This is a genomic window from Bradyrhizobium icense (assembly GCF_001693385.1).
GTDB lineage: Bacteria > Pseudomonadota > Alphaproteobacteria > Rhizobiales > Xanthobacteraceae > Bradyrhizobium > Bradyrhizobium icense.
Map to the genome: position 1 here is coordinate 3,509,682 of NZ_CP016428.1, position 54,155 is coordinate 3,563,836.

The following is a 54,155-nucleotide window of genomic DNA, read 5'->3' on the forward strand; positions in this document are numbered from 1 at the left end:
ATAACATGCGTGCTTTTGCGTTAGGGCTGATCTTTTCCGCAGCGGCGTTTCCGTGCCTTGCTCAAACCGTCCTGAAATCCGAACCGCTTATTCTTGCTCCCTATGAAGTCGCCTTCGTGCAGGATCCCTCGTGTGGGGCCGGCAAGGTGCGCAAGGTAACCGGTGCGATCAGGGGACTGCAGCGGCGCAAGGCCTGTGTCACCCATGCTTCGGAACAGGCATCGCTGGTCTCGGCGACGCCGTAGGATCCGACTGTCCATTTTGGATGTCGTCCCGGCGAATGGGACCCACTCGCCGAGGCTTGTCGTGTATCCGGCTGCTTGCGGCCGGCCTACGACGCCAACTGCAATTCGGTCTGCGCGTCGCGCTCGGCGTCGGCCTTGTTTCGGGCGGGGTCTTCGTGCGGCTCGAGTTGGCACGGCCTGATTTCGTAGTCGTGGTCCAGCACCGGACGGGGGCCCGTGTTGTCTTGCCCGGAGACGACATCGACGACGAGGCCGCTCTTCCGGGCGATCTTCCAGACGTCGGCCGCGGTCGGATAGGCCTTGCTCAGCTTGGCATCATTTGAGAACAGCGCGTAGGGCATTGTTAGCTCCGGTAAAAACGGTCAACGCGGCAGCGGGGGCCGGGTTTCAGGCTTGGCTGCCATGCGGCTATTCCACAGGCTGTTTCGGGAGCAAATTGGCTCGTTTCGGCCCATTTTCGTGGAGTCTCTGAGTCTTTAACGAGCCGTAAATTCCCGAAAAAAGAATCCCCGAGACTCCTCGGCCAGAATCGCCGGATGTTTGGGCCATGAGAACGAGCCTCCAGACCTCCTGCGAGCGTGTCCAACTCACGCTGACCGTTTGCCTGCTTGTCGCCTGCGCGGCCAACATGGCGCTGGTTTATGCCTGGCTCTGAACATCGGGGCGTGAGGCAGGAGAGCGCAGCAAGATGTGTGGGGTCTACTTCGCCGGCGGCGCCGGGGGCTCGCCTTCTCGGAGCGCAGCGTGCACCTTTGCCATGGTCGCGGTGCAATAGGCCTCGCGCTCGCGGTTGAATCGCTCCTGATGGGCACGGAAATTCGCGACCCGCGCCTTGATTTCGGACTGGAAGTCGTCCCGCAGGTCAGGACGCGTGAGAGGGGCCAGCCTCGCTATTTCCCTCGACGCTTCCTTTGGCGCCTGGGCAATAGGCATCGTCTCCGCCAGCAGGGCCTGGATGTCAGAAAGTGGCGCAGCCGCGCGGACGGGTTCGGATGCCTCGACGGAGAGGACGGCGATCGACGCCGTGACCGTCTTCTCGGCCTCCGGCGGCTTGCCGGTCACCGATTGAACAAACGCCATCGTTTGCGCGATCAGGAGATCGCGTTCCCTCATCCATTTCATGGGACACCTCGGCCCAACCCACTCCATCAAACGGCTTTTGTGGAATCAAGCGGTCACGGAGGTAGTGGGGGATAACTGCCGCTCTTTTGCGCTCAGGGTGACAAAACGGTGACAGTTCGTCCCGCCGAGCTGCACATCGCGCGTCAGGTGATTGTGTCCCGCAAGCGCGGCCGCGCGAAGTGGGGTCTAGCGTTCGCGGGGATTGGTGTTCGGAACGAAGGGCGCGCCAATCATGCGCACCGGCGGCTGGTCGTTGATGTCAATGATCCGCTTGTCGGCTGCCGGCGAACGCTCGACGCGCACAGCGGTCCGGTCGGCGAGCCGGACCGTGTCGACCGGCCCGAGCAGCGTTGCGCCGGCTGCAACCGCCGAGGTGAACACGGTGACAACAGCGAGCAGAATCATGTTGCAGTTTTCTTCGCGAATTCTCATGCCGGGAAAACGCGAGTGGGAAAGGGTAGTTCCAGCCAACGAGGGCGAGAGACGTGTGACACCCGCAGCAGTGTGACGCTCTAGTAAGGCAGAAAAGTATTCAGAGAGTGACAGTACCTGATTGAGGACGACACCAGGCATGCATTCGACGATGAGGGCGTATGACGGTTTGGTATTTGAATCCATCCATAGCTGTATCGGTCGGACCACTCAAAGAAACCGCGGTGGTGGCCGCGAAGGCCGGGTGCCATTTCAGCTCGCGCAAAGTTGTCTCACAGCGGTATTGAAACCGTAGTAGACAGCTGACGCAATCAATTAAGCTGCGCCGGTATATGACAATTCACTTTGGTCCGGAAAGCCAAGTTCAATGGCAGGACAGCGACGAGTTCTCGACCGAATTCCTGAGGCTGCTGGGAGCGGCGCAGGAAGGCGGCTCGATGATTTCCGAATGCTTTCTCACCGCGAACCGGATCGACCCGAGCGATCGCGCCAACTCCTGGTATCGGGAATGGATCAGGATCGCCGACCTCAATAAAGAGCGCGCCAACGCTGCCTTCGAGCGCGGTCACGTGTTGACCGCACAAAGTAACTGGCTTCGTGCCATCAATTACTATCAGGCATCAACATCCGCATTGGACGCTGCCGACGAGAAGTCGCAGGATGCGCTCGGAGCCATGCGCGCCTGCGCCCGCCGCTACATCGCGCATTTGACGCCGGCCGGCGAGGCGGTCGAGATTCCATGGCTCGAAGGCCACGCGTTGGAGGGATATTTTCTCCCCGCCGTGACCGCTTCTGGTCGAGCGCCTGTCGTCGTGTGCATGGGCGATCCCGGCCACCGGAAGGAAGAATATCTCTTCAAGGTGGCACGTTACGCGCGCGAGCGGGGAATGTCGCTACTGGCCGTGGATCTCCTCGGTTCGGGCACCGGCACCAAATTCGACAAGGTGATCGGCCGTCCCGATCTGGAATCCTCGGTAGGCCACCTGATGGACTACCTGACAACGAGGGACGACGTCGACGAACACCGCATAGCCATGCTCGGCGATGGGGCAGGGTCGTCCTTTGTGGCGCGTGGCGTCGCCATCGACAATCGTTTCGCCGCGGTGGTTTGTGACGGCGGAATCTGGGATATGCACGAGCACGCCTTCTTGATGAATCGCCTCTCGCGGGATGGCGCCGCAAGCCAGGGAATTGCAGGTGGTTGGCCCGGCCGAAGATTCCATTGCCCGGTTCTGATCACCGTGGGCGGACAAGGCTGGCTGAAAAGCAGCGTTGTTACCGATCTGTTCGAACGGCTTAAGTCCTATCATCCCGATATTTCACTGAAGATTTTCGAAAGCTCGGAAACGGCCGCTGCGCAAGGCCACCATGACAATCCGACGCTGGCCAACGAGTTCATCTTCGACTGGCTTGCCGATCGCCTCGGCCCGGTGCCGGCCTGACGCCACCGCAAATAGTCACATGTCCATCGCAACCTTCAGGCAGGCCTTCTCGAGGCGATTCTTCAGTGCCGCGAGCTTTGCAGTGAAGTCGACGAGTTCGCGATCGCTGAATTCGGCAAAGATGAAGTTATTGAGCGCCTCCTGCTGGGACGCCAAACCTGCGATGTGCTTGTAGGTCTTGTCCGTCAATGACATCTGCACGACTCGGGCGTCATCCCCTGAGGTCTTTCGGCGCATGAAGCCCTTTTTCTCGAGCATTTTGGACTGAGTGGTGACGAAGGACGGGTCAACGTGGAGCATCTTTGACACGACCTTCACAGGTACGCCCTCTCCCTGATCCAGATCGGCCAGAGCCATCAGGATCATCCATTGCGGCCCGCTGACGCCGAGGGCCTTTGCCCAGTAATAACGAATCTCCTGGAGATGCACGTTGATGGCGGCGATCTCCCAGGCGAATTGCCGGGCGATGTCGTGATTCTTGCCCCCGAGCTCATGCGACTCTCCGCGTTTGGCGCGGCTCGACGAGTCCGATCCCTTGCGGGGTTCCTGTCCCATGGCGCTCCTTGTTTCAAGTCTGCACGAAGCAGCTTAGCTGATTTAATAACAAATTCATCCAATTGGGGAGCGTTAAGGTGGGTCTGTGCACACGACAGCCGCGTGTACGGTGGTGTTGCCACAGCGACACAGTCGGTCGGGATAGATATAGCTGAGTTCATAAAGTATTTTGATTAAGTAAATTGCGCATGCATAGTTCTGAAGACGGTCAGGGGGTCCTCGATCGTTCCGTTTTGGTGGTTCGCTTAAGTCCCTCGCGTTTATGCGGGTGTGTCCGAAGACGCGAAAGACTGAGCGGTTTTCAAGGGCGAGGGCGGACCGTCCTCTGGGGGATCATTCAGAGGTCCGCCCTTGTTCTGCAGAGCAACTTGGAGGTTTAACATGAATATGATCAAGAGCCTTGTTCTCGGCTCAGCGGCGGGTCTGATCGCCATGAGCGGGGCGCAGGCTGCCGATCTTCCCGTCAAGGCCAAAGCGGTCGAGTACGTCAGGATCTGCTCCCTGTATGGCGCGGGTTTCTGGTATATCCCGGGCACCGACACCTGCATCAAGCTGGGTGGCTACGTTCGTATCGATACCACGTTCAACGGCAACGTCTACGGTGGACCGGCCTGGTCGGGCGATCTGGGCCAGGGCAATCGTTATCGCGATTACTTCGCGTCCCGCTCCCGTATGGCGCTGACGGTTGATACCCGCACCGCCACCGAATACGGCGTCGTCCGCACCTTCGGTCAGGCCGACTTCCAGTTCAACAACTTCGGTGGAAGCACCAGCAACCCGGCAGCACTTGCTACCTTCGATGCGAACCGGCTCTCCACCGCGGGCGGCGGCTATGTCGCCGTTGAAATGGTGTTCATCCAGTTCGCTGGTTTCACCTTCGGTAAGTCGGCTTCGGCCTACGCGACGCCCTGGAACGGCTATCCGGGCAACAACAACTCGTTCTTGATGGGCGGTCCGGACTACGTCACCGGCGTCAACAACATCCAGTACACCGCTCAGTTCGGCAACGGCGTGTCGGCCAGCATCGGCCTCGATGATCCGACCGTGTTCGGCCGCACCTCGGTGCTGAACCTCAGCACTGGCGCAGGCTTCGCTACGGCCGGCTCCAACGCCTACGGTGGAACGCACGCTCCCGACATCGTCGGCAACATCCGCGTCGACCAGGCCTGGGGTCTGTTCCAGATCGCAGGTAAGGCGCACCTCGTGAACGCTTCCTACAATGTCCTCGGCGCCGGCGGCGTTCCGACCGCTCTGTCGGAAATCTCCGGTCACCCCGAAGACAAGTGGGGCGGCGCGGTGACGGCGGCGTTGCAGATCAAGAACCTGCCGACCGGTGCGGGCGACGACATCAAGATCGACGCCACCTACGCCAAGGGCTCCACCAAGTCGGTGGTCTCCACGAGCGGTTCTTCGCCGAGCTTCGTGATGTTCGGTGACAGCGGTTTGGGTGCCTATCAGAGCGTCGGCTTCGGCCAGACCACTGACGGGGTCTACCTGCCCGGCTTCACCGACGGCATCAAGCTGGTGGATGCCTGGGGTATCCGTGGTGCGTTCAACCACAACTGGGATCCCTACTGGTCGACCAGCCTCTGGGGCAGCTACGGTTCGGTGCGCTACGGCGGCAACGCCCTGGACATCACCTCAGCGAAGGGCGCCTGGTGCGCCGTCTACACCGCGGGCAAGGCCGTGTCTGGAGACTACTCCTGCAACCCGGACTTCAACTTTGCCCAGGTTGGTCTGACCACCCGCTGGACTCCCGTCAAGAACCTGACGTTCTCGGCTGAAGTTGGTGCGTTCTTCCTCGACCAGAAGATGACCGGTGCTGCCGTCCTGGCCGCCACGGCTCCCAAGCCGACCACCGTCTACGAGTTCAAGGACCAGAGCACTGTGTTCCTGAACGTTCGCGCTCAGCGCAACTTCTGATCCCGAAAGACTTGAAACACTAGGAGAACCCCCGGCAGGCAACTGCCGGGGGTTTTTCATTGATGCTTGCACGCCTTCGTAAGTCGCAGTCAGGAATCGATCGCGCTCGGAAGGAGCGCCCGAGAAAGGGGACGGGCGATCTAACAAATGCTTGAAGGCTTCAAAAAACGAAAAAATATGATTTACTCATGTAATTACCTAATCTAATGTGCCCTCAAGGTAGCCAGCTAATTCCTTGGCCGCCTCTTGGTCTCGAACGAGACGTAAACCTCCGAAACCTCCGGCAATGCCCTGCCGGAGGTTTTTACTTTTCGGGCAACCGTTCTTTGTGTTCCGAGAGCGTGCCGCACGATCGGCAATTCCCGGTTCAACGAGATTCTGAAAAGCCTGCGCTCGCATGGCGAACGGTATTCGGCGAGCTTGCATCCGAAGGGTTGGATTGTGGTGCCGGCTGAGGGGATTGAACCCCCGACCTTCGGTTTACAAAACCGCTGCTCTACCGCTGAGCTAAGCCGGCGAATTTGAAGCGATAGGCGAGCGTGAATATTCTCATCGCCTCCCGATTTCGCGGCTCGAATACCAGACTTGCCGGCAAAGGGCCAGAACCTCGGCGTTCCCTGCGCCACCGTCCCGCGCATCGAAAAGGCGGCCTACCGGGGGCGCCTTGAGTGTGCTCGATTCGGCTGGCCTTACTGGCAGATGTGCCTGCGGCCGTCATCGCCGCGGAACCAAGTGTCGGGGGTGCAGACAAAGCCATTGCGCCGGGCGTATTCGTCGCCGCCGATCGGGGCCCTGGCGGCGGCTATTGGGGCGGTCGCGATGGTTGCGGCGGTGCCGACCGTCCCGCCGACTACGCCGGCCGCGACATCGCCCGGCCAGAAGCCGCTGTCGTAGCGGTTGTAGCTGCCCCTCCAGGTGCGATCCCGATAGGCATGATCGCGACCGCCGCTCTTTGGGGGTCGATGAGGAGCCGCTCGATGAAGTCTTTACCTGACAAAGGCTTGGAAGTGGTATTTCATAGCGCAAGCGAAGCATGCCCTCAGACGCGATCCGTGGGTGGGGACCGGTTCGCGTGAAGAAAACGCGTCAATCCAAAATCGGAAGTTCACCTTTGTGCTGAGCTTCAACACGTGCAGCGAGCAGGGGGCGTATGTTCGGAATTCTGGGGCTGGGGTTTTTGCTGGGCATGCAGCATGCGCTCGAAGCCGATCATATCGCCGCCGTCTCCAGCATCGCCGCGCGCCGCAGCCATGTGGCCGATATCGTCAAGCACGGTCTGACCTGGGGGCTCGGCCATACGCTTACCTTGTTCGCCTTTGCCGGCGCCGCCATGCTGCTTGGCCGCGCGATCCCGGACGGCGTTGCCCAGCCGCTCGAGACCGTGGTCGGCCTGATGTTGGTCGGCCTTGGGGCGCACGTGCTGTGGCGGCTGTGGCGCGACCGGGTGCACTTCCATCGACACGGTCATGGCGACGGCACGGTGCATTTCCATGCCCATAGCCATGCCGGCGAAACCGCGCCGCATGCCCGCGCCGCTCACATCCACGAACATGGCTTTCGCTGGCGGACCCTGCTGGTCGGCCTGATGCACGGCATGGCGGGCTCGGCCGCGCTTCTGGTGCTCGCGGTCACGCAGGCTTCCAGCCCGGCGGTCGGGCTCGGCTATATCGCGCTGTTCGGCATAGGCTCGATGATCGGCATGGGCGCGCTGTCGACGGCGATCGCGGTGCCGCTTGCGGTCTCCGCCCGCTGGCTCACCTGGGCCAATCGCGGCTTGCAAGGGGCGGTCGGCCTTGCCACCGTCGCGATCGGCATCATGACGGTGGTCGAAACGGTGCTGGCCTGATGCGGGATCGCCTCAACGTCAGGGATTGGTGAACAATTATAAAATGTTTGGAGGAAATAGAATGAACCGCCGAGATTTTCTGGCCGGAAGCGCCGCATGTTCGCTGGCGGCGATGACAGGTAAGGCATTCGCGCAGGCTGGGCCGCTGACCAAGATCATCTTCCCGTTTGCGGCCGGCGGCGGCGGGGATGCACTTTGCCGGCTGCTGGCGCAGCACATCAGCCCATTGCTCGATCGCAACATCATCGTCGAGAACCGAACCGGCGGCGACGGGCTGATCGGCATCAAGGCGGTGAAGGGGGCCAATCCCGACGGCACGACCGTGCTCGTCACCACGGGGCCGACGATGTATCTGCTGCCGATGGTCGAGACCACGCCGAGCTTCGACGCGGCAAAGGATTTCGTTCCGGTCAGCCAGCTCGTGCGGTTCGAATTCTGTGTCTTCGTCGGCACGGCCGTGCCGGTCGAGGTCAAGGATTTCAAGCAATTCGTCGCCTGGCTGAAAGCCAATCCGGATCAGGCCACGTTCGGCGTGCCGAGCAACGGCACCATTCCGCATTTTACCGGCTCGCGGCTCGAGCAGGCGCTGGGCGTCAAGCTGACCCGTGTGGCCTATCGCGGCAGCGCGCCGATCATCAACGATCTCGTCGGCGGACACATGCCGTTCGCGATTTCCACCTTGACCGATGCCATCCCTCAGCATCGCGCGGGCAACGTCCGGATTCTTGCGGTCGGCAGCGCGCAGCGCTCGCCGTTCCTGCCCGACGCGCCGACGCTGAGAGAGAGCGGCGTCGATCTGGTGGCGGATGCCTGGTACGGCATGTGGCTGCCGGCAGGCGCCTCGCCGGACCTTGCGAAAAAGCTGAGCGAGGCGGTCGCCACCGCGCTCGCCAAGCCGGAGGTCAAGCAAAAGCTCTCGGCCATCGGCCTGATCCCGGTCGGCTCGACGCCCGAAGGCCTGACGAAGGAGCTCGCTGCCAACACCGCCTTCTGGCAGCCGATCGTGAAGGAGACGGGGTACAAGATCACGAATTAAGGCATGAAACAAAAAGCTGGATCGCGATGACAGTTCGAGGAATGTCATCGCGCTCTACGGCGGGCACCCGGCTCGCACCGACAAAAAATGGCCCCTTGAAGGGGCCATTTTCACGCGTCAGCGTCTTTTCTAGTCGTCCCAGTAGTGACGCCGGATGACGACGTCTCGGTCGCCATAATTGTAGTTGCGGTGATACCATCCGCGACGCAAGCCGCGATCGCGTTCGTAGAAGCCGAAGCGGGGACCATCGTAATAGCGGTGGCCGTAATAGTCGCGATCGCCGCCCACATAGACGCCGAATCCGCCTGCGCTTGCTGCCGTGGGCGCAGCGATGGCGACGGTCGCCAACGCAGCCAGCACGTAAAGGAATTTCCTCATTGTTCCTCTCCATTCGATGTTGCCCGAGGAAAAACGAATGCCGCCTTGGCCTGTTGCAGGGAACACCGGGAAACTTTCTTGAATGCGTGTTCACCATCATTGCACGAATGTCTATGGCACCGATTGCGGCGCGATTCGCGCGCGTCGCGTCGTAGAACGAGTGTGATGAGATTGCAGCGCCGTCGTTCGATCTAGCCGGTGCGGAGTTCAAAAGTCTGCTTAAGTTCATGGAGCATTGACCAAAATCAACCTGGTAAACGAGGAGGGGTCCTTGGCCAGTGAAGGTAGAGTGACGCACACGCCGCGTGAAAAACCGGCTGCATAGTTTGTCATGCGACCGATCTTCCATCCGAGCCTGGTCAACGGTCGCTACGGCGACCCGACGGTCTATGTGGAGACACTGTTCAAAACGCGCAGTGTGCTGTTCGATCTCGGGGAAATCGCTTCACTGTCACCGCGGAAGATACGGCGCGTCGATCAGATCTTCGTCTCGCATGCGCATATCGATCATTTCGTTGGCTTCGATCATCTGCTCCGTTTGCTCGTAGGACAGGAAAAAACTGTACGTCTTTACGGTCCGGCCGGCTTTGCCGAGCGCGTCTTTCACAAGCTTCAGGCCTATCGATGGAATCTGGTCGAGAGCTACGGCGCCGATCTTGTCTTCGTTGTCAGCGAACTCGCGACGCCGAACTCCATCTCGACCAGGCAATTCCGGTTGAAGAGGGCATTTGCCGCCGAACCGCCGGTGTCGAAGACAATTCTTGACGGCGTCCTATGCGACGAGCGGACTTGCCGCGTCTCAGCCGCCATCCTCGAGCATGGCACGCCCTGCCTCGGCTTCGCCCTGCAGGAAGCGGCCCATGTCAACATCTGGAAGAACCGACTATCCGAGCGCGGGCTTCCGGTCGGCCCGTGGTTGCAGGGGCTCAAGCAGGCGGTTGTGGAAGGCCGGCCGGACGATCATCTGATACGGATCGATGGGGCGGCAGCTTCGGATGGTCACCTCGAACCGCTCGGCAACCTGCGTGACCTCCTGACTGTCACTGCCGGCCAGAAAATTGCCTATGTTACCGATGTTGTCGATACGCCAGCCAATCGCGCTGCCATCGTGGCGCTCGTTCGGAATGCGGACATCCTCTTCATTGAGGCGGCATTCGCAGGCACAGATGCCGCCTTGGCGAGGGACCGGGGCCATCTTACAACGACGGCTGCCGGAGAAATTGCGCGGGAAGCCAATGTGCGCCGTGTCGAGCCGTTTCACTTCTCTCCGCGCTATGCGGGAGAGGAGGAGCGGATGCTGGCCGAGGTGATGACGGCGTTCGGGGATCCCGCAACTGACGCAAAAACCTGAGCGGTATTTTCATGCTCGAGGAAAGACATTTGCCGGCTGGGCATCGGAAATTGGTGCGGCTCTTTCTCTGCGGAGATGTCATGTGCGGCCGCGGCATCGACCAGGTGTTGGCGCACCCTTGCAGCCCCGAGATTTACGAACATTACATGCGATCGGCGGAGGGGTACGTGCGGCTCGCCGAGCAGGCGAACGGGCCCATTCCGCGGCAAAACGGGCCGTCCTACGTTTGGGGCGCTGCGCTGGGCCAGTTGGAGCGCATGCAGCCGGACGCACGGATCATCAATCTCGAAACGGCAGTAACCCGCAGCAACGACCGCATGAACAAGGGCATCAACTACCGCATGAGCCCCGAGAATGCAGAATGCCTCGCGGCGGCCGAGATCAACTGCTGCGTACTGGCCAACAACCATGTGCTCGATTGGGGCCGCGCCGGCTTGCTGGAGACGCTGACTACCCTGCAGAAACTCAACGTCAAGGCGACGGGCGCAGGACGCAACGAGCATGAAGCGCGCGCACCCGCGGTGCTGAATCTTGGCAAAGCGCGGCTCTTGATCTTTTCGTTTGGATCGACATCGAGCGGCATCCCGCTCGAATGGGCTGCGACATCAGACGCTCCAGGCGTCAACTTGCTGCCTGACTTGTCCGAGGCGAGTGCGTCTGATGTCGCCGACCAGGTCATGGCGCTCAGGAGGCCGGGCGATCTCGTCGTCGTTTCAATCCATTGGGGATCCAATTGGGGATATCACATTCCCCCCGAGCAGAAAGTGCTGGCCCGGGCCCTCATCGACAAGGCAGGCGTGTCGATCGTTCACGGGCATTCTTCGCATCATCCGCGAGCGATCGAAATTTATCGAGACCGCCTCATTCTCTATGGCTGCGGTGATTTCCTGAATGACTATGAAGGCATCAGTGGTTACGAGCGCTACCGTGATGACCTTGCCTTGATGTATTTCGCCGACCTGGATCCGGCCAGCGGAAGCCTCCATGCGCTCAAACTGGTTCCCCTGCAGATCAAGAACTTTCGTCTCTCTATTCCAGCGCGGCAGGACATCGAATGGATCCAGCAGACGCTGGATGGGAGATGTCAGCAGTTCGGAACGAGGGTCATTCCTGATTCCGAACGGCAGCTTGTCGTTATCGGGGCGTAGGGCAGGGACCTAACTAATTCTGGTCACGCCGGCTTTCGGCGCGACGCGGACCATCTGCGAACGCTGACGTCTGCGCCCTTCTTGAGGCTTCAATCCGATCTTCTCACTGATCGCGCCGGGCCAGATGCAGTAGATATCGCGGCCTGCATCGCGGCGCGATGTTTTGCGCGTCGACGACGTATGGCGCGCGCTACCGCAGCGAGGAAAGCAGCGACCCAATGATCGAGGATCCAGCCGGCCTGGTAGACCTCCCGATTGCCTTGTTTTGCCTCTAACGCCTGCGTCATGATTGGGCACCCTTGCCACCGGAGAGCAGTGCTCCCGGTGGCGTAAGAAGCAACAATATGGTCGGCTTTATCGCCGCGCTTCGAGCACGATGTTGAAGGGCGTCTCGGCTGCGATCCGGACACGGCTAAATCCGGCTTCGCGCAGCACCGCCTCCAGCCGGGCCGGTCCAGCCTGCCCGCCGAGGGCGAGCCCTACCTCCTGAGCCAGGGAAACCGGCGTGCAGATCATGGTGGAGCCGGCATAATAGAGCCGGCCGACCGGATTGATATTGTCCTCCAGCCTATCTCCAGCAAGCGGCTCCACGGCCATGAACGTGCCGTCGGGGGCGAGAGCCTGCAGGATGCGGCTCGCCGCGCCGACGGGATCACCAAGGTCGTGCAGCGCGTCGAAGCAACAGATCAGGTCGAAATTGCCGCCAACAAAATTCTTGGCCGTGGCGACATCAAATTCCGTCCTGGCTGCTACGCCGTCGCGTTTCGCGGCGTCGCGGGCGCAGGCGATGGAATCCTCGTGGTTGTCGACACCGAGAAATCTCGATTGTTCGAAAGCTTTCGCCATCAGAATGGTCGAGATGCCATGGCCGCAGCCGATATCCGCGACCCGCGCGCCGCGCTCGAGCTTTTCGACCACGCCGTCCAATGCGGGAAGCCATTCCTGCACCAGATGGGCCTTGTAGCTCACGCCGAAGAAGCGCGCCATTCCGCTGAACAGGCAGTTGCATCGCCCGTGATAACCGGCGGCACCGCCGTTGCGGAACGCTCTGCTCACCTTGGGCTGGTCAACCATCACCGCCTGGCAAACCTCGAACGAGCCCAGCATATAGACGGGGCTGTCAGGATTGCCGAACACCATGGCCTGTTCGGGATTCATGGAGAAGCGCTTGGTCGTTGCGTCATAGTCCAGATAACCGGCGGCGGCGTGGGCGCTGAGCCATTCGCGCACCAGGCGCTCGACTGTTGCGGTCCGGCGCGCCAGTTCTTCCGGCGTCACCGGTCCCGACGCAGCGAGTGCGCTGTACAGTCCGAGTTCGTCACCAATGCGCACCAGCGGTGCGATCATGGCGGCGCCGAGATCGTCCAATATCCGCGTAACAAATACTTCCAGCTTCTGCTCGTTTAATTCTCTGACCAATATGTTCATTGCTGCCTCCTTTGGCGCGGATGGGACATAGGTCCTCGCGGGGGTGCGGCAAATGACCAGACTGCCGGATGGCTTGACTGAGCGTCTGAATCCTTCCTATTTTTGCCGTTCGTCCGAGAAGCGTGACCGATCGTCCGATTGGAGTGCGACTATGGGGGCGGATGCCCTGTCCGATGTGTTGCGCGCCGTACGACTTTGCAGTGCGATGTTCTTCCATCTCGACGTCCGCGCACCATGGGTGGCCGCGGCGCCGGCATCGTCCGCCTGCGCTTCAGCCGTGTTGCCGGGGGCGCAGCACGTGATCGAGTATCACGTCGTTGTCGATGGTTGTTGCTGGGGCGGGCTGATCGATCAGCCATCCGTACGGCTCGACGCGGGTGACATCATCGCGTTTCCGCAAGGTGCAGCGCATGTGCTTTCCAGTGCGCCGGGCATGCAGGCGGTCCCTGACCTGAGTTACTATCATCGGCCGGTGGTCGATCAGCTTCCCCACAAGATCCGCCTCGGTGACAACGGACCCGCCGATGCGCGCATCCTGTGCGGATTTCTCGGCTGCGACGCGCGTCCTTTCAATCCACTCCTGGAGTCGTTGCCTGCCGTCCTTCATCTGCGCGGAAGTTCGTATCGGGAGAATTCGGGACTTGGTTACCTGATCAATGCCGCACGGGTTGAATCGGAGGGGCGCCGGACCGGCGGGGAGGGCGTGCTGGCCCGGCTGGGCGAACTGCTCTTTGTCGAAGCGATCAGATGCCATATCGAAGCGCTTGGCCCCGAACAGACCGGCTGGTTTGCCGGCTTGGCCGATCGACACGTCGGTCAAGCGCTTAATCTCTTGCACGGCGAGCCAGCGGCGGATTGGACATTGGATGAGCTCGCGAAGACCGTGGGACTGTCGCGATCGACATTCGCGCAACGGTTCACCCACCTGATCGGGCAACCGCCGATGCAGTATCTGACGCGCTGGCGCATGCAACTCGCTGCCGGTCTGCTCGCATCTGGAAGCGATCCGATCGCACGCGTGGCAGAGGCAGTCGGCTACGATTCCGAAGCCGCCTTCAATCGTGCGTTTCGCAGAACCGTAGGGACGCCGCCTGCCGCCTGGCGGCAGACTCAGGTGTCGCCGGAGTAGGCGCGCGATTGCGCGGGCGCTTAGCGTCGTGGGGTAAAGGGCTCACGAAACGATCGTGACAGGTTGGCTTAACGGCAACACCTGCGGGGAAAATTATCGCTACGCGCGGCGGTTCCCAAGACCTGCACGATGCTAATCGTCTGAATTACTGCATGATTTGTCAACGTTGGCAGCCTGATCGAGGGAGTGTCAAACGTGTCGCGTCCGCGTTTTGACTTGATGATGATTTCCTAGTTTAACTACCATTCTGTCTCTGATGGAAGTTAGGGCATCGAAGCAGGTGCAGCCGGGTTGTGGTTGGCTCGTCTGGCCGCGTCTGCCGACAGCAGGGGGATAAGCACCGCATGAGTTCATATTTTCGGCGGCAGCTTGCGGATTACGTTGAATATCATCGTGACCCCTGGAACTGCGCAATGCATGTGTTCGGCATCGTGTTCTTGTTCCTGGCCGCTATCCTTCCGCTCAGCTTGTGGTCCATCACCATATTCGGGTTCCAAACCAGCGCGGCGGCCATCGCTGTCATACCGGTGCTCATCTACTGGTTCCTGCTCGACTTCGCGCTTGGCGCCGCAATCCTTGGGGCCGCAATCGTGTTGCTCTCAGCCGCCGCCGCGATCGTTGGTCACACGACGACTGCCGGCATGTGGTCACTTACGGCCATCCTCATTGTTGTCGGCGTCGCATCGCAGGTCGTTGGGCACCGCGTGTTCGAGCGACGGCAGCCGGCGCTGGTCGACAATCCTAGTCACCTGTTGCTGGGCCCAATGTTCGTCATGGCAAAGCTGTTTATCGCGCTGGGCTTTCGGCGCGATCTCGCCATCATCATCCAAGTGCATCCGCAAGGCGCTGCATCTTGATCTCGAATAGTTCAGCTCGAGTGCACCCGTAGCATGACGCGCATACTGGTCACAGGCGGCAATGGATTCATCGGAAAGCACCTCGTCTCGGCGCTGATTGCGCGAGGTCGGCAGGTGAGGGTGCTCGATCTTCAGCCATCCCCTCGCGCCTTGCAGCAGGTTCAGTATGTCAGGGGATCGGTACTTGATCGCGACCTGGTTGACCGCGCGATGGACGGGGTCGACGAGGTCTACCACCTGGCCGGCCTGCCGGGGATGTGGCTGCCGCGGAAGGCCGATTTTCACACCGTCAATTTCGGCGGCACCGAGATCGTGATTGAGACGGCGCGCAAGCGCGGCATAAAGCGCTTCCTGCACTGCTCGACGGAATCCATTCTGTTCCGTGCCTCGCCATCGACGGTTCCTGTCGCTGACGATGCGCTCCTGCCGGACGACATGCCGGGTCCATATACGCGCTCGAAAATGCTCGCCGACCGGTTCGCTATGCAGGCGGCCGCGTCCGGATACCCGGTGGTTGTCGGCTGTCCTACCATGCCCGTTGGGCCTTATGACCACAACGTTACCCCGCCGACGGCGATGCTCCGGTATTTTCTCAGCCGACGTCTTCAATTGCACCTTGATTTTGTCGTGAACCTCGTCGACGTGCGCGACGCCGCCGAAGGGCTGATCCTTGCCATGGAGCGCGGACACGCTGGACATCGCTACGTTCTCGGTGGCGAAAGCATGCCGCTAAGACGGGTTCTCGAACTCATGGCTGATGTCAGCGGCCGTCGCATCCGGTGCATTCAAGTGAACGGCAAGATCGCCGAAATGGTCACTGCAACGCTGGAGTTCATCGCCGATCATGTGACGCGCCGGCCTCCGTCCGGTACGGCCGAAGGCGTTCGTATCGCATTGCGGGCGGGGGCGTTGTCGATCGAAAAAGCCCAACGAGAGTTGGGCTATGCGCCGGGTTCCGTCGAACCCGTATTGCGTGAAACCATTGCGCATCTGCTTGATGTCGGCCACAACCAGCCTGAATGGGACTCGACGCCGAGCACTCGTTTCACGTCGAGCGCCTGTTCGGCGGTTGATCCAATCGCTTAAGATGGTCCGCGATATGCCGAACGATCCTGGTCAATGGCTTGCCTTCGCCTTGAGTGGCTGGACCACTGCCTGGCCCACGCAGTTGCTCGCCATCATCTGGATTTTGTGGGTTATTAGCTGGGTTTTGGCGTCGTTCTGGTCCGGTCAAACGAAGAAACACGTGATGACCTGGGACTCGCTCAAATACCGTCTCCCGATTCTCGCAGGGGCCATTCTTTTCCTGCCATTGACTGGCAAGGTCCTGGGGGAACAGCCGCTCTGGCAGTTTGGCAGCCTTGGCGTCTACGTGCTGGCGTGCCTTGTCCTTGCGGGGATCTCATTCACATGGTGGGGGAGAATTCATCTCGGACGGTTCTGGTCGAACGCGATCACGCACAAGGAAGGCCATCAGGTCATTGACACCGGCCCCTACGGGATGGTGCGCCACCCGATCTATACCGGGCTTATCGCCGGGATGCTGGTGACGGGTATAGCGGTCGGAACGGTGACCGCGATGCTGGGGGCGGCGCTGATCTCACTCGGGATGGGGTTGAAGGCCCGCATGGAGGAGGGCTTCCTCACGGCGGAACTCGGTGCGGATGCCTACGGATCGTATTGCCGTCGCGTCCCGATGCTGATTCCGTTCCTGCCGCGCACCTGACGTTGCTCTGCACCTACCGTCTCCGTCGCGACGCCGCCGATGTTGCGACAGGCGGAGCAAGACGGCGCGGAACCAGGACGCGTTGGCCAACTGACAGCGGTGCACTGTCGGAATACTGATTGGCCTGGGTAAGTGACCACAGCGGTACATGGTTCAGTGCCGCAAGCCTCTGCAAGGTATCGCCCGAACGGGCGAGTTGCTGCGTGCCGCTGTCCCACAGCTCCAGCGGGGCATCGGAAGGAACGACGTAGCGCAGCGGCACCGCCTCTCCCTTGGCCGGCAAAGCCGTCGTCGCAAGTTGGGCAATTGCCGTCACCAGTTGCTCGTGGATGGAATCCATCTTGTCGATGTTGATGTGGGTGACTTCCCCGTGCTGCTTCAAATCGAAGCTCGCGTAGTGACCCTGGTAACCCTGCTCCGCCACCACATCGCCGCCGCCCAATATGCTGTCGGACAGGAAAATGTTGATGTAACGCTCGACGTTCAGCGGCACCTTCGGGCTTGCCTGAGCCGGATCAATGGTGACCACCAGGCTTACCTGTATGTTTTCGGACTTCAGTATCCCGGCGAACGTCAAGGCGCACAGTCCGCCCATCGAATGACCGATCAGGACGATCGGAGCAGGATCGTCCCGGAAATCGCGGATCGCCTGATCCGCAATCAGCCGGCAAATCGTGAATTCGTAGACGTCAGCCCGGATACCGGCTTCCTGGAGACGGTTGGTCAGGCGGTCCATCCCGCGCGAAAAGATCGGGCCGAGCGCGCCGCGGAACAAATAGACGCGCGCCTGCGGCTGGGTCGCGGCTGGCGGCGTGTCGGGAGCGACGGCTGCGACAGCATTGGTGGTGCGTGCGACCGGACCGGCGACCGCCGGATTGCAAACGGCCGACAAGATGCAGACGGAAAGGGCTGCGCGGATCACCACGGCTGCAACCAGCGTCGGACTTCTCATGTATATTCCGCTCGCGATTTAGGCGTAAAGGCGCACCGGACCATGAATGCCGGCGGGCCACGCCACCCGGCGCCCTGCGGGTGATCTATCGTCGAGGAATTGGCAGAATTTGCGGCGCTCGTCGCTTGGCGCAGCCACCTGAACCGAGCGAACCGAGCTACTGAACCGGACTACTAACGTACCGCCGCGGCGCTTGCCGTGCCTGATCTCGTCGCGTTTGCCGCTTCGGGCTGCCGCGGTCTCTGCGCCCCCGGAGCTGGTACAGATCGGCCGAAGACGACAGCGTCGATCTCGCTTATCACCTTCCGCTGCATGATCTGGTTCTTTTCGATGGACATGTGCCCGACGCCGGGCACGTTCTGCACGTTCACATTCTCGAGCTTGCCTTGGAATCGGCCGGTTTTCGCAACCGGCGTGCCGGCGCCGTTGGCGATATAGAAGTTTATATAGCGTCCCACGCGTCCCGAGAGGCTGGTGCGAAACACCGAATCCAGGCCGATCGCGAGCTTCACGGGAACGCCAAGCTGACTCAGCTTGGCGACCATATCGGGCAGCGCGGTCGCGCCCGAGGAATGCCCGACCAGAATGATGGTCTTGATCCTGCCACTATTGTATCCGGCGGCGGCTTCGTCGGCCAGCGACGACCAGGAGGCAAAGTTCGCGACAGTGACCGGGATGCCCTGCGCCCGCAGTTGTGCCGCAATGTCATCGAGCCCCAGAGAGAAAATATTGAGCACGCCGCGGAGCAGATAGACATGGGCAGTCGAAGCTGCCGACGCGGAACTCCTCGCCTGTGCGGGGCTTGCGCCGATCGCCAGGAGCAGCAAGACCGCGATCGCCATCGCATGCAGTCGACGCCACGATGCTTGGCCGAGAATGGAGGACCAGCGGTCAAATCCGGTGTCGCCGCGATATGGCTTCATTGCGCTCCTCGAAGGGCTGCGAAGTGCTTCGCCGGGCGACCGTAGCGTCCGCGCGCGGAACTGCAATAAATGTGGTGCGAGCGGCCGCAATTTACCGACACGACGTGTCTCCGCCGCAACACCGAGTTCCAGACCTTCAATGATTTTCGCGACGTGCCGAAGGCAGAAAGCTGTCGGCGCGTGCGAGGCCGGCCAAGGCTGCGAACTTCTGGTCGTTCGCGGTCAAAGGGCCGCTCTTTCATTCAATGGCGACCGGCAGGCGTCTTGTCGAGTGGTGTGCACGCGATGGTGCGGTCGCGGTACCGAAGCGCAACAGACGACCACAATCAGATGTCAAAAGCAGAATTGAAATGAGGGAACTCACCAGACTCAGGTTAGATTCCCGTAGCTGGAATTTGGCAGGGGGCACCAATGCCATACTTCAATTTTGATCTCGTCATCGGCGCGGAGTTCAAAAACCAGGGCGGCATGTATCTCGAAAACACGGAAAACGCGATCGACAAAGCTGAAAGCCTCGCGAGCGAGCTTTGCATCGTTCGTCCCGAGCTGTGTTCCTCGGGATGTGCCGTGCGTGTCACCGACGGAGACAGTAACGAGCTCTACCGTACTCCGGTCGAACTTATCGGCCGCGGGTGAAATCGTCCCGTCGCGTACGGTGAGCGTCGTAAGCCCACGAGATCGAGTCGGTCTGAAATGTAGCTTACTGCAAGGGCAGTAGCTGAGTTGGTGGCGATTTCTTGCCGAGGGGGCAGTTCGTTCGGTCCTTGAGGGAATGAATCTGAGCTGCAGATTCGTTGGAATGGTTCGGATCAGATGCCGATGACTCGGCCGCACTCATACGCTCGGCCACGTCGGCATTCGATGACGATTCCACGTAACTAACAACGACGAACGTAAGGGCGAACAGGGTGAAAAGCCCGACCACCACTATGGTGCCCATTCCCTGCCAATCGATTTGGCTATTGAATAATGGCATGGCTCGTCTCCCGAAGCCGGGTTTGCGACGGCCTTAAATCAACTCGCGATTCTCAACTGTGAACTGCCTCACGTCTCACGCTCACTTGATGCCGAGACGGAATGCCGGACGTCCAGGTCGATCGCTTCCCTGCTATTTCGTCGCTACCCGTCGGGTTGGCGTCACAGTGCTGGTGGGCGCCATCGGCGAGATCGAAAACGTCAACCACGTATTCCAACCAGCCGGGCGATTCTCTGCGGCAAATTCGCCATAGCCCTTCAGATTCAGATAGCCCTGCATATCGCCCACGGGAAACAGAAAGCCGATCTGAGGACCGACGCTGAATACCCGGGACCGGAAGCCTCCCAGGATGGGATGCGCGCCGAAATCGTCCGTGATCTGCTGATACGCATAACCCACCAGGCCAACGAAAAGCTGCTTGGACAGAAACTGAGAGGCCCCCCAATCCAGGTGGAAGTCTATGCCGTTCTGGTACTGCGTATCCTGATTCTTGAAATTGTAGGTGAAGCCCGCGACAGCCGAAAACTCATGACCGGCTTGCGGATTGAAGTAGGTGTAGCCGCCGCCGGCGTCGATAGCGGCGTGACCGATGCCGAGATTGGCGAGGCGCCTCGAATCGTAAGCTCCTGTCGGAATATCTCCCGTCACGTAGGTCATGAAATTGTGCACGCCGGCGTTCCATTTGAGCGTTGCCTGCGGGTAGAGGTCGCCAACCGAGGTGATCGAATCGCCAAAACTGCCCATGCGCGTTATCGCCAGCGGGCCGATTGCCGCCGTCAGCGTTCCGTCAAGATTCGCACTCGAGCGCCCGAACAGGCCGGTTACGCCAATGGCGAGTTGTCCGCCGAGCACCGGCGTTGCAAACGTGTAGGTGGGATTGAGCAGCACGAGATCGGCGTGCGCATTCAGATGAAGGTTCAGGTCGACGTTCACCGTGGCGGGGATTCTGCCGACGTGGATTTCCCTGGCAGCCGCTGCATTGCCGAACGCACTTACGCTGGTGTGATAATAGACTTCTGCCATCGACCAGCCGGGAACCTGAGGGGTCGCTGCGAGGCTGCCGAAGCGGCCGGGCAGCCAATATGAAACTCCGCCTTCATCGGCGTAGACTGTTGCAGACGAGATTGACGTCATCGCCATCGCAATGGCGATGACTGAACTTCTGAACGGGAGACGGATTCCGGGTTTTGATATACTTCGTCTATTGGGCCTTCCCTCTGTCCGACGACCAACAAGGCACATCACACCCCTCCCTATGTTTTGAGCCTGTCGCGCAACGATTCGTGGTGCCCGCCTGATCGTGCTGTTCGCGGCGGCACAGCGCAAGCGCCAACGCGCCTAGGCTCATGCCGGCCCCCGCCCAAGGCCGGCATGAGACTCAAGCTCTCAAACGACCTTCTTGGCGGCGGGAACCGTCCATGTGCCGTTGATGATCGACGGATCCGTTTCCTGCGGCCAATACATGCGCAGCATCAGGATGAAATCTCCCGCAGGCGCGGGAAGCCAGTTTGATTCCTTGTCTTTGCCCGGGGAGTCCTTCTGAATGTAGAGGTCGGTTGAGCCGTCTGGATTTTCTTTCAGGTCTTGCCGCGCGCTGATCGAGTACCGGTTGAGCGGATTGTTCACGAAGAAGTAGCCGCTGTCGTACATGGTGAGCGACCAAAATCCCTCCACGGGAGGCAGGTGGCCTTTTGGAAACCGCATGACATACTTGTGTGCACCATTGTACTTGTGGCCCTCTGCATCTTTTTGCGAGGTCGGGTAGACCGCATCCTGCGGACGGTTGGCGCCGAGGCCGATGGCGGTTACGAGGGCCCGCATCAGATAGTCGGTACCGTAGATGCCGGTTTTTGTCGTGAAGGCAAAGCCGTTCTCGTCCTTGATCGCCTTGTTGATCTTGAACTGGAGCATGATCCTGTCGAACGACAGTTCCGGCACGCGCTTCAGGAAGTCCGCCTTAAGCTTGCTTTCATCAAAATCCTGCCCGGGAACGATGCCTAAGCGGGCGAATTTGGCAAGCTGGGACGCGTCTGCAGCGTATGGCGGATTGGTCTTCATGAGCTCACACAGCAGCTTGAAATACGACACCGCGTCCATGCGGTTCACCTGCTCGCGAACAGCCGTCTTCATGTCGATCGAGGGATCGACTTTACCCGCAGGCGGGGTGTACGGCTTGCCGTAGGAGCTGAGCGGAACGAGCTTGCACTCGTCCTGCAGCTTGTGCACGGCTGCATAATCTTCCGGCGTGCCGGTGCAGTAAATGCGACCGAGCAGCCAGACGATGTTGGTGGCCGATTTATACTCCTTTACGCCATCCGGCAGTTTGCCTTTCCAACCGGGTCCGGTGATTGCGTAGGTCTGTGCGCCGGTGCCGGTGGTGCGCTTGCCTGGGACCTGGAACACCGTCGTCCAGCCATCCAGCATTGGCATCAAGAAGTAGCGCCCCTTCATGTCCGGGATGCTGAGGACCCACGGTTCTTTCCCGACATCGAAAAAGGAAGTCGTGTAGAGAGTGTCCGCGTTCGGCGCCGTGACATCCCTGAACGAGGCGTCGGGATATTGGCGCAGCTTGATGATGTGGCCCATCGGGCCTCGCGTGCCAACGGGTTCGGCGACGTTGGTGATGATCCGGCGGGTCATCTCCATCGTCACCAACGGATAGCCAAATATGTAGGCGTCGCTCGCGAGCCAGAAATCCTCCAGGCCCTGACCCACTCCAAAAAAAGAATCCTGGGCAAGTGCAGATCGTGTTGCCGCGGCTCCTGCCAGCAGCCCCATTCCACCAAATGCAAGGGATCGACGGGTTATTTCCATTGTTGTCTCCATTGTGCCCTTATTGAAACGAATTCAAACGATTGTCGGGGAGGGCTGATGCTGACCAGAGGGAAAACCACTTCCACTGACCTGGCGCTGATCTGCGCTGCTCAATAGCAAGGTGGATAAGGATAGTATCCACATCGAGGTGCGTATGGGGAGGCGGTCGCGGCGCCAGCAACGGCGGCCGCGCCCGCGAAGGCAGCGCCGCGGTAGTAAGCGCCTCGCCAAGCCGTCCGGCGGGCGACGCCGGCAAAGGACATCGGCGTAAACGGTCGACCAATGATGTCGATAAAGATCGATGCCGGTCCATCAGCTCCCGCAAGGTCTCCTTCGAGCACATCGACGTCGAAAGTCAGCTTGTCGCCTTCAAGCTTCGGCGATTTGAGCACAACAACTGCGTCGGCCACCGATGATCCGTCCTTCTTGAACCCGGAAACTGTTGCGTTTGGAGGATCCTTCGCAAAATTGTCGCTGCCGTTGCCCCAATCCTCAACAATTCGCGCTGTGAGATCGTGACCGGCCGCGCGAACGGGCCGATCGGCAAATACGATCGCATTCGGCGAAACGCCGGTCAGCACAAGCCTGCCGTCTTTCAAGCTTGCGCCGCGCGAATTGAGGACGAAGAGGGAAGGGACGACTTCCGGCTTTGCCTGGCCTATGGATTTCTCAAGCGGCATGTGCGGCTTATGCTCGGATGCGGATTGAGCAAAAAGGTCTTGGGGGAAGGCTACCAATCCGGAGGCGCAAACTGCGATCAGAACAGCACGAAGTATCATGGAGATTCTCCTCGGAAAGCGGATAGTTTTCTTATTCGGCGGACCCGCTGGCTTTCCCAAACGGGCCCGCGCATGGTGTGCGCTTCGTCGACAAACAGTGGCTCCTTGGGAGCCTCGGAAATTAATTTCAGCAAGCAGCTTCGCTAAACATTTTGCGCCATTCAGATCGCGCGTCTTGCCATTTCGCGCCAATCGTTCGGAAATAGTTCAACGATGTGATGGCGCCTGCCGATGCTTACGAGAAAGTTGCTGCCGTCTGTAAACAACGGGTTGAACTTTCATCAAACGCACGAAAGTGCGGCTGAAGCTGCTGGCGTTGGTATAACCGAGGAATTTAGCGATATCCGACAGGCGCTCGCTTGAATTCACGAGCAAACGGCAAGCCATGTCCAGTCGGACCTGCGCGAGCATTTCGCTGTGACTTGTACCCATTCGACCGAGATGACGCTGCAAGGTGCGCACGCTGATCTTAAGTGCGCGAGCCGTACTATCGAGGGTTGCGTCACCGTGTCGCAGCGACGCGACAATCGCCGCTCGGACCGCTTGGAGTGAAGGCAAACGGACAACTCTCATCGGTTGGTGAGGCGTGAAGCCTGTGCTCCCTCCAGAAAAGCAGTCGATTCTGTGAGGCTAGAGGCGTTTCGGGGGCTAGTCTGGCCATCCGCTGCCAAAATTTTCGAAGGAAATTGGTCGGGTGTCTTACACCCATGCGCACGACAAAGACGAGGAAAGATAATCGGCGGCCTGCTATCTTGCGATCGCGACAAAGTTCTGGGGTAAAATAATAATGACCGTCATTCCTTTGACTCGTTGCCAATTCCTCATTCCTTTCGCAGAGATTCACTCCGAGATAGGCGGACCAACTTCCGCGCTTCTGGCAAAATTTCAGCTTCCTACGTGCCTGGAAGAAAAAGCGGACCACTACGTGCCGTTGCTCCCGGCCGTTCGTTTCGCGACGGCTGCCCAGGGAAAGCAAGGATTATCAGAAATTGCTTTTCGAGCGTCTCAGCGTCTGTCTTTCGATCATCTGAGCGATGCTCTGCGCGCCAGAATCCGCCATTCGCCAACTCTATTGGTCGCTCTTCAGCAGGCGTGCAAGTGGGCACCGATCGAAGATACAAATCTCCATCTATGGCTAGAGCCATGCGGCGAGAGCTTGAAAATCTGTAGCAAGCTACTTGGAACGGAGGGCATTTCACATCTTGAGATGTCCCAATGGCTTCAGAACATATTCGTCATACACATCGTCCGTCAGTTCGCTGGAGCGAACTGGACTCCTGCGGTGATCGCGTTTGAAGCAATCTATACACCCGGCATTGAAGTTCAGCCGTATTGGCCGAACACCCGCTTCTTGTCAGGTCAAAGGGCCTCATGGATCGAAGTGCCGCTGCAGCTCCTGAGCCTTCCCAATCTTGCCGATGCCGCCTCGTCGAAGGCACCTGAGAACGAGCCGCGGTCGTTCGGGAAGGACGTCGTCAGCGTCCTCAAGTTGAGCCTGCCTTCCTACCTTGATGAAGGTGGTCCTACGATAATCCAGGCAGCAGAGATGATTGGACTGAGTGTCAGGAGTCTGCAGAGGAAACTTTCGCTTGCGGGACTTACATACTCGAGCTTGCTCGAGCAGGTCCGCTTCAACAATGCGATAAAACTCCTGCGCGATACCGAGAACAAGGTCATCGACGTAGCGTTCTCATCGGGCTACGCTGATCCTGCCCACTTTACTCGCGCTTTCCGTCGGATCGCCGGATGCACCCCGCGAGAGTTTCGCGATAGATGGAGGCACGCTAACGAGTCCGCGCCCCAGACTGGGTCGATAGACCGCTTTCTCCTCAAGGCTTGATCCCGATCTTCTCCCTGATGGCACCGAGCTCGGCCTCGTCCCAGATCCCGATCAGCACGCCGTTTTTCACCTGCAATTGCTGGGCTGCATAGGCGGCGATCTTCGAATTCGGCGTGGTGATGTGCATCTTCGGGTGCAGCGCCCAATCGAACAGCTCCGCTTGCAGCCGTGCCACGATTTCGGCGCAGGCCGGGTCGGCGCCGCGGTCGACAAATTCCTGCGGATCGGTTTCGAGATCGTAGAGCATTGGGCGGAAGCCCGACGCGTGAATGAATTTCCAGCGGCCGTCGAACACCATGAACAGGCGGCAGCGCTCGATCGGCTGGTTCAGCATCACGCGAACATCCTGCATGGCGTAGTCGTATTCGGAGAACACCACCTTGCGCCAATCGGCAGGCGGCGCGCCGCGCAGCAGCGGCACGAGCGAGCGTCCTTCCAGGATATGATCCGGCGGCGTTGAGCCGAAATAGTCGATGAAGGTCGGCGCCAGGTCGATCGCCTCGACCAGCGCATCGCTGACCGTGCCGCGCGTGGCATCGGCAGCGGCCGAGGGATCGATCACGATCAGCGGGATTTTGGCGGATTGTTCGTGAAACAGGTCCTTCTCGCCCATCCAGTGATCGCCGAGATAGTCGCCATGGTCCGACGTGAACACGATCATGGTGGTGTCGAGCAGGCCGCGCGCTTCGAGGAAGCGCATCAAGACGCCCATCTGGTCATCGATCTGCTTGATCAGGCCCATATAGGTCGGGATGACCTTCTCGCGCGCCTCGTTGCGCGACATGTTGCGCGAATAGCGCATGTCCATATAGGCGGCGAACACCGGATGCGCGTTGGCGCGTTCTTCCTGCGAACGGATCACCGACTGCACGTCCTGCGGCCCGTACATGCTGGCGTAGGGCTCCGGCGCGATATAGGGCCAGTGCGGCTTGATGTAGGACAGATGCAGGCACCACGGCCTTCCGTCGTCCTCGGCTTCCGCGATGAACTCCATCGCGCGCCGCGTCATGTAGGGCGTCTCGGAATGCTCGTCGGGCACCCGCGCGGCCTTGTCGGCGTGAACCAGAAGCCAGCCGTTCTGCAGGCTGCCGTCCTCGGCCGCGCCGGAATTGGCCCAATGTTCCCACGGATTGGGCGCCTCATAGCCGTGCTTGCGCAAATAATCGTCGTAGGCCGGACGCGGCCGCCCCGTGGGATGCAGGCCATCGTCGCGCTCATAAGGCTCGAACCCGCATTCGGATACATGCACGCCGATGATCGAGTCGGCGGGGATGCCGAGGCTCCTCAGCCCTTCGAGGTCCGGCGCCATGTGCGTCTTGCCGACCAGTACGTTGCGCACGCCGATCTTCTTCAAGTGATCGCCGAGCGTGGGTTCGCCGACGCGCAGCGGCCAGCCGTTCCAGTGCGAGCCATGCGAGCGCATGTAGCGGCCGGTATAGAACGACATCCGCGACGGCCCGCAGATCGGCGACTGCACATAGGCGTTGGAGAACAACACGCCGCGCTTGGCCATCGCGTCGATGTTCGGCGTCTTCAGCACAGGGTGGCCGGTGCAGCCGAGATAATCGTAGCGAAGCTGGTCGCACATGATCCAGAGCACGTTCTTTGCAGGCGTTTTGGCTGTCATCTCAGGCATTTCGGCTGGCATTGGGGAGAGGGCGGGATGGTGCGATACGCCCGAGCAAATAACAATCTAGCGGGCGCCCGGTCCAGCAATGTTAACGATTGGATAGCGCCATTTCTCGCAATTGAGCCGCGATCTAGCCTCGCGCGTTAGCCTTACCGGCAGTTTGGCCGGCCGCCTTAACCCCTCAAATGGCGTGCTGGATTAAATTGGGACTCCAGGAAAACCGGATCCCAAGCGATGCGCATCGGCGTCACACTGGCACTTTTCATCGCGACGACGTCGAGCGCCTTTGCCGGCGGCGGCTTCGAGATCGTGATTCCGGGCCGTCCCGGCGTACCCGTCATCATTAACGGCGTCGACGCATCCTATGCGGTGGTCGAGGGTGACTGGGGCCTCGGCAAGGGCACCCATGTCGAGCCGACCGTCTATGGCGGCCGCTATGTCGATCCGGTCCCGCGCGTCGGTCATTATTATCCGAGCGCAGGCCGCGTGCCCGGTTACGGGCGCCTGGAAGTCGAGCCGCCGGCGAACCGCCGCTTGCCGCAACCGGCCGAGAGCTATCATCAGTCCTGGTCGGCGCAGTCGGCGCCGCTGCCGGCGCAATCCAACGTGCCGGTCGACCCACCCGAAATCATCTACGCGCCGGACTATGACCGACGCAGGCCGCGCCACCTTCCACGTTAAGAAGACCAAGCAAGATTAAGGACAGGAGAGAGTAATGCATCAGATACTTAAAGGATTGATCGCGGCGGTCGCCGTCATGACCGCGGCGCCCGCGATGGCGTGCGGTTACTACGCACCCTGCGCAGCGCCGGTCTATGCCTCGCCGGTCGTGGCTTACGGCTATGCGGGCTGGGGCTGTAACCCCTGCGGTTGGCGCGAGCGTCTGCCCGATCCGGAGCAGCAGTATTATTGGGTCAACCAGGGCCCGACCTATACCGGTCCGGGCAATTTCGCGCCGTATCCGGTCTATCGCGAAGGCGCGATCTCCGGCTACGGCTATGGCTACAACCGGCCGTACTACGGCTATCGCGCGCACCGGTACTATCACCGGAACGGTTACCGTTACACGGGGCGCTATTACCATGGCCGGCCCGTGCTGCGCCGCTATTACTGATCTGATCGATAACTGAAGCCTTCAACGCCCGTTCGCTTCCCGCGAGCGGGCGTTGTTCATTTCATCAGTCCGAGCCGGCTCGCGCCGATGTAGAGCGCGAGCACCGCGGCGTTCGAGACGTTGAGGCTCTTGATCTCGCCGGGCATGTCGAGCCGCGCCACCGCGCGGCAGGTCTCGCGGGTCAGTTGCCGCAGGCCCTTGCCCTCGGCGCCCAGCACCAGCGCCAGCGGCTGCTGCAAAGGCACGGCGGCAAGGTCCTCGGTCCCCTCGCTGTCGAGCCCGACCGTCAGGAAGTCGCGGTCGTTCAGTTCGGTGAGCGCCCGGGCGAGATTTTGCACCGTCACCAGCGGCACCAGTTCCAGCGCACCGGAGGCGGATTTTGCCAGCACGCCGGTGGCCTCCGGGCTGTGGCGGGCGGTGGTGACGATCGCTTTCACCGCAAAGGCCGCCGCCGAGCGCATGATCGCGCCGACATTGTGCGGATCGGTGATCTGGTCGAGCACCAGCACGATGCCTTCCTGCGGCAGCGTATCGATATCGGGCGAGGGCAGGGGATCGGCCTCGGCCAACAGCCCCTGGTGCACCGCGTCGGGGCCGAGCCGCTGGTCGATCGCGTTCGGCCGGACGATTTCCGGGGCAACGCGGGTATCGATCTTCTCGTCCGCCAGCCGCCGGGCGGCGTTTTCGGTCAGGAACAGCTTTCGGATCCGTCGTTCCGGGTTGGCTAGTGCAGCCGAGACCGTGTGCCAGCCATAGAGAATCACCGGCCCGTCGGGGCTTAAGTCCCGGTCGCGCCGGCCCGGCGGACGGGCGAATTTCCGCCCTTTTTCGAAGGGTTTGCCGCCGCCACGGCGGAACGGCGGTTTTCGGTCGCGATCGCTCATGGGGAGCTTGTGTCACGGGGGCCCGAATATGGCAATTTGGCCTGATCGAACCTATTTTTGGTGGTCCGCCTTGGTTGACTTTGGCATCCCGCTTCGCTCATAAACGCGCCGGCCGCAGCCGTTTCGAAACGGGCTTTCGGCCTCAGCGTCATCCTTGGGTCCGGTCCTCCGCCACTCGGGCGGTCGGTTCGGTGACGCTGTTGGACGGGGAAGTGTCCCGAGTGGCAAAGGGAGCTGACTGTAAATCAGCCGCCGTATGGCTTCGAAGGTTCGAGTCCTTCCTTCCCCACCATCCTTCGATCGCGAAGCGGGAGAAGGCTGCCACGCCGAAGCCCAACGGGCGTAGGCGGGCCGTGGCCGCAAGCTACGGCTGACTGCCAAACCCAACTGGCAGCATGCCGCCACCCCAAAATTCAAGGAGAGGTGCACTCACGGGCCGGAAACACGGCGCGTTCGCCGTCATCGAACTCCGTAGCATACAGCTCCCGAACAGTTCGGTGGCACTCGCACGCGCGCCGCTGCAGGAGATCCTGGTCCAGGATGCTTAGCTTGCCCCTGCTGTACGAGATCAGCCCCTCTTTTTGCAGTTGGCTGGCAACGCCGGTGACGCTGGTTCGCCTCACACCCATCATCTGCGCCAAAAATTCCTGCGTCACCGGCAGTTCGGTGCCCACCAGATCGCACATCCTGACCAACCACTTGCACGTCCGCTGTTCGACGCTGTGAACCGCGTTGCAGGCAGTCGTCTGCTGCACCTGTCCGAGGAGGAATTGTTCGTACTTGATGAGCAGCGCGAGCAGGTCAGGAGAAGACAGGGCAACAGCTTTGAGGTGCTCCGCATCCACGACGCTCGCGAGGCCGGATACCTGGACCACCACTTTATGCAGCGACGCCTTGCTATCGATCGCCTGGGCAGCCCCGAATGCACCATCGTTTCCGATCATGCCGCTTTCGATCGCCCAACCATCTTCCAGTTCAACAACGCATGAAAGTATGCCGCTATGCGGGAAGTACACCTGATTGACGTGCGCGCGGCTCTCCGCAACGACCTTGCCACGTTGCATTTCCACAATGCGAAGATGCGGCCTTAGGTCTTCGAGATCGACAGGGCTTGCCCGGGACAGAATACGATTATTTGAATGAGGCATTCGTACTCTCTTTCCTTTGCAGACGGGAGCACAACACTCTCAGCCACCGACGCCCACGGGCATTGATTGTGTCGGTGATACATTCAATGTGGGGCGGGGTGGCCCGATAGCGAGTCAAATAATGTTTCGATTTGAGGTCCGCTGCGGTGCGGTAAGCCGTGCCCTGGGCATCCGCAAACTCATTGCCAGCCGCCGGCTCAAACGTGCGCCACCTACTTTTGGGCGTTGGAGAAGGCCGTTTCGAGCACGTCGCCAATCGGCTGCCACGTGCGGCCGTCGAATTGAATTAGTCGCAGGTGTTTGATCGGCCGAAAGTTCCCAGGTCCAGTACTGATTTTAATCCCAGGTAGCAACATTGAGCCTTGATAGTCTTGAAGCGCTGCTGCCTGCTTCATGACGTTCTCGCGAGACAGGTCGTTGCCGCATTGTTTGAGCACTTGGGCCAATGTCTCGGCGGCAGCATAGCCGAAGACGGCGGCACTGTCATCCTTGCCTCCGGCCCGATTATATTTCTCAACAAATGCCTGCCAGTCCTTAGTGCCTTGTTCGTCCTTCCAGGCCGGATCATTTGCATCCTTCAGGAAGGCGGCTGTAATGACGCCCAAGGCGTTTGCCGGACCGGCGGGCTGCGCCGTCGCGATCGACGAAGCCATATGGTTCAAGATGAACACCGGATGCCAATTGAGATCCGCCGCTACGCGGGCGACTTTCGCTGCATTTGCAGGTGCCCCTGCAAATACAAAAATTTCAGCTCCTGATCGCTTCAGGATCGATACGTGCGTGTCCAGATGCTCATCTGCAATATCGTAGGCGATGTCGACCCTGATCATCCGGGCGACGTCACCGAGCCCGTCTTCCAACCCCTTGAACAGTTCTCGACCGAAATGATCGTTCTGCCAAAGAGCTACGATCCTTTTTCCGGGGTAGAACGCTTGTATGTAGTTGGCGTAGATGCGCCCCTCTTCCCGAATGGAGGGCTGCCAGCCCATCGTCCACGGAAACAACGATGGATCGCTCAGATGATCGTCTCCGGAGGCGACGAAGAGTTGAGGAACTTGCCTTTCGTTCAAGTAGGTGCGAACGGCAAAATTCCCCGGCGTTCCGAACGAACCGAACATCAAGAGGACGTCGTCCTTCTCGATAAGACCGCGCGTAAGGTCAAGCGCGGTCGACGGATCGGATTTGTCATCGTATGAGATAAAGCGTACCTTACGGCCGTTGATCCCGCCGCGCTCGTTGATCATCTCGAAATACGCCGCCTCGGCTTTGCCAATCGCTCCGAAGGCCTGCAAACTCCCGCTATAGGGCATAACGTTTCCGATGCGAATTTCAGTGTCGGTTACGCCTGGTTCGCGCACCCGCTCGGTGATTGCGCTCAATGACGTAAGTGCCAAGACAAGTGCCAAGACAAGAGCGATCAGCGTTCGGACCCTGGTTTGCATCGGATGAACTCCGTTACAAAGAGTGCAGCCAGATTTCGAGACCTATGGGAGGCGCGTAGCCTGATCTAGATCAAGCGCCGAGAGATTGGCGGCAACGTGATCGTCGTTCTTCTTTGCCAAAAATCGTCGTTCTTCTTTGCCAAAAAATGGATGAGCCTCTGTCCCGACCGACTCATACCGGCGATAGCTGGTGGCAGGCTGGCGCAAGTTCCCGCAAAACGCGATGGGACCAGCGTACGCTGCCGGTCGGTTGTGTCAACGCGTCCTCTTTTGTTCCCTTGGAGGCCATCCGCCCCATGCGACGAAACTCGTCGCTTCGAAGCCTCAGCCTTTGTCGCCTTCTTGCGCGGTTTCCGGCAATGCTTCGCCGGGAAGATAAAGCCTGATCGGGCGGATTTCGTAGACGGCGGACGGATTGGCGCGCCGGAGGTCGCGGGCAATCGCGATCGCTTCCTGCTCGTTGGCGCAATTCAACACGTACAGACCCAGCAACTGCTCCTTGGTCTCGGCAAACGGCCCGTCGATGACCATTCCCGCGCCCGGTCCGCGCAGGGTGCGGGCTTCCGCCGTGCTGCCCAGCCGCGCCGCCGGCCCGAGCACCTTCTTTGCGTTGAGCCGCTCGTGCACGGCCAGCAGTTCGCTCATCAGGGCCGCGTCTTCCTCCGGGGTCCAGGATGTGACCTCGGCTTCGACGTGATAGGCCAGCATGGCGTAGAGCATCGCTTTCTCCTTTGTGGCGGACGGGATTGGCTGCCTTTCGAGGACGTTTCGCGGCAGCCGATCCCGACAAACGGCGGGTCCACGAAACAGTCCGGAAACACGATATATCCGTTGCCCCTTGAACGTGCCGTCGCAGGCCCACGACTGACGAGCAGAACGCGAGCCAACGCGCACCTTCACGGAGACGGTCATGCGAAGCAAGCCAGCCACGATCATTTGCGATGCCGTCAGGTCCTGCGGGTCGCCGTCATCGTCGCAGGCCGGCGACTGGCACGACGTCACCGGCCATCACCGCTATTACGGCAGTTCGGCCATCAATGGTGGCGAGCGCATCGTCGAAAACCGCCGCGGCCCGCGCCCGCGCTTCGTCAATCTTTGCGGCTTTTGATCGGCAACTAAAAAGGCGCGGCGGGAGAACTCCCGTCGCGCCCCGATGTTGTGCTCGCTGGTCCAGGGCTGAGAGCGCCCCGATGCCAGGCCAAAAGACAAGCCTAGCGGGCGATCCCAGCGAGGTGACAGCGCTTGGTATAAGACACTGGATCACCTCCTTTCATTGTTGATGGAAACATCAATATAAGCGGCGAATCAGCCCCTGTTAAGGGGCGCGGACCGGTCGAAAGGGTCCACGCAGGACACGGACGGGGACGGCGGGGCGGGTTGAGGCCGCCTCCACGGCGTGTTAGGTCATGCCCCGCGCGCGGGTGTAGCTCAATGGTAGAGCAGCAGCCTTCCAAGCTGAATACGAGGGTTCGATTCCCTTCACCCGCTCCATTTCATTTGCTGCCGCGAACGCGCTGATGCCGAGCCATGGCGTCAGCGGGAAAGCGAGCGGTCTTTAGTTCGAAGAGACAGGCAGGCGGCAAGTCTGATGCGCATCATCTACTTCAGCCTCGGTTGGGTGATGGTTGCGCTCGGCGTGATCGGCCTGGTGATGCCGCTGATGCCGGGGGTGGTTTTCCTGATCGTTGCAGCCGGCTGTTTTGCGCGCTCGTCGCCGCGGTTCGAGGCATGGCTGCTGGATCATCCGACACTTGGCAAACCGCTGAGGGATTGGCGCGCTGCCGGGGCCATTCCGCGGTCGGCCAAGGTCATGGCTTGCGTGGGAATGACGATCGGGTTTGTCGTGTTCTGGTACAGCGTCGACCCGTCATTGCCGCTTGCCGTAGGGGTGGCGATCATGTTCCTTGCCTGCGCCGCCTACGTCGTATCACGGCCGGCGATGGCCGATGAGAACGGCATCTAGCGCGTCGGCCTGTTCGACCGGGCGGCCACCCGCTCCATCGTTTAAAATTTAGTCAAGATGTCGCTGCTATCGTGCCGGAGGTGGATGCGGCCCGGGCACCTGCGGTTGCGACACCAACACGCCCTGATTGCGCGTGCGGTGCGTTAACGGCAATTTCGTGCATTTCTTGGGGCGAAATACGCGCTCGGTAACCATGCCTTACGGAACGCCTGGACTCGCCACAAAATCAATCCGATTGAGACACAATGTCGGCGAGTAGGGTTGAAACGGTGCCCGCTCGCATCACCCGTTCAAATTATTTTGCAGAGTATGGGCTCACAGGGGGACTGTAATGGGAGCTACGATCGGCATCACTCGTTGGCGTATGGAGCAATTGTCCTGGGCCTGGGCCCGCGACGCCATGCGCCGGCTCAACATCGCCCCTCGGCGCAACGCGGCAGCGGCGCTGGTGTTGGCCGCGATGGCCGGCTCGATGATGAGCGATCGGGTGTACGCGGCGCCTCCGGGCAGCAACGAAATCCGGATTGGCAACACCGCCCCCTATACTGGTCCGGCTTCCGCCTACGGCGTCATCGCCAAGGTCATCTCGGCCTATCTGGACAAGGTCAACGCCGAGGGCGGCATCAATGGCCGCAAGGTCAATATGATCACCTACGACGACGCCTACGACCCCAACAAGGTCATGGCGCTGACCCGCAAGCTCGTCGAGGAGGATGAGGTTCTCTTCACCTTGGCGACCATCGGTACGAACACGAACGCGGCGATCCAGCCCTACCTGAACTCAAAGAAAGTCCCGCAGCTTTTTGCCTTGTCGGGCGCCGCGGCCTGGGACCAGCCGCGCGAATTTCCGTGGACCATGGGCTTCCTGCCGACCTACGCGGCTGAAGCGCAAATCTTTGCGCAGTATATCCTGGAGAACCATCCCCGCAGCCGGATCGCCGTCCTTTATCAGGAGGATGGCATGGGCAAGGAATACCTGAAGGGCCTGAAGGACGGCCTGGGTGGCAAGGTCGCGATCGTGGCCGAGGCTCCCTACAAGGTCACCGACACCAATATCGATGCGCAGATGGCCAAGCTGAAGGCGTCCAATGCCGACGTCTTCATTGAATTCACCACGCCGAAATTCGCCATCATGGCGATCCGGCGAAGCGCCGAGCTCGGCTGGAAGCCGGCACATTTCGTCGCCTCGATCGCCAATTCGTACTCGGCCGTGATGCAGCCGGCGGGCCCGCAAAATGCGGAAGGCCTGCTCTCGGCGGCATACAGGCTGGAGGGTGAAGACGCGGCGGCGGCCGGTGAGGTGGCGTTCCGCGAGTGGAGCGCCTTCATGCAGCGCTATGTCCCGAGCGTGAGTAAGACCAACGGTCAGGCCGTGCTTGGCTATCTGGTCAGCAGGACCCTGGTCGAGGTGCTGAAAAACTGCGGCGACGATCTCTCGCGCGAAAACATCATGAAGCAGGCCCGCGCGATCAAGGGTGTCCAGCTCCCCATGATGGTGCAGGGCATCCTGATCAACACCAGCCCGTCTGATCATGCGCCGATCGAGCAGATGCGGATGATGCGTTTCACCAACGGCAACTGGCAGCACTTCGGCCCGGTGCGAAGCGGCATCGATCCGGGCGCCGTCTCCGAATCCTTCAAGACGATCTTCAAGTACGGCACCGCCACCAAGCGCGAACTGGCCAATCAGCTCAACGCCAATACCGTGAGCCTGATGACGGGTTCGTTCGGCTCCACCTATGCTCAGGTGGGCGCCGATCTCGCCTCCGTGCTGGACAACGGCACGGCGCTGCGGATCCTGCCGGTCATGGGCCGCGGATCGGTGCAGGCGGTGGCGGACATTCTGCTGCTGCGGGGCGTCGACGCCGGCATCGTGCGCAAGGACACGCTGGCCTATCTCGACCGCAAGGACTTCGCCAAGGACATCCGCAACCAGTTCGTCTATGTGGCCAAGATGTTCAACGAGGAGATGCACGTCCTCGCGCCGAGGACGATCAAAAGCATGCGGGAGCTCGACGGCAAGACCGTGGTGGTCGATCTGCCCGACAGCTCGACCTTCGTGACGGCGATCAACGTGTTCGAGCGGCTCGGGATCAGGCCGCATCTGATCTACCAGGAGCCGCGACTGGCGGTGGACATGCTGCGCAAGGGCGAGGTCGACGCGATCGTTGCGATCGAAGGCAAGCCGTTGCAATGGCTGAACCAGGTCAACGATCGCAACCTGCATCTGGTCCCGGTCGACTATGCCAAGACGTTGCAGGAGGAGTATCTGCCGTCCAAGCTTTCCTCGGCGGACTACCCGGGCCTCGTGCCGGACGGCGGCTACGTCGAGACGATCGCGGCCGAAGCGGTGCTGGCGTCGTATAACTGGGCGCCGAACAGCGACCGCTACCGCCGACTGGCGCTGCTGGTGGATACGATGTTCGACAAGGTCGCGCAGTTGCAGCGTCCGCCGTTCCATCCGAAGTGGAGAGAAATGGCGCCGCGGGCGACCGTGTCCGGCTGGACCCGCTTCAAGGCGGCGCAGGAATGGCTCGACCGCAATATGCCTCCGGGCGCCGCCGTATCGGCAGCGTCGGGCGCCGTGCCGGCTCCCGCGCCAGCCGCCACCGCGTTTTCCCCGCAGGAGCGCGACCCTCTGTACCGCGAATTCCTGGAGTGGCGCGCCAGCCGCGCCAAGGCCGGCGCGAACAGGTAATTGCGGAAACCAAGGTTTGACGATTGGAACGGCCCGCCTCGGCGGGCCGTTCTATTTTTGGCAAGGCCCCGCCGTTGCCCGTCTGGCATGCCGTACGCTCCCTTCGAGAACTCCAGCCTGGGCCGTCGCTCCGGCTGCGTTGCGCATCGGCGGGCGGCGAACGGATGGCGTCATGCCGGTAATGCAGGGCTCAGCGTCACAAAATGGTGTATCGGCAAGCATTAAAGCGCCGGACCTGTTCCAGCGCCACCACGCCAAAAATCTTCGGAGGAAGTTCATGTCGGCTCTGCCACTTTCGGGCATCAAAATTCTCGACCTGACGCGGGTGCTGGCGGGCCCGCTGTCGGCGCAGATGCTCGCCGATCTCGGCGCCGAGGTGATCAAGATCGAACGCCCCGGCGGCGGCGACGACGCCCGCGCCTTCGGCCCGCCTTACCTGAAAGACCCCGAGGGCAAGAACAACAACAACAACTCGTTCTACCTCTGCGCCAACCGCAACAAGAAATCCGTTACCGTCAACATCGCGACGGCGGAAGGGCAGGACATCGTCCGCGAACTCGCCAAGAGCTGCGACGTGATGATGGAGAACTACAAGGTCGGCGATCTCAAGCGCTACAGGCTCGATTACGAATCGATCAAGGCGATCAACCCCGGCATCATCTATTGCTCGGTGACCGGCTTCGGCCAGACCGGACCCTATGCGCCGCGCGCCGGTTACGACGCGATCCTGCAGGCGATGGGCGGCCTGATGAGCGTCACCGGCCATATCGACGGTGAGCCCGGCGCCGGCCCGATGAAGGTCGGACCCTCGATCGTCGACTACATGACCGGCATGAATTCATCGATCGGCATTCTGGCGGCGCTCTATCACCGCAAGGCCAATGGCGGGGAGGGGCAGCATGTCGACGTCTGCCTGTTCGACACCGTGATCGCAGCGCTGTCGCATTACGCGCAGATCTTTCTCGTCAACGGCCAGACTCCGCCGCGGCGCGGCACCTGGGGCAATGGCGGCATGCCGGCCGGCGTATTCCGCTGCACCGATGGCGAGTTGATGCTGGTGGTCGGCAATGACGGCCAGTTCCAGCGCACCTGCGCCGTGCTCGGCGCGCCGGAGCTTGCGACCGATCCGCGCTTCGTCAAGAACAACGACCGCGTCGTGCACGGCAAGGAGATCATGGCGATCTTCGCCGGGCTGTTTTTGAAGAAGCCCGTCGCCTATTGGCTGGAAGAGCTGGAGAAGGCCGGCGTCCCCTCGGGGCCGATCAACGATTTCTCGCAGGTGTTTTCCGATCCGCATGTCCGCTCCCGCGGCATGCAGGTGAAGGTCAACCATCCGTTCGAGCCAGATCTTTCCCTGATCCGCAATGCCATCACCTTCTGCGGCACGCCGGTGAAGGAGTATCGCGCGCCGCCGCTATTGGGTGCGGATACCAAGGACGTGCTGGCAACGATCGGCTACGACGAGGCGAAGGTGGAAGCGTTGAAGCAGCAGAAGATCGTCTAAGCTCTCTTCGTCATTCCGGGGCGCGCCTCCTGGCGCGAACCCGGAATCCATCGGGCCGCGTCGGATTCAGCGCAGGCCCTGCCGGTCGACCAGGATGCGGTGGATCTGGATGAACTCGGGAAGTTCGATCAAGAACTCGGGATCGCGGTCGAGATGGTGCACCTTCGTCGGCGTGCCCTTGGTGAAGGCGGTCATCGACTCGAAGTCGGGCCAATAGGAGATGGTCGTAAACCAGCTCTCGTGTTCGCGATCCTCACGAAACAACTGCACGCCAAGCGCAGTTCTCTCCAGCGGCGGGATTCCTTCGGCTTTGATATAGGCTTCATAGCTATCCGCGATCTCGGGCCGCGTCCGGCCGCGCCAGATGCGCGCGATGGTCGGCTGGGTTGGCATCGGCATCTCCTTTGCTGGAATACGACAATCCCAAAGCCGGCCCGAGCGTTCCCAGTCGTTCGGATGCACTATCTCCGCTTCGCGCGCGCTATCCGCTTCGGCTTGATGTCCTCGACGACGGGCGCGACCGACTGCGCGAACAGTTTTGCCACCGGACTGAGCGACCGATCCTTCAGTGCGATCAGGCCGATCGCCCCGCGCGTGGTCGGCAGTCGCACATCGACGGCGGTCAATTGTGGGTGTTCGTTCGGTGCGGTCAGCATCGCGCGGGGATGGATGCCGAGGAAATTGCCGTTGCCGACCAGCACGCTCAGCGAATAGGTGCACGCCGTGGTCACCGTCGCGCGGGGAAATTCCAGGCCTTGATCCTCAAAGGCACCGCGCATGACTCCCGTGAGAAAGCCCGTCGGCGGTGGAAGCACCCACGGCTCGTGGACGAGGTCGGCCAGGGCGACGTTGCGGCGCTTGGCCCATTTGCTGCGCTTGCTGCAGAGCACGACTAACTCGTCGTGAAACAGCGTCTCGACGGCGAGATCGTCATTGCCGGCCATCGATGCCAGCCGGCTGATGACAATTTCGACGTCGCGCTGACGCAACTGCCGCAGCAGCACGTCGGTCGGGCCGACGGTCAGTTCGAACCTCATGCGCGGATAGCGCGGCACCAGGCGGTTGAACACGGATGACGCGACCGCCGCCATCGGCGGCGTGGTGCCGATCCGCAGCTCGCCGACTTCCGGGTCGGCGAGCGAGGCAATCTCGCTTATGCCATGCCGCAATTCATTGAACACGATGGCGCTGCGCTCGAGCAGCGCGCGTCCGTAGACCGTCGGCGTCACGCCCAGCGACGAACGGTCGAGCAGCGGCGCGCCCACGGCGTGCTCCAACTCGGAGATCGCATAGGAGACGGCCGGCTGCGTGATCGAAAGACGCGCGGCCGCCTTGGCCATGCTGCCGGTCTCGGCCGCGGCCTGAAATACATGCAGGTCACGCAGCTTGATGCGTCGGTCGACATTCCAGACCACGGCAAGCTCCAATCAATGAATTTTATCGCGTTATAAGGAGAACGAGACTTCCTTTATGGATCATTGGGGTACACGGTCGCCCGGTCAAGACAATACAAGCATCTCCATCGACGGGGCATCCGATGCGCAAGATACGAATAATGTTGGCGGCTTCCCTCGGCCTCCTCATGGGCGGCCCCGCCGCCGCACAGAGCAGCGAAGCCACGATCCGGATTGTCTTGCCGTATCCGGCCGGCGGCGTCGGCGACACCGCAGCACGGATGATTGCCGAGTCCATGCGCGCGCGGCTCAATCGAACTGTCATCATCGAGAACAAGCCCGGCGCGGCGGGACGCCTGGGCGTGCAGGCGGTCAAGGACGCTCCCTCCGATGGCAGCGTCTTGCTGTTCACGCCGATCGCGCCCATGGCGCTGTTTCCGCACGTCTATGACAACCTCGCTTACGATCCTGCGCGCGACTTCCAGCCGATATCGCAGGTCGGCACCTACGATCTTGCCATGGCTGTCGGCGCCAATGTGCCCGCCAAAAACCTCAAGGAACTGGTCGACTGGCTGAAGGCCCATGCCGATCAGGCGGCCTACGGCACGCCGGCCGCGGGATCGTTGCCGCACTTCTTCGCGGTGCTGTTCGCCCGCCATGCCGGCCTGGAGCTTCGTCACGTCACCTACAAGGGCAACCCGCAGGCCATCACCGATCTCATTGGCGGTCACCTGCCGATGTTCTTCACCTCGACACAGGATCTCGTCGAAGCCCACAAAGCCGGGCGTGTCCGCGTCCTGGCAACGTCGGGGCGGGCGCGGTCGCCGGTGCTGCCCGACGTGCCGACGTTCACAGAAAGCGGCTATGGCATTCACGGCGAGGGTTGGTACGGGATCTATGCCCCGGCCAGGACGCCTGCCGAGGTGGTCGCGCAATTGAACCAGGCCGTGGTCGAAGCCGTGCGCAGTGATGAATTCAGCAAGCGGCTGACACCGCTCGGCGTCCAGCCGACGGGGACACCGGCCCAGGAATTTGTGCAGATTCAGAAATCGGATTCCGAGTTGTGGGGGCCGGTGATCAAGGCGTCCGGCTTCAAGCCCGAATAGCTCGCAGCCAGTTGCACGCTGTCGCTTGGTGTGAGCAAAAGCGCACCTGCGCCCCAACCTCGATCGTCAATTACCTCTCGATGGTGGGTAAGCTGTCGCTTTGCCACCATATTCGCTGCGCGTTCCCAGCGATGCGAAAATGGAAGCACGACGAAGCCCGTGCCAAACGGTCTCATCCTGTGTTTCGACGCAGATTTGTCGCGCGCCGCCGTGGGATGCTTGGAACTCCGACGGTTGCTCAATCGCGCATGACCATAATCCCATAAATGGTCACGATTGGGTCAACGGCTGATCACAGTAGGCCAATAGCAGCAAATCAGATCGATCGCGAATGGTCCTTCAGCACATCGTCATCAGTCATCACCCTGCGAGGACATCGTCATGGCGCAGCCGAGTACCTATGAGCAGTATTTGCTCGAACTGATTAATGCCGAGCGTGCCAAGGTCGGCGCTCAGCCGCTTGCCTTCGATGGCGATCTCAACGAGGCCAGTGAAGACCACAGCCAGTGGATGATCGGAACAGACACGTTCTCGCATACAGGCTCGGGCGGATCGACCGCGGGTCAGCGCATGACTGCCGCGGGCTATGCGTTCACCGGTTCCTGGAGCTGGGGTGAGAATATCGCGTGGGCAACGACGCGGTCGCCCGCCGGGCTGCAGGACGAAGTGCTGCTGCTGCACACGAACCTGATGAATTCGTCCGGCCATCGGGCCAACATCCTCAACGCCAATTATCGTGAAGTCGGGCTTGGCTTCGAGGTGGGCGATTACGGCGGTCGCGACAGCGCGTTCATCACCGAAGATTTCGCGCGTTCGGGCTCGAGCGTGTACCTCACCGGCGTAGCGTTCGACGATAAGGACGGCGACCGCTTCTATGACGTGGGCGAGGAGCTCGGAGGTCTGACGTTGACTGCTGTGAGCAGCACCGGCGCAACCTACACCACGACCACGTACGGTTCGGGCGGCTATGATCTCGCGCTGCCGCCGGCGTCCTACACGGTCACGTTCTCAGGGGCCGGCATTCAAACTACCAGCATGCAGACCACGATCGGCAGCAAGAATGTCAAGCTCGACCTGATCGATCCCGCCACAAGCGGCGGCTCCCAACCGCCACCTTCCGAACCACCTCCGCCCGCGTCGAACGTGATCGCCGGCACGGCATCAGGCGAGACCCTCAGCGGTACGGCCGGCGCCGACACGATCCAGGGCCTCGGCGGTGACGACCGGCTCTACGGGCAGAGCGGCAATGACCGGCTCGAGGGCGGCTCCGGAAGAGACTACCTGTACGGCTCCACGGGAGACGACACACTGATCGGCGGCAACGGAAACGATCGTCTCTATGGAGGCGCCGGCCGCGATGTCCTGACCGGCGGCGCGAACCAGGACAGCTTCGTCTTCGACACGAGTCTCGGCGCTTGGAACATCGACAAGATCACGGACTTCTCGACGGTGGATGATACGATCCGGCTGGACAACGCGATATTCAAGGCGTTCGGATGGAACGGCACGATGCCTTCTTCGGCGTTCTATACCGGCGCGGCCGCCCATGATTCGACCGATCGGATTATCTACAACAGCGACACTGGCGCGCTGAGCTACGATCCGGACGGAACAGGCTCCGCGGCCGCAGTCCAGTTCGCGGAGCTCTCGACCAAGCTGGCGCTCACCTCATACGATTTCCTGATCATCTGATCCGGAACGCTGGATGCTCGCAGTAGCAAGCAAGTCGCGTAAAGTGGGCAAAGGAGCGTTAGCGACGTGCCCACCATCTATCCGCGATCGCGCTGCTTGATGGTGAGCACGCGGAGCCTGTCATCGGGCGCGCGCGACCCGATGACTTTGCCCACCCTACGATTTTGCTCCGGATTGCGAACTGATTTGCTGCGCGCGCAAGTATGTGCGTTCTCTACCGCCACATCATTGCGACCCGTTGGCTCGCAATGATGTGGAGCAAGCCGTTGGCTCATCCGGGCTGCGAGAATTTAGCGCGTTGACGAGTCCAGCTCACAAGTCTTGCCGGGTCAGCCTCCCGTGCGGCACCACCGGCCGGGCGGGCGCTTTCTTCGCCGGCGTCTCGCCGCCGGTCAGCGCCATCACCGAAACCGAAACCACGCGGTCGACGATCGCATCCACGTCGTTGAGGTCGCACTGCCCTTCCGACAATCTGGCCAGCCGCTCTTTTTCCCGGATGGTGTGATGCGACATCGCCAGCGCGAAATGCAGTCCCCAGTAGAGTTCGGCGTCGTCGCGGCCGGGCAGCGAGCGGCGCATCGCGGCGATGAATTTCCGCAAGTGATCGACCTCGCGGTTCTTGATGCGACGGATCGGCGGCACCGATTCAATGGATGCGCGGATCATGAAGCGTGCCGCGGTCGAACCTTCGCGGTCCGGGCCGAGGCAGCCGCGCAGAGTGGGGCCTACCAGGGCGTGCAAAATGGCGTCGATCGGCGCGCGGCCGCCGCCTTTCTCCTCCGCAAATTTCAGCTCGTTGAGCCGCTCGCGGTTGGTAGCGAGGCTCCGGGTGACGAACAGTTCCGCGATCAACTCGTCCTTGGAACCGAAATGATAATTCACCGCGGCCAGATTGACGTTTGCTTCCGCGACGATGTCGCGCAGCGTCACGTCGCCGAAACCGCGATCGGCGTAAAGCTTTTCCGCGGCGGCAAGGATGGCAGACCGGGTCCGATCGCTCGACATGGCTGGCGCCCATTTGGGGGAGTTGCAATTCAAACAGTTGTATGAAACTATCGTTTGAAGGGCCGGAAATGTCAACCGCATTTGCGAGCGTGTTGCATCTCCAGCCGGTCGGCACGGTCAGCCGGATTCGCCAGACGGCTTGCAGGCCGGACGCGGCGGGCAGACAGTGCGGCCAAACGATTTCAGAAGCCGAGAGCCGAGGAGCGTCCCATGAATTTCGACATGTCAGAGAAGCAGAAGGATTGGCTGAACCGCGTCCGCGCGTTCATGAACACGCATGTGCGTCCCGCCGTGCCGGTCTACAAGCAGCAGGACGCGCAGGGCGAACGCTGGAAGGTGATTCCGATCCTGGAAGATCTGAAGAAGAAGGCACGCGCCGAAGGCCTCTGGAACATGTTCATGCCGCCGTCCTCGCATGAGGACGATGAATTCCGCGGCGCGGGATTGACCAATCTGGAATACGCGCCGCTCTCCGAGGAGATGGGCCGCATCAGTTGGGCCTCCGAAGTGTTCAACTGCTCCGCGCCGGATACCGGCAACATGGAAGTATTCATGCGCTATGCCACCAAGGAGCAAAAGCGCAAATGGCTGCGTCCGTTGATGGACGGCGAGATCCGCTCCGCCTTCCTGATGACGGAGCCTGCGGTGGCGTCTTCCGACGCAACCAACATCGAAACCCGTATCGAGAAGGATGGCGATCACTACGTCATCAACGGCCGCAAGTGGTGGTCGTCCGGCGTCGGCGATCCCCGCTGCAAGGTGGCGATCCTGATGGGCAAGACCGATCCGAACGCGGCGCGTCATCAGCAGCAGTCGCAGATTATCGTTCCGCTCGACACGCCCGGCATCAAGGTGGAAAAAATGCTGCCGGTGTTCGGTTTCGACGATGCGCCGCACGGCCACGCCCAGGTGCTGCTGGAGAACGTCCGCGTTCCCAAAGAGAACATCCTGCTTGGCGAAGGCAGGGGCTTTGAAATCGCGCAGGGCCGTCTCGGTCCGGGCCGCATCCATCACTGCATGCGCACCATCGGCAAGGCCGAGGAAGCGCTGGAGAAGATGGTGCGCCGGCTGTCGTCGCGCACCGCGTTCGGCAAGAAGATCATCGAGCATTCGGTCTGGGAGCAGCGCATCGCGGAAGCCCGCATCGATATCGAGATGAACCGCTTGCTGTGCCTCAAGGCTGCCGACATGATGGACAAGGTCGGCAACAAGACCGCGCAGCTCGAGATCGCCATGATCAAGGTGGCGGCGCCGAACATGGCGCTGAAGATCATCGACAACGCGATCCAGGCTTTCGGCGGCGGCGGCGTCTCCGATGACGCCGGGCTGGCAGTGGACTACGCGCATGTGCGTACGCTGCGGCTGGCGGACGGTCCGGACGAGGTGCATAATCGCGCCATTGCCAGACTTGAACTTCGGAAGTATGCAAACGCTACGCACTAACGGGAACGCTCTGATGGCGCTCCCCAAAGTCTAAGAAGAATTGAGGGAGCGTCATCGTGGCGGACGGCGTCAGGAAAGACGAAGAGTTCTCGGGCACCAAGGAAGTCGAGGAGCGTCATCGCATTGACGAGGCGAGCCTCGACCGCTGGATGCGCGAGCATGTCGAGGGCTATCAGGGGCCGCTGAAAGTCCTGCAGTTCAAGGGCGGCCAATCCAACCCGACCTACAAGCTCGAAACGCCGGCCCGATCCTATGTGATGCGCCGAAAACCGTTCGGCAAATTGCTGCCGTCGGCGCATGCGGTGGATCGCGAGTTCCGCGTCATCGCGGCGCTCGGCAAGCAGGGCTTCCCGGTCGCAAAAGCCTATGCGCTGTGCACCGATGACGCCGTGATCGGCGCCGCCTTCTACATCATGTCGATGGAAGATGGCCGGGTGTTCTGGGACCCGACGCTGCCGAGCCAGACGCCGGATGCGCGGCGAAGAATCTTCACCAGCAAGATCGAGACGCTGGCGAAGCTCCACGTCTTCAATCCGGAAGCGATCGGTCTCGGTGATTTCGGCAAGCCCGGCAACTATTTCGCCCGCCAGATCGACCGCTGGACCAAGCAGTATCGTGCATCCGAGACGCAGCACATTCCGGAATTCGAGAAGGTGGCCGAATGGCTGCCGCGTACCGTGCCTGAGCAGAAGCGCGTCTCGATCGTCCACGGCGACTATCGCCTCGACAACATGATTTTCCATGCGACGGAACCGCGGGTGCAGGCGGTGCTGGATTGGGAGCTGTCGACGCTTGGCGATCCCATGGCCGACTTCACCTATCTGTTGATGCAGTGGACCATGCCGGGCTTGGAAAAAGCCGATCTCAAGGCGCTCAACATTCCGAGCCTGGAAGAGGCCGCGCAGATCTATTGCGACGTTACCGGCATGGAAGTGCCCGACCTCAACTGGTACTTCGCTTACAACATGTTCCGCCTTGCCGGCATCACGCAGGGTATCGCCGGCCGGATCCGCGACGGCACCGCGGCGAATGCCAAGGCGCTGGAGTCGGCGGCGCGCACCGTGCCCCTGTCAAAGTCCTCCTGGGAATACGCTCAGAAGGCCGGCGCGATCTGATCCGCGCGACTAACCGACTTGGCACTCTCACCGAATATTCGCGGCAGCCTGCTGATGGCGGTGTCCATGGCGGCGTTCACCATGAACGACTCCATCACCAAGGCGGTGTCGTCAGAGATGAACTTCGGCCAGGTGATGCTGGTGCGCGGGTTGTTCGCGATCGTGCTGGTCGCGGCGTTCGCGTACCATCAGGACGCGCTGCGGCCGCTGCGCACGCTGATGCTCAAACCGGTAGCGCTCCGGGTGTTCGGCGAGATCGGCGGCACGATCGCGTTCATGGCGGCGCTCGTGCATCTGCCACTCGCCAACACCTCTGCGATCTTCCAGGCGCTGCCGCTGGCAATCACGCTCGGCGCCGCCGTGATATTTGGCGAGCCGGTCGGCTGGCGGCGCTGGTCGGCGATTGTCGCAGGCTTCATCGGCGTACTCATCATCGTGCGGCCGGGGCTTGCCGGCTTCAGCCAGTTCTCGCTGTTCGCGCTGGTGTCAGTGGCGTTCTGCGCGCTGCGCGATCTCGCCACCCGGCGCATACCCGCAAAGATCCCTTCGCTGTTCATCACCTTGCTGACCACGGTGACGGTGACCACGGCCGGCGGCGTCATCCTCGTTCCACTCGGCGGCTGGACGCCGCCATCCGCGAGCGCCCTTGGCTTGCTGACGCTGGCCGCAGTGCTGCTGCTGATCGGCTATCAATGCATCATCTCCGCGCTGCGCTCGGGCGACATCTCGGCGGTCGCGCCGTTCCGCTATTCCGCGCTGATATGGGCAATGCTGCTCGGCTACCTCGCGTTCGGCGATGTACCCGACGCAATGATGGTGCTGGGCGCCTCGATCATCGTGGCGTCCGGCCTCTACGCCTTCTACCGCGAGCGCATCCGTCACCGCGTGCTGGCGGCGGAATCGTCCGGCTTGCCGCCGGACGGGTTGTGATCATGGAGCTTTGGCGATCAGATTGGCTTGCCGGTGTACGGCATCGACGCGGTGAGGCCGCCGTCGACCGGGATCGCCTGGCCGTTGACATAGGAAGCGTCGTCGCTGGCGAGGAACAGGCCCATTGCCGCGAGTTCGTGCGGCTGGCCGGCGCGCTTCAGGGGATTGAGCTGGCCGATCTTGTCCTGGGTGCCGCGCTCCTTGGCGCGGTCGAACACCGGCTTGGTCATGCCGGTTTCGATCAGGCCGGGGCATACCGCGTTGATGCGCACGCCGGTGCCGGACAGCGAATAGGCGGTGGTCTGCACCAGGCTGATGACGCCGGCCTTGCTGGCGCCATAAGGGTGGCCGCTGGCGCCGGCCTTCAGGCCTGCAACGGAAGCGGTGCAGACGATCGAGCCGGATTTTTGCCGGATCATGTGCGGCATCGAATGCTTGATCGCGAGGAACGGGCCGATCAGATTGACGCGCAACACTTCCTGCCAGTGCTCGACGGTCTGCTCGGCCAGCGGAACCAGCCCGCCACTGACGCCGGCATTGGCCCAGATCGCGTCGAGCCTGCCATATTTCGCGATCGCCTTGTCGATGAACGCCTTCACGTCCGCTTCGGAACCGGCATCCGCCATCACAGCCTCGACGGTGCCACCGGCATCGCCGACCAGTTTGGCGGTCTCCTTCACGCCCTCGGTCCTGTCGACGATGACGAGCTTCGCGCCCTCCCTGGAGAACAGCAGCGACGCCGCGCGCCCGATGCCGCTGCCAGCACCTGTGATGACGACGGATTTGCCTTCGAGGCGGCCCATGAGCTTCTCCCTTACGGTGTTATGCGCGCTGGCGTCTGCCGCCTCGCGGAATTCAAACAAGATTTCAAACGTCAGAGTGACTTGAGGCGATGCGTGCTCTGACGTACAGCGACAACGAACGATATTGAAGGGCTTTGGCGATGTCCAATGCAGACAAACCGCGACTGGTTTCGACGCGATGGTGGTGGGTGCGTCATGCGCCGGTTCGCGAAGATAACGGCTGCATTTACGGGCAGAAGGATCTTGGCTGCGACTGCAGCGATCGCATCGTGTTCGAGGCAGTCGGAAAAATCCTGCCGCGCAATGCAATCTGGTATGCAAGCAATCTGAAGCGCACACATCAGACCGCACATGCGATCTGGGCGGCGGGATTTCCCAAGCCGATGGAGATGCCGCACGTAAATGCGTTCGCCGAGCAGCATCTCGGTGAGTGGCAAGGCCTCAATCGCGCGGCGTTCCTCGCCAGCCGTCCGCTCGGCAGTCACTGGTTTGCGGAAATCGACGAGGTCCCGCCCGGCGGTGAGAGTTTTATGGACCTCTACAACCGCGTCAGCGGCGCTATCGAACGCATCAATGCCGAACAGTCGGGCGGGGACGTGATCGTCGTCGCCCATGGCGGCACGATCAGAGCCGCCATCGGTCATGCACTCGGCGGCCATCCCGATAAGGGCATGGCCTTCGATATCGACAATTGCTCGGTGACGCGGCTCGATCACCTGTCCAGCGCCAGTCACAGCCGCTGGCGGCTGCCGATGGTCAACCAGCAGCCGTGGATGGCGGATGCCTCGCACAACGCCATGCACCAGCCGGCGGGACCGGAGGTCGAGCCGCCGGCGACAAAACTCGCTTGACGCTTGAAGTTGTCGAGGACCGCAAAGGCTGCTTAGTTCGAATTCAAGACCAAACCGGCATCGCGCTGGATCAACATCGGGAGAGAGACATGAGCTTGTTCGATATGACCGGGAAAGTCGCAGTCATCACCGGCTCGACGCGCGGCATCGGCCGTGCCATTGCCGAGCGGATGGCCGAGCACGGCGCGAAGGTCGTGATCTCCTCGCGCAAGCAGGATGTTTGCGACCAGGTCACCAAGGAAATCAACGACAAGTTCGGCAAGGGGACAGCGGTTGCGATCGCCGCGAACATTTCCAGCAAGGAAAACCTGCAAAACCTCGTCGACGAGTCCAACCGCGCCTTTGGCAAGATCGACGTGCTGGTCTGCAACGCCGCGTCCAATCCCTATTACGGCCCGCTCGGCGGCATCTCCGATGAACAGTTCCGCAAGATCCTGGACAACAACATCGTCGCCAACAACTGGCTGATCAACATGGTGGTGCCGCAGATGATCGAGCGCAAGGACGGCTCGATCATCATCGTCTCCTCGATCGGCGGGCTGAAGGGCTCGACCGTGCTCGGCGCCTACGCGATCTCGAAGGCCGCCGACATGCAGCTCGCGCGCAACCTCGCCTGCGAATACGGCAAGCACAATATCCGCGTGAACTGCATCGCGCCCGGCCTGATCAAGACCGATTTCGCCAAGGCGCTGTGGGACAATCCCGAGACGCTGAAGGCTTCCACGGCGCGCTCGCCGCTCTTGCGCATCGGTGTGCCCGACGAGATCGCGGGCGCCGCGGTGCTGATGGGATCGAAGGCCGGCGACTTCATGACCGGGCAGACCATCGTGATCGATGGCGGTGCTACGATTAGTTGATCTCGTGTCCCGGACGCGGTTAGCCTAGGCGATGCGAAGCATCGTCCGGCAGCGCTGCTCCGCAGAGCCGGCACCCATGCATGCCGGCATACAGCGATAGGCCCCGGCTCAGCGACGCATCACTTCGTGCTGCGTCGCGTCCGGGGGACGAGAACTCACTCCACCGCCGCATACACCAAATCCCGCAGCATGTTGCGGATGTATTCGCGCTGGCCGGGGCCCTGCATCATGAAGACCGTGAACAGGTCTTCTGCGGGATCGATGAAGAAGAATGTGCCGGCCATCCCGCTCCAGAAGAACTGGCCGAGCGAGCCCGGGAAGGGCGCAATGCCGCGGTGCGTGCGGACCGCGAAGCCCAACCCAAAACCGTGACCCGGCGGCATCAGCGGCGAGTCGACCTTCACGTCGGGGGCGAGATGGTCCGATGCCATCAGCTCCAGCGTCTTGCGGCCGATGATCCTGTTGCCGTCGAGCGATCCGCCGTTGAGCAGCATCTGGCAGAAGCGGGCGTAGTCCATGGTGGTCGAGACCAGCCCGCCGCCGCCCGATTCCATCGCAGGCTTCTCCAGCATGTTGAACAACTGCACCTTGTCGCCGTTCCACGGATCGGTCGCGAACGGTTCGGCGAGACGGGCAGCGTTCGCTTCCGCGGTATGGAAAGCGGTCTCGGCCATCTGCAGCGGCGCCAGGATGCGCTCGGTCAGGAACGCGCCGAGCGACTTGTCGGAGACGACTTCGATGATGCGGCCGAGCACGTCGGTCGAGCGGCTATAGTTCCACTCCGCGCCCGGCTGGCAGATCAGCGGCATGCCCGCGATCATGGCCGCGTGTTCGGCGTTGGTGATCTTGCGGCTGCGCAGCCGTGACTGCTGGTAGAGCTGCTGGACCAGGCCGTTGCCGGTGTGGTCGTAGGTCAGGCCCGAGGTATGCCGCAGCAGGTCCTGAACGGTCATCTGCCGCTTCGCGGGGACGAGTTCGAGCTTGCCGTTGTTCTCGACGCCGACCTTCTGGTCGGCAAACTCCGGAATGAACTTTGCGACGGGATCGCCCAGGATGAAGTGGCCGTCCTCGACCAGCATCATGATGCCGACCGAGACGATCGGTTTGGTCATCGAGAAGATGCGGAAGATGCTGTCATGGGCCATCGGCGTGGTTGCCGCCGGGCTCTGCCGGCCGATCGCATCGAACCAGCCGACCTGGCCGCGCCGGGCGACCATGACGGTGGCGCCGGGCAGGGTTCCCTTGTCCACCTCGCGCTTGAAGGCATCCGACATCCGCTGCAGGCGGACGCTCGAGAGGCCGATGGTTTCCGGCTTGGCGTCGGGGAGAGAAGGGGTCTGAGGGGTTGTCTGGCGGGCGGCGGTCTGCGCGTTCATGGTCTCTCCCCGTTGCGCTTGTTGTTGTGATGGCCAAGTTTGACGCACAAGGCGTGCTTTGGATAGGGCGTCAAGCGGCTTCGCCCTTGCAATCAGGGTATGCCCTATGCTTGAAACAGCGCGAACCGACGCGCGCGCCGGTTCCCTGCAGGAGTGTAGCTCAATTGGTAGAGCACCGGTCTCCAAAACCGGGGGTCGCAGGTTCGAGCCCTGCCACTCCTGCCAGCTAAATCAAATACTTGCGCTGATTATCGATACACCGGCGATGCCTTCGGATCGATCCGCTTTGCGAGCGTGAGATCATGCAATCCCAACGGCTGATCGCTCAGCCGGCCGGGCCAACTCGCCGCCGATTGGTTGGGATTTGTCCGCGATCGGCGGACCCGTGTGGGCGTGGGCCGATTTTTCGACGCGCTTCGACCACGAGCGGTAGTAGGCGACAGCCGTCATGATGGAGATGCCGGCGGTTCCAACCAGAAGTTGCGCGATCATTCCGTCTGAAGTCTTCGTCAGGACAAAATATCCGATGAACGCAAGGTAGATGCCGACCGCAAACACTTCGAGAGACTGCTGGCCGCATTTGACCAGAGGCTTCCAGACGGTGGCGCGCAGTCCGGCCGCATCGATCGGCAAGAAGCGCGCGCCCAGGATGATTACGACGGCCAGATGCAGGAAGCGGTACGGCGCCAGATTGGTCTTGTCGTTCGGGTTGAAAGCTTCGAACAGAGCGCGCGGAAAAGCCTTCTGAAGTTCCGGTATCAGCCCGGCAAGCGTCATGACGGCGGCGAAGAGCAAGTAAGCCATCCCGAACACGAGGACCGCTCTGGAGCGCACCAGGAAATGCAGCGTATTGGCCCCGCCCAGTGCCAGCCACGCGCCGAGCACGAAGAGTAGCTGCCACGTGAATGGGTTGAAGTACCAAACTCCCGACGGATACGACGGCAGGTTCCAGCCGAATTGCCGGGCGGTGATGTAGAGCAATACGGATCCCAGCATGATCCAGTTGCGACGCCTGAGCATCAGCCAGAGCACGGGCGGAAAGGCGCCCATCAGGACGACGTAGAGCGGCAGCACGTCGAGGTTCAGCGGCTTGTATCGGAGCAACAGTCCTTGCGTGAGGGTTTCGACCGGCGCGTTCAACAGGGGGGCGACATTGAATCGATCGACGAGGTCAGGCGTGTTGAAGCTGTTTGTGAGGAAATGGACGGAAGCCAAGTAGAACACCAACAGCAAAATGTGGGCGACGTAGATCTGCCAGACGCGCCGGAATAGTCTCGTCGTTCCGAAAACGAAGCCGCCCTCGACCATTCGCCTGCCGAACACGAGCGCCGAAGTGTAGCCGGAAATGAAAACGAACAGATCGGCGCCGTCGCTGAAGCCGTAGTTTCGGAACGAAAACCAGGCCAGCACGCTGGTGGAGACGTGGCCAAGAAACATCAGCCAGTTGGCAAGGCCGCGTAACAGGTCGAGCCGCAAATCCCGCTTTGGAAGGGGAAGGGCAGTTTCGACCTTCATTTGTTTCTCAGCCTACGTCTGGAGAGATTTTCCGTTACGGTCTTTCAGCGCCGAAGCCTTCCGCGAGGGCTCCATGCTGGAACGATAGGGGCGGCGCCGGCGGGCTTCTTGAGCCAAATCAATGAGGAGACTGATTTCGAGAATCCAGGCGGCCCGGCGGCTGAGCCGCCTGCCGGGATCCGTTTGGCGGGGCCATCACTGCCGATATTCACGCTGCTGTTCGTAGCCACTACGGCTGCCCGAGTAGCGACGACGGGCTGCCTGGTATGATCTACTGGCGTCATCTTCTCCTGGGCGCATTTGTCACAGCCATGCTTACCGTCGAAAAATGCTGACCGGTACGACCCGGGTCGCAAGCCCGAACTAAGTCCCACACCCGAATTTGCCCACGCGGCGGCTGCACTGATCGCCCTCATGAACCGGGGCCTATCGGTGCGCTCGGATTCTCGCTTCGGTGCCGAATGGCACAGCCGAAGCGCGATCCGGCTACGCGTCAGGCCTCCCAGGAACAATTCAATAGCGCCCGAGTTCGTCTTCAAAATCAACACGAACCTAACAGGGCGGTGAGGACATGGCACGATCCGTAGAGGAGCTACGACGGGACTCCGAGCAAAGCCGCGCGCAGCTTGCGGCAACCGTCGAGCGGCTGAGGGAACAGATCACCGACACTGCAGAAGACATCCGCTACAAGGTTTCGCCGGACGGCATCAAGGCCGAGGTTTCCGGCTTCATCAGTCACAAGACCCAGACTTGGCTTGGCGCGCTCAGGCAGCAAGCCATGGAAAATCCGATGCAGGCGATTGCTGCCGGCACCGCGATTGCGGTACCGGCGTTGCGGCTGGCCCGCGGTTTTCCGCTCCCGCTTTTGATGATCGGCGCGGGGCTCGCCCTGAGTTCGAAAACCGTGCGCGACCGCGCTGCGGAAGCGGCGGCGCCCGCCATCGAGAGGGCCCGGGAAGCTATGGACGAGACCGCGGCACGCGCGCAGTCCGTCGGCGATAGCCTGCGTCAGGCGGTATCCTCCACCCAGAGCCAGGCAGCCGCGATGGCCGGCGACGCCCAGGAGGCCGCGGGCGAGATGGCGAGCGAGACGAGGGATCGGGCCGCCGAGACCGCTGATGCCGTCAGCGGCAAGGTCAGGGCCGGCATGGATACCGCTTCTGAAATGGCCAATGACACTATCGAAATGGCGAAAGAAAAGATCGAGCGCGCCCGCTCCTCCGCCACCCGCGCGGCGACCACAGCACCCGCAGCGGCAAGCAAGGTGATCCGCGACAATGCTGCATTGATCGGCGGCCTGGGAGTGGCGATTGGTGCGATCCTTGCTGCTTCGCTTCCCAGTACCAGGGCCGAGGCCGGCGTAATGGGTAAGGCGAGTGACAGCGCTAAACGCGCTGCCGGCACGGCAGCTCAATCCGGATTCGATGCGGCCAAGGACGCCGTCATATCGGCTGCTGAAGCCGCGGCGAAAAGCGTTTCCGACGCCGACCTCGGCAAGCATGCCAGTCGGATCACCGAAGGCGTGACCGAGAGGCTCCAAGAAGTGGCCGACGACGTCGTGACGACGGCGTTTGATCCTTCCCGTAACCCGCATAGCTGAAAAGAGACCGCCATGAGCGATTTGGACCTCAACACCCGTAACACGAATTCCTCTCAGAACGAGAATACGGCTACCTCGCCCCAGAATTTGAAGGACCAGGCTGCGGATGCCGGCGAAGAGATGAAGCAGCGCGCCGGCGATGCGCTGAAGGCGTCGACGGAGATGGCGCGCGAAAAATTCAAGGAAGCGGCGGATGCCGCCAAGGACGTAGCGTCAGGAACTGCCGATCGTCTCCAGGAGCAGGCTGGCGAACAACAGCGTACGGGCGCGGATTTCATTGGCCGGCTAGCCGGCGATATCAGGAATGCGGCGCGCGCGTTCGAGAGTGATGCACCGTTTGCTGCCCGCAGCATCAATTCCGCGGCTGAATATGTTGACGAGGCCGCCGAAAAGATCCGCAACGGAAGTCTTCGCGATCTTCTCGATGGCGCGACAGATTTTGCAAGGCGGCAGCCTGCGGCTTTTCTCGGTCTCTCGGTGCTTGCCGGTTTCGCCGCTGTCCGCTTCCTGAAGGCATCCGGGAATCAGAGCTCTTCAACGCAAAGCTCTTCATCATCGTACTCGCCTCCACCGTACACGCCATCACCCTCCACCTCGTCCTCCTACAAAGCGGAGGCATCATGAGCACCAAAACGGATCTTCGGACGATCTCGAGCCTGCTGGGCGATGCGCTTTCGCAATTCGCCAAGCTGTTTCAAAACGAGGTCGATCTCGCCAAGGCTGAGCTTGGCGAGAAGGTTCAGCAAATCGGTGTCGCCGTTGGTCTTGTCGCGGCCGGCGCCGTCCTCGTCGTTCCTGCAATTGTCATGGCCCTGTTTGCCCTTTCCTCGGCCTTGATCGCGGGAGGATGGTCGCAGCCGGTCTCCTATCTGATCTCTGCGATCGTGGCCGCGGTGCTTGCGGCGATCCTGCTTGCGATTGGCATGAACCGGCTGGACGCGCGGAATCTGACGCCGCGCGAAACGCTGCGGCAGCTTGAAAAGGACAAGGATACCGTGAAGGGAATGGTGCGATGAGGGCAACACAAGGGAGTTTCATAGATGGTCTGACGGCTGCTGCCCGAGACAATCCGCTTGCTGCGGCCCTGATCGGAGGCGGCGCACTTTGGCTACTTATCGGCAATGACAAGCTGAAGGAGGCGGCGAACTCGGTCAAAGCCGCTGCCGCTCCGCTTGCCGATACG

General features: G+C 61.3%; 53 protein-coding genes and 4 tRNA genes (1 of these 57 only partly in view). 32 read left to right on the plus strand and 25 right to left on the minus strand.

Annotated elements, in window-relative coordinates; all coding sequences use genetic code 11:
* On the plus strand, nucleotides 1-245 hold the 3' portion of the coding sequence (locus tag LMTR13_RS16360) for a DUF6719 family protein (protein ID WP_236843402.1). The gene continues 109 nt to the left of window position 1, outside the view; 245 of the gene's 354 nt are visible here — the last part of the coding sequence; the start codon falls outside the window, past its left edge; the stop codon is at nucleotides 243-245.
* A gap of 86 nt (nucleotides 246-331) precedes the next feature.
* Here the strand turns inward: LMTR13_RS16360 and LMTR13_RS16365 are convergent, their stop codons facing one another.
* The 3 genes from LMTR13_RS16365 to LMTR13_RS16375 all read right to left on the minus strand — a co-directional run bounded on the left by LMTR13_RS16365 (nucleotide 332) and on the right by LMTR13_RS16375 (nucleotide 1,772).
* Entirely contained in the window at nucleotides 332-586 is a 255-nt protein-coding gene (locus tag LMTR13_RS16365) for a hypothetical protein (protein ID WP_065728760.1), read from the minus strand.
* Between the two features lie 358 nt (nucleotides 587-944).
* Entirely contained in the window at nucleotides 945-1,367 is a 423-nt protein-coding gene (locus LMTR13_RS16370) for a hypothetical protein (RefSeq protein ID WP_065728761.1), read from the minus strand.
* Between the two features lie 186 nt (nucleotides 1,368-1,553).
* Entirely contained in the window at nucleotides 1,554-1,772 is a 219-nt protein-coding gene (locus LMTR13_RS16375; RefSeq protein ID WP_236843403.1) for a hypothetical protein, read from the minus strand.
* Between the two features lie 359 nt (nucleotides 1,773-2,131).
* Between LMTR13_RS16375 and LMTR13_RS16380 the strand changes: the two genes are divergently transcribed.
* Complete coding sequence (locus tag LMTR13_RS16380; RefSeq protein WP_065728763.1) at nucleotides 2,132-3,241, plus strand: alpha/beta hydrolase; 1,110 nt, start codon at nucleotides 2,132-2,134, stop codon at nucleotides 3,239-3,241.
* Between the two features lie 15 nt (nucleotides 3,242-3,256).
* Here the strand turns inward: LMTR13_RS16380 and LMTR13_RS16385 are convergent, their stop codons facing one another.
* A complete protein-coding gene (locus LMTR13_RS16385) occupies nucleotides 3,257-3,796 on the minus strand; it encodes a MarR family winged helix-turn-helix transcriptional regulator (protein WP_065728764.1) in 540 nt (179 codons plus the stop codon).
* Between the two features lie 381 nt (nucleotides 3,797-4,177).
* Here LMTR13_RS16385 and LMTR13_RS16390 point away from each other — a divergent pair, with 381 nt between their 5' ends.
* The gene (locus tag LMTR13_RS16390) at nucleotides 4,178-5,719 is read left to right on the plus strand and encodes a porin (RefSeq protein WP_065728765.1); all 1,542 of its coding nucleotides are present in this window, start codon (nucleotides 4,178-4,180) and stop codon (nucleotides 5,717-5,719) included.
* A gap of 442 nt (nucleotides 5,720-6,161) precedes the next feature.
* Here LMTR13_RS16390 and LMTR13_RS16395 read toward each other — a convergent pair.
* Nucleotides 6,162-6,236, minus strand: a tRNA-Thr gene (locus LMTR13_RS16395).
* 633 nt (nucleotides 6,237-6,869) lie between these two features.
* Here LMTR13_RS16395 and LMTR13_RS16405 point away from each other — a divergent pair.
* Both LMTR13_RS16405 and LMTR13_RS16410 read left to right on the plus strand, forming a co-directional pair.
* Nucleotides 6,870-7,565: a HoxN/HupN/NixA family nickel/cobalt transporter gene (locus LMTR13_RS16405; protein WP_065728767.1), complete on the plus strand. Its 696-nt coding sequence runs from the start codon at nucleotides 6,870-6,872 to the stop codon at nucleotides 7,563-7,565.
* A gap of 61 nt (nucleotides 7,566-7,626) precedes the next feature.
* Nucleotides 7,627-8,601, plus strand: a complete 975-nt coding sequence (locus LMTR13_RS16410; RefSeq protein WP_065728768.1) for a Bug family tripartite tricarboxylate transporter substrate binding protein — start codon at nucleotides 7,627-7,629, stop codon at nucleotides 8,599-8,601.
* Between the two features lie 129 nt (nucleotides 8,602-8,730).
* On the opposite strand, the gene LMTR13_RS16415 is transcribed toward LMTR13_RS16410, so the two are convergent.
* On the minus strand, nucleotides 8,731-8,979 hold the full coding sequence (locus tag LMTR13_RS16415; RefSeq protein ID WP_065728769.1) for a hypothetical protein: 249 nt from the start codon (nucleotides 8,977-8,979) through the stop codon (nucleotides 8,731-8,733).
* Nucleotides 8,980-9,310: 331 nt separating this feature from the next.
* On the opposite strand from LMTR13_RS16415, the gene LMTR13_RS16420 reads away from it, so the two are divergent.
* Nucleotides 9,311-10,330, plus strand: a complete 1,020-nt coding sequence (locus LMTR13_RS16420) for a ribonuclease Z (RefSeq protein WP_065728770.1) — start codon at nucleotides 9,311-9,313, stop codon at nucleotides 10,328-10,330.
* Between the two features lie 80 nt (nucleotides 10,331-10,410).
* Nucleotides 10,411-11,478 carry a CapA family protein gene (locus LMTR13_RS16425; RefSeq protein ID WP_236843404.1) on the plus strand — a complete coding sequence of 356 codons (1,068 nt, stop codon included), beginning with the start codon at nucleotides 10,411-10,413 and terminating at the stop codon, nucleotides 11,476-11,478.
* 354 nt (nucleotides 11,479-11,832) lie between these two features.
* Here the strand turns inward: LMTR13_RS16425 and LMTR13_RS16430 are convergent, their stop codons facing one another.
* Nucleotides 11,833-12,906, minus strand: coding sequence for a class I SAM-dependent methyltransferase (locus LMTR13_RS16430; RefSeq protein ID WP_065728772.1), 1,074 nt, complete (start codon nucleotides 12,904-12,906; stop codon nucleotides 11,833-11,835).
* Between the two features lie 151 nt (nucleotides 12,907-13,057).
* Here LMTR13_RS16430 and LMTR13_RS16435 point away from each other — a divergent pair, with 151 nt between their 5' ends.
* The 4 genes from LMTR13_RS16435 (at nucleotide 13,058) to LMTR13_RS16450 (ending at nucleotide 16,618) form a co-directional block, all read left to right on the plus strand.
* Entirely contained in the window at nucleotides 13,058-14,035 is a 978-nt protein-coding gene (locus LMTR13_RS16435) for an AraC family transcriptional regulator (protein WP_065728773.1), read from the plus strand.
* Nucleotides 14,036-14,448: 413 nt separating this feature from the next.
* A complete protein-coding gene (locus LMTR13_RS16440) occupies nucleotides 14,449-14,892 on the plus strand; it encodes an Mpo1-like protein (protein WP_236843405.1) in 444 nt (147 codons plus the stop codon).
* Between the two features lie 33 nt (nucleotides 14,893-14,925).
* The gene (locus LMTR13_RS16445) at nucleotides 14,926-15,978 is read left to right on the plus strand and encodes an NAD-dependent epimerase/dehydratase family protein (RefSeq protein ID WP_065728775.1); all 1,053 of its coding nucleotides are present in this window, start codon (nucleotides 14,926-14,928) and stop codon (nucleotides 15,976-15,978) included.
* A gap of 13 nt (nucleotides 15,979-15,991) precedes the next feature.
* Entirely contained in the window at nucleotides 15,992-16,618 is a 627-nt protein-coding gene (locus tag LMTR13_RS16450; RefSeq protein WP_065732739.1) for a methyltransferase family protein, read from the plus strand.
* Between the two features lie 13 nt (nucleotides 16,619-16,631).
* Here LMTR13_RS16450 and LMTR13_RS16455 read toward each other — a convergent pair whose 3' ends face one another.
* Nucleotides 16,632-17,570 carry an alpha/beta fold hydrolase gene (locus tag LMTR13_RS16455; protein WP_065728776.1) on the minus strand — a complete coding sequence of 313 codons (939 nt, stop codon included), beginning with the start codon at nucleotides 17,568-17,570 and terminating at the stop codon, nucleotides 16,632-16,634.
* 173 nt (nucleotides 17,571-17,743) lie between these two features.
* On the minus strand, nucleotides 17,744-18,412 hold the full coding sequence (locus LMTR13_RS16460) for a hypothetical protein (protein WP_065732740.1): 669 nt from the start codon (nucleotides 18,410-18,412) through the stop codon (nucleotides 17,744-17,746).
* Between the two features lie 492 nt (nucleotides 18,413-18,904).
* On the opposite strand from LMTR13_RS16460, the gene LMTR13_RS16465 reads away from it, so the two are divergent.
* Nucleotides 18,905-19,129, plus strand: a complete 225-nt coding sequence (locus tag LMTR13_RS16465; protein ID WP_065728777.1) for a hypothetical protein — start codon at nucleotides 18,905-18,907, stop codon at nucleotides 19,127-19,129.
* 64 nt (nucleotides 19,130-19,193) lie between these two features.
* On the opposite strand, the gene LMTR13_RS16470 is transcribed toward LMTR13_RS16465, so the two are convergent.
* The 5 genes from LMTR13_RS16470 to LMTR13_RS43360 form a co-directional block, all read right to left on the minus strand.
* Entirely contained in the window at nucleotides 19,194-19,469 is a 276-nt protein-coding gene (locus LMTR13_RS16470; protein ID WP_065728778.1) for a hypothetical protein, read from the minus strand.
* A gap of 132 nt (nucleotides 19,470-19,601) precedes the next feature.
* Nucleotides 19,602-20,609 (minus strand): SphA family protein, encoded by a 1,008-nt coding sequence (locus LMTR13_RS16475; RefSeq protein ID WP_065728779.1) that lies wholly within the window; start codon nucleotides 20,607-20,609, stop codon nucleotides 19,602-19,604.
* 246 nt (nucleotides 20,610-20,855) lie between these two features.
* Nucleotides 20,856-22,283, minus strand: coding sequence for a DUF1254 domain-containing protein (locus LMTR13_RS16480; protein WP_065728780.1), 1,428 nt, complete (start codon nucleotides 22,281-22,283; stop codon nucleotides 20,856-20,858).
* A 110-nt stretch (nucleotides 22,284-22,393) separates the two neighbouring features.
* Nucleotides 22,394-23,062, minus strand: coding sequence for a hypothetical protein (locus tag LMTR13_RS16485; RefSeq protein ID WP_418219800.1), 669 nt, complete (start codon nucleotides 23,060-23,062; stop codon nucleotides 22,394-22,396).
* 207 nt (nucleotides 23,063-23,269) lie between these two features.
* On the minus strand, nucleotides 23,270-23,635 hold the full coding sequence (locus LMTR13_RS43360; RefSeq protein ID WP_083219073.1) for a helix-turn-helix domain-containing protein: 366 nt from the start codon (nucleotides 23,633-23,635) through the stop codon (nucleotides 23,270-23,272).
* Between the two features lie 214 nt (nucleotides 23,636-23,849).
* On the opposite strand from LMTR13_RS43360, the gene LMTR13_RS16490 reads away from it, so the two are divergent.
* A complete protein-coding gene (locus tag LMTR13_RS16490) occupies nucleotides 23,850-24,902 on the plus strand; it encodes a helix-turn-helix transcriptional regulator (protein WP_065728782.1) in 1,053 nt (350 codons plus the stop codon).
* On the opposite strand, the gene LMTR13_RS16495 is transcribed toward LMTR13_RS16490, so the two are convergent.
* Nucleotides 24,892-26,529, minus strand: coding sequence for an alkaline phosphatase family protein (locus LMTR13_RS16495; protein WP_065732741.1), 1,638 nt, complete (start codon nucleotides 26,527-26,529; stop codon nucleotides 24,892-24,894). The two genes, LMTR13_RS16490 and LMTR13_RS16495, sit on opposite strands and share 11 nt — an antisense overlap.
* Nucleotides 26,530-26,766: 237 nt before the next feature.
* Here LMTR13_RS16495 and LMTR13_RS16500 point away from each other — a divergent pair, with 237 nt between their 5' ends.
* Both LMTR13_RS16500 and LMTR13_RS16505 read left to right on the plus strand, forming a co-directional pair.
* The gene (locus tag LMTR13_RS16500; RefSeq protein ID WP_065728783.1) at nucleotides 26,767-27,213 is read left to right on the plus strand and encodes a hypothetical protein; all 447 of its coding nucleotides are present in this window, start codon (nucleotides 26,767-26,769) and stop codon (nucleotides 27,211-27,213) included.
* A gap of 34 nt (nucleotides 27,214-27,247) precedes the next feature.
* Entirely contained in the window at nucleotides 27,248-27,646 is a 399-nt protein-coding gene (locus LMTR13_RS16505; RefSeq protein WP_197521116.1) for a hypothetical protein, read from the plus strand.
* A 56-nt stretch (nucleotides 27,647-27,702) separates the two neighbouring features.
* On the opposite strand, the gene rlmB is transcribed toward LMTR13_RS16505, so the two are convergent.
* On the minus strand, nucleotides 27,703-28,530 hold the full coding sequence (gene rlmB, locus LMTR13_RS16510; RefSeq protein ID WP_065728784.1) for a 23S rRNA (guanosine(2251)-2'-O)-methyltransferase RlmB: 828 nt from the start codon (nucleotides 28,528-28,530) through the stop codon (nucleotides 27,703-27,705).
* Nucleotides 28,531-28,736: 206 nt separating this feature from the next.
* Here rlmB and LMTR13_RS16515 point away from each other — a divergent pair.
* Nucleotides 28,737-28,822 (plus strand) — tRNA-Tyr (locus tag LMTR13_RS16515).
* A 121-nt stretch (nucleotides 28,823-28,943) separates the two neighbouring features.
* On the opposite strand, the gene LMTR13_RS16520 is transcribed toward LMTR13_RS16515, so the two are convergent.
* The 3 genes from LMTR13_RS16520 to LMTR13_RS16530 all read right to left on the minus strand — a co-directional run bounded on the left by LMTR13_RS16520 (nucleotide 28,944) and on the right by LMTR13_RS16530 (nucleotide 31,840).
* Nucleotides 28,944-29,678: a Crp/Fnr family transcriptional regulator gene (locus tag LMTR13_RS16520; protein ID WP_065728785.1), complete on the minus strand. Its 735-nt coding sequence runs from the start codon at nucleotides 29,676-29,678 to the stop codon at nucleotides 28,944-28,946.
* A 212-nt stretch (nucleotides 29,679-29,890) separates the two neighbouring features.
* Nucleotides 29,891-31,120 (minus strand): ABC transporter substrate-binding protein, encoded by a 1,230-nt coding sequence (locus LMTR13_RS16525; RefSeq protein ID WP_065728786.1) that lies wholly within the window; start codon nucleotides 31,118-31,120, stop codon nucleotides 29,891-29,893.
* 324 nt (nucleotides 31,121-31,444) lie between these two features.
* The gene (locus tag LMTR13_RS16530; protein WP_065728787.1) at nucleotides 31,445-31,840 is read right to left on the minus strand and encodes a YciI family protein; all 396 of its coding nucleotides are present in this window, start codon (nucleotides 31,838-31,840) and stop codon (nucleotides 31,445-31,447) included.
* A 190-nt stretch (nucleotides 31,841-32,030) separates the two neighbouring features.
* On the opposite strand from LMTR13_RS16530, the gene LMTR13_RS16535 reads away from it, so the two are divergent.
* The 5 genes from LMTR13_RS16535 to LMTR13_RS16555 all read left to right on the plus strand — a co-directional run bounded on the left by LMTR13_RS16535 (nucleotide 32,031) and on the right by LMTR13_RS16555 (nucleotide 37,285).
* Entirely contained in the window at nucleotides 32,031-32,228 is a 198-nt protein-coding gene (locus LMTR13_RS16535) for a hypothetical protein (RefSeq protein ID WP_065728788.1), read from the plus strand.
* Nucleotides 32,229-32,537: 309 nt separating this feature from the next.
* Nucleotides 32,538-32,611, plus strand: a tRNA-Gly gene (locus LMTR13_RS16540).
* 97 nt (nucleotides 32,612-32,708) lie between these two features.
* Entirely contained in the window at nucleotides 32,709-33,083 is a 375-nt protein-coding gene (locus LMTR13_RS16545) for a YbaN family protein (RefSeq protein WP_065728789.1), read from the plus strand.
* A gap of 331 nt (nucleotides 33,084-33,414) precedes the next feature.
* Nucleotides 33,415-35,781 (plus strand): ABC transporter substrate-binding protein, encoded by a 2,367-nt coding sequence (locus tag LMTR13_RS16550; protein WP_083219074.1) that lies wholly within the window; start codon nucleotides 33,415-33,417, stop codon nucleotides 35,779-35,781.
* Nucleotides 35,782-36,058: 277 nt separating this feature from the next.
* A complete protein-coding gene (locus LMTR13_RS16555) occupies nucleotides 36,059-37,285 on the plus strand; it encodes a CaiB/BaiF CoA transferase family protein (protein WP_065728790.1) in 1,227 nt (408 codons plus the stop codon).
* A 66-nt stretch (nucleotides 37,286-37,351) separates the two neighbouring features.
* Here the strand turns inward: LMTR13_RS16555 and LMTR13_RS16560 are convergent, their stop codons facing one another.
* Nucleotides 37,352-37,678, minus strand: coding sequence for a hypothetical protein (locus LMTR13_RS16560; RefSeq protein ID WP_065732744.1), 327 nt, complete (start codon nucleotides 37,676-37,678; stop codon nucleotides 37,352-37,354).
* Between the two features lie 68 nt (nucleotides 37,679-37,746).
* The gene (locus LMTR13_RS16565; protein WP_065732745.1) at nucleotides 37,747-38,700 is read right to left on the minus strand and encodes a LysR family transcriptional regulator; all 954 of its coding nucleotides are present in this window, start codon (nucleotides 38,698-38,700) and stop codon (nucleotides 37,747-37,749) included.
* A gap of 140 nt (nucleotides 38,701-38,840) precedes the next feature.
* On the opposite strand from LMTR13_RS16565, the gene LMTR13_RS16570 reads away from it, so the two are divergent.
* A complete protein-coding gene (locus LMTR13_RS16570; protein WP_197521117.1) occupies nucleotides 38,841-39,785 on the plus strand; it encodes a Bug family tripartite tricarboxylate transporter substrate binding protein in 945 nt (314 codons plus the stop codon).
* A 381-nt stretch (nucleotides 39,786-40,166) separates the two neighbouring features.
* On the plus strand, nucleotides 40,167-41,477 hold the full coding sequence (locus LMTR13_RS16575; RefSeq protein WP_065728792.1) for a CAP domain-containing protein: 1,311 nt from the start codon (nucleotides 40,167-40,169) through the stop codon (nucleotides 41,475-41,477).
* A gap of 312 nt (nucleotides 41,478-41,789) precedes the next feature.
* On the opposite strand, the gene LMTR13_RS16580 is transcribed toward LMTR13_RS16575, so the two are convergent.
* Entirely contained in the window at nucleotides 41,790-42,482 is a 693-nt protein-coding gene (locus LMTR13_RS16580) for a TetR/AcrR family transcriptional regulator (RefSeq protein WP_065728793.1), read from the minus strand.
* Nucleotides 42,483-42,692: 210 nt separating this feature from the next.
* Between LMTR13_RS16580 and LMTR13_RS16585 the strand changes: the two genes are divergently transcribed.
* The 3 genes from LMTR13_RS16585 to LMTR13_RS16595 are packed head-to-tail and all read left to right on the plus strand — an operon-like array spanning nucleotide 42,693 to nucleotide 45,970.
* On the plus strand, nucleotides 42,693-43,925 hold the full coding sequence (locus LMTR13_RS16585) for an acyl-CoA dehydrogenase family protein (RefSeq protein WP_065728794.1): 1,233 nt from the start codon (nucleotides 42,693-42,695) through the stop codon (nucleotides 43,923-43,925).
* Nucleotides 43,926-43,981: 56 nt separating this feature from the next.
* Nucleotides 43,982-45,040 carry a phosphotransferase family protein gene (locus LMTR13_RS16590; RefSeq protein WP_065728795.1) on the plus strand — a complete coding sequence of 353 codons (1,059 nt, stop codon included), beginning with the start codon at nucleotides 43,982-43,984 and terminating at the stop codon, nucleotides 45,038-45,040.
* 18 nt (nucleotides 45,041-45,058) lie between these two features.
* Nucleotides 45,059-45,970, plus strand: coding sequence for a DMT family transporter (locus LMTR13_RS16595; protein ID WP_065728796.1), 912 nt, complete (start codon nucleotides 45,059-45,061; stop codon nucleotides 45,968-45,970).
* 17 nt (nucleotides 45,971-45,987) lie between these two features.
* On the opposite strand, the gene LMTR13_RS16600 is transcribed toward LMTR13_RS16595, so the two are convergent.
* Entirely contained in the window at nucleotides 45,988-46,773 is a 786-nt protein-coding gene (locus LMTR13_RS16600) for an SDR family NAD(P)-dependent oxidoreductase (RefSeq protein ID WP_065732746.1), read from the minus strand.
* Between the two features lie 140 nt (nucleotides 46,774-46,913).
* Here LMTR13_RS16600 and LMTR13_RS16605 point away from each other — a divergent pair, with 140 nt between their 5' ends.
* The gene (locus LMTR13_RS16605; RefSeq protein WP_065728797.1) at nucleotides 46,914-47,624 is read left to right on the plus strand and encodes a histidine phosphatase family protein; all 711 of its coding nucleotides are present in this window, start codon (nucleotides 46,914-46,916) and stop codon (nucleotides 47,622-47,624) included.
* An 89-nt stretch (nucleotides 47,625-47,713) separates the two neighbouring features.
* Nucleotides 47,714-48,481, plus strand: a complete 768-nt coding sequence (locus LMTR13_RS16610) for an SDR family NAD(P)-dependent oxidoreductase (RefSeq protein ID WP_028349077.1) — start codon at nucleotides 47,714-47,716, stop codon at nucleotides 48,479-48,481.
* Between the two features lie 155 nt (nucleotides 48,482-48,636).
* Here LMTR13_RS16610 and LMTR13_RS16615 read toward each other — a convergent pair whose 3' ends face one another.
* Nucleotides 48,637-49,857, minus strand: coding sequence for a serine hydrolase domain-containing protein (locus LMTR13_RS16615; RefSeq protein ID WP_065728798.1), 1,221 nt, complete (start codon nucleotides 49,855-49,857; stop codon nucleotides 48,637-48,639).
* A gap of 149 nt (nucleotides 49,858-50,006) precedes the next feature.
* Here LMTR13_RS16615 and LMTR13_RS16620 point away from each other — a divergent pair.
* A tRNA-Trp gene (locus LMTR13_RS16620) sits at nucleotides 50,007-50,082 on the plus strand.
* Nucleotides 50,083-50,157: 75 nt separating this feature from the next.
* Here LMTR13_RS16620 and LMTR13_RS16625 read toward each other — a convergent pair.
* Complete coding sequence (locus tag LMTR13_RS16625) at nucleotides 50,158-51,372, minus strand: OpgC domain-containing protein (protein WP_065728799.1); 1,215 nt, start codon at nucleotides 51,370-51,372, stop codon at nucleotides 50,158-50,160.
* Nucleotides 51,373-51,943: 571 nt separating this feature from the next.
* On the opposite strand from LMTR13_RS16625, the gene LMTR13_RS16630 reads away from it, so the two are divergent.
* From LMTR13_RS16630 to LMTR13_RS16640, 3 genes are read left to right on the plus strand one after another with little or no spacing between them, the layout of a single operon-like run.
* Nucleotides 51,944-52,972 (plus strand): hypothetical protein, encoded by a 1,029-nt coding sequence (locus tag LMTR13_RS16630; RefSeq protein ID WP_065728800.1) that lies wholly within the window; start codon nucleotides 51,944-51,946, stop codon nucleotides 52,970-52,972.
* 12 nt (nucleotides 52,973-52,984) lie between these two features.
* Entirely contained in the window at nucleotides 52,985-53,596 is a 612-nt protein-coding gene (locus LMTR13_RS16635) for a hypothetical protein (RefSeq protein ID WP_236843408.1), read from the plus strand.
* A complete protein-coding gene (locus LMTR13_RS16640) occupies nucleotides 53,593-53,988 on the plus strand; it encodes a phage holin family protein (protein WP_065728801.1) in 396 nt (131 codons plus the stop codon). The genes LMTR13_RS16635 and LMTR13_RS16640 overlap by 4 nt, the downstream gene beginning before the upstream one ends.
* The last annotated feature ends 167 nt before the right edge of the window (nucleotides 53,989-54,155 follow it).

What these genes read in the sequence shown, in the direction of transcription:
- LMTR13_RS16500 (WP_065728783.1), top strand. Translation starts at nt 26,767, where the DNA reads ATGCGCATCGGCGTCACACTGGCACTTTTCATCGCGACGACGTCGAGC.
- LMTR13_RS16440 (WP_236843405.1), top strand. Translation starts at nt 14,449, where the DNA reads ATGCATGTGTTCGGCATCGTGTTCTTGTTCCTGGCCGCTATCCTTCCG.
- LMTR13_RS16585 (WP_065728794.1), top strand. Translation starts at nt 42,693, where the DNA reads ATGAATTTCGACATGTCAGAGAAGCAGAAGGATTGGCTGAACCGCGTC.
- LMTR13_RS16580 (WP_065728793.1), bottom strand. Translation starts at nt 42,482, where the DNA reads ATGTCGAGCGATCGGACCCGGTCTGCCATCCTTGCCGCCGCGGAAAAG.
- LMTR13_RS16385 (WP_065728764.1), bottom strand. Translation starts at nt 3,796, where the DNA reads ATGGGACAGGAACCCCGCAAGGGATCGGACTCGTCGAGCCGCGCCAAA.
- LMTR13_RS16640 (WP_065728801.1), top strand. Translation starts at nt 53,593, where the DNA reads ATGAGCACCAAAACGGATCTTCGGACGATCTCGAGCCTGCTGGGCGAT.
- LMTR13_RS16375 (WP_236843403.1), bottom strand. Translation starts at nt 1,772, where the DNA reads ATGATTCTGCTCGCTGTTGTCACCGTGTTCACCTCGGCGGTTGCAGCC.
- LMTR13_RS16465 (WP_065728777.1), top strand. Translation starts at nt 18,905, where the DNA reads ATGCCATACTTCAATTTTGATCTCGTCATCGGCGCGGAGTTCAAAAAC.
- LMTR13_RS16560 (WP_065732744.1), bottom strand. Translation starts at nt 37,678, where the DNA reads ATGCCAACCCAGCCGACCATCGCGCGCATCTGGCGCGGCCGGACGCGG.
- rlmB (WP_065728784.1), bottom strand. Translation starts at nt 28,530, where the DNA reads ATGAGCGATCGCGACCGAAAACCGCCGTTCCGCCGTGGCGGCGGCAAA.
- LMTR13_RS16630 (WP_065728800.1), top strand. Translation starts at nt 51,944, where the DNA reads ATGGCACGATCCGTAGAGGAGCTACGACGGGACTCCGAGCAAAGCCGC.
- LMTR13_RS16425 (WP_236843404.1), top strand. Translation starts at nt 10,411, where the DNA reads ATGTGCGGCCGCGGCATCGACCAGGTGTTGGCGCACCCTTGCAGCCCC.
- LMTR13_RS16470 (WP_065728778.1), bottom strand. Translation starts at nt 19,469, where the DNA reads ATGCCATTATTCAATAGCCAAATCGATTGGCAGGGAATGGGCACCATA.
- LMTR13_RS43360 (WP_083219073.1), bottom strand. Translation starts at nt 23,635, where the DNA reads ATGAGAGTTGTCCGTTTGCCTTCACTCCAAGCGGTCCGAGCGGCGATT.
- LMTR13_RS16430 (WP_065728772.1), bottom strand. Translation starts at nt 12,906, where the DNA reads ATGAACATATTGGTCAGAGAATTAAACGAGCAGAAGCTGGAAGTATTT.
- LMTR13_RS16365 (WP_065728760.1), bottom strand. Translation starts at nt 586, where the DNA reads ATGCCCTACGCGCTGTTCTCAAATGATGCCAAGCTGAGCAAGGCCTAT.
- LMTR13_RS16390 (WP_065728765.1), top strand. Translation starts at nt 4,178, where the DNA reads ATGAATATGATCAAGAGCCTTGTTCTCGGCTCAGCGGCGGGTCTGATC.
- LMTR13_RS16570 (WP_197521117.1), top strand. Translation starts at nt 38,841, where the DNA reads ATGTTGGCGGCTTCCCTCGGCCTCCTCATGGGCGGCCCCGCCGCCGCA.
- LMTR13_RS16435 (WP_065728773.1), top strand. Translation starts at nt 13,058, where the DNA reads ATGGGGGCGGATGCCCTGTCCGATGTGTTGCGCGCCGTACGACTTTGC.
- LMTR13_RS16550 (WP_083219074.1), top strand. Translation starts at nt 33,415, where the DNA reads ATGGGAGCTACGATCGGCATCACTCGTTGGCGTATGGAGCAATTGTCC.
- LMTR13_RS16415 (WP_065728769.1), bottom strand. Translation starts at nt 8,979, where the DNA reads ATGAGGAAATTCCTTTACGTGCTGGCTGCGTTGGCGACCGTCGCCATC.
- LMTR13_RS16625 (WP_065728799.1), bottom strand. Translation starts at nt 51,372, where the DNA reads ATGAAGGTCGAAACTGCCCTTCCCCTTCCAAAGCGGGATTTGCGGCTC.
- LMTR13_RS16610 (WP_028349077.1), top strand. Translation starts at nt 47,714, where the DNA reads ATGAGCTTGTTCGATATGACCGGGAAAGTCGCAGTCATCACCGGCTCG.
- LMTR13_RS16475 (WP_065728779.1), bottom strand. Translation starts at nt 20,609, where the DNA reads ATGGCGATGACGTCAATCTCGTCTGCAACAGTCTACGCCGATGAAGGC.
- LMTR13_RS16535 (WP_065728788.1), top strand. Translation starts at nt 32,031, where the DNA reads ATGCGAAGCAAGCCAGCCACGATCATTTGCGATGCCGTCAGGTCCTGC.
- LMTR13_RS16520 (WP_065728785.1), bottom strand. Translation starts at nt 29,678, where the DNA reads ATGCCTCATTCAAATAATCGTATTCTGTCCCGGGCAAGCCCTGTCGAT.
- LMTR13_RS16485 (WP_418219800.1), bottom strand. Translation starts at nt 23,062, where the DNA reads ATGATACTTCGTGCTGTTCTGATCGCAGTTTGCGCCTCCGGATTGGTA.
- LMTR13_RS16480 (WP_065728780.1), bottom strand. Translation starts at nt 22,283, where the DNA reads ATGGAAATAACCCGTCGATCCCTTGCATTTGGTGGAATGGGGCTGCTG.
- LMTR13_RS16450 (WP_065732739.1), top strand. Translation starts at nt 15,992, where the DNA reads ATGCCGAACGATCCTGGTCAATGGCTTGCCTTCGCCTTGAGTGGCTGG.
- LMTR13_RS16410 (WP_065728768.1), top strand. Translation starts at nt 7,627, where the DNA reads ATGAACCGCCGAGATTTTCTGGCCGGAAGCGCCGCATGTTCGCTGGCG.
- LMTR13_RS16405 (WP_065728767.1), top strand. Translation starts at nt 6,870, where the DNA reads ATGTTCGGAATTCTGGGGCTGGGGTTTTTGCTGGGCATGCAGCATGCG.
- LMTR13_RS16370 (WP_065728761.1), bottom strand. Translation starts at nt 1,367, where the DNA reads ATGAAATGGATGAGGGAACGCGATCTCCTGATCGCGCAAACGATGGCG.
- LMTR13_RS16600 (WP_065732746.1), bottom strand. Translation starts at nt 46,773, where the DNA reads ATGGGCCGCCTCGAAGGCAAATCCGTCGTCATCACAGGTGCTGGCAGC.
- LMTR13_RS16575 (WP_065728792.1), top strand. Translation starts at nt 40,167, where the DNA reads ATGGCGCAGCCGAGTACCTATGAGCAGTATTTGCTCGAACTGATTAAT.
- LMTR13_RS16530 (WP_065728787.1), bottom strand. Translation starts at nt 31,840, where the DNA reads ATGCTCTACGCCATGCTGGCCTATCACGTCGAAGCCGAGGTCACATCC.
- LMTR13_RS16545 (WP_065728789.1), top strand. Translation starts at nt 32,709, where the DNA reads ATGCGCATCATCTACTTCAGCCTCGGTTGGGTGATGGTTGCGCTCGGC.
- LMTR13_RS16380 (WP_065728763.1), top strand. Translation starts at nt 2,132, where the DNA reads ATGACAATTCACTTTGGTCCGGAAAGCCAAGTTCAATGGCAGGACAGC.
- LMTR13_RS16420 (WP_065728770.1), top strand. Translation starts at nt 9,311, where the DNA reads ATGCGACCGATCTTCCATCCGAGCCTGGTCAACGGTCGCTACGGCGAC.
- LMTR13_RS16445 (WP_065728775.1), top strand. Translation starts at nt 14,926, where the DNA reads ATGACGCGCATACTGGTCACAGGCGGCAATGGATTCATCGGAAAGCAC.
- LMTR13_RS16460 (WP_065732740.1), bottom strand. Translation starts at nt 18,412, where the DNA reads ATGGCGATCGCGGTCTTGCTGCTCCTGGCGATCGGCGCAAGCCCCGCA.
- LMTR13_RS16505 (WP_197521116.1), top strand. Translation starts at nt 27,248, where the DNA reads ATGCATCAGATACTTAAAGGATTGATCGCGGCGGTCGCCGTCATGACC.
- LMTR13_RS16495 (WP_065732741.1), bottom strand. Translation starts at nt 26,529, where the DNA reads ATGACAGCCAAAACGCCTGCAAAGAACGTGCTCTGGATCATGTGCGAC.
- LMTR13_RS16635 (WP_236843408.1), top strand. Translation starts at nt 52,985, where the DNA reads ATGAGCGATTTGGACCTCAACACCCGTAACACGAATTCCTCTCAGAAC.
- LMTR13_RS16490 (WP_065728782.1), top strand. Translation starts at nt 23,850, where the DNA reads ATGACCGTCATTCCTTTGACTCGTTGCCAATTCCTCATTCCTTTCGCA.
- LMTR13_RS16605 (WP_065728797.1), top strand. Translation starts at nt 46,914, where the DNA reads ATGTCCAATGCAGACAAACCGCGACTGGTTTCGACGCGATGGTGGTGG.
- LMTR13_RS16455 (WP_065728776.1), bottom strand. Translation starts at nt 17,570, where the DNA reads ATGAGAAGTCCGACGCTGGTTGCAGCCGTGGTGATCCGCGCAGCCCTT.
- LMTR13_RS16615 (WP_065728798.1), bottom strand. Translation starts at nt 49,857, where the DNA reads ATGAACGCGCAGACCGCCGCCCGCCAGACAACCCCTCAGACCCCTTCT.
- LMTR13_RS16555 (WP_065728790.1), top strand. Translation starts at nt 36,059, where the DNA reads ATGTCGGCTCTGCCACTTTCGGGCATCAAAATTCTCGACCTGACGCGG.
- LMTR13_RS16525 (WP_065728786.1), bottom strand. Translation starts at nt 31,120, where the DNA reads ATGCAAACCAGGGTCCGAACGCTGATCGCTCTTGTCTTGGCACTTGTC.